Origin of the sequence: Dehalobacterium formicoaceticum (genome assembly GCF_002224645.1) — a bacterium.
GTDB lineage: Bacteria > Bacillota > Dehalobacteriia > Dehalobacteriales > Dehalobacteriaceae > Dehalobacterium > Dehalobacterium formicoaceticum.
Genome location: NZ_CP022121.1, coordinates 3,113,186 through 3,170,856, shown reverse-complemented (window position 1 = coordinate 3,170,856; position 57,671 = coordinate 3,113,186). Strand labels below are relative to the sequence as shown.

Sequence of the window (57,671 nt, the reverse complement as noted above, 5' to 3'; positions counted from 1 at the left end):
TCATGCCGCGGCTCACAAGCATGTGCCCATGATGGAGTACAATCCGGAAGACGCCATCAAAAATAATGTTCTGGGTACCTACAATGTGGCCCAGGCCGCCGATATGTTCCATGCCAAAAAATTTGTCTTTATTTCTACCGATAAGGCGGTAAATCCCACCAGTATCATGGGCGCCACCAAGCGGCTGGGGGAAATGGTGATCCAATATCTGGACACCATCAGCGAAACCAGTTATGTTGCGGTGCGCTTTGGCAATGTATTAGGCAGCAAGGGTAGTGTGATTCCTCTGTTCAAGAAACAGATTGCCAACGGCGGTCCGGTGACGGTGACCCATCAAGAGATGGTGAGATATTTTATGACCATTCCCGAAGCGGTACAATTGGTGATCCAAGCGGGATCGATGGCAAAAGGCGGGGAAATTTTTATCCTGGATATGGGCGAGCCGGTCCGGATCATGGATCTGGCCTATAGCCTGATTGAACTGTCCGGGTTTAGACCGGGCAAAGATATTGAAATAAAAGTGACGGGGACTCGTCCCGGGGAAAAACTATACGAAGAGCTCCTGACAGCTGAAGAAGGCGTCACCGCCACGACCCATAAAAGAATCTTTGTGGCCAAAAGAGGCGAAATCATGTCTGAACTGATTGAGGAGAAGATCATCGGCCGCATTATGCGGGGCAATTTGCCGGAGAATGAAAATGAAACACAGCACATGATTCAGGAATTTCTGCCATCATTCAGAAGCCACACAATAGAGGCACCGATTACAGCCAATGAGGTAAGTTAGAGGTAAGTTAGAGGTAAGTTAATAGAAGAGGTTTTCAGAGAAGTTTTCAGAGAAGTCTTAAGGAAGTTTTCAGGGACGGGGTTGGCACCAGCCTCGTCTTTTTTATTCCCAGAATTCTGCCCAACCGACCGACCAACTGACCAACTAACCAACCGTTTTTAGAGGAAATTCCGATTCTGCGTTGAATATATTAAATTGTTTATAAATTGTTTATATTTTCAGTTGTTTAACTTTTAACGTTTGACTTTTGACTTTCAATATCTTGCTATATTATTAAATTGTTATCCGGCTTATTTTTCAATATGGTATTATGTTATCATGTTATCATGTTACTATGTTATTATGTTGCCATATTGTGTGTTATTATCTTATGATGATACTTGTGCAGTTGGATTTCCAACCGTAAGGAGGAGCAAAGGTGAGAATATTGGTAACCGGGGGGGCTGGGTTTATTGGCTCTAATTTTTTAAACCTGTTTGTGGCACGGTATCCGGAGCATCATTTTATCAATCTGGATAAACTGACTTATGCGGCCAACCTTCTTAACTTGACCGAAATCGAGAATCTGCCCAATTATACTTTTGTCCAGGGCGATCTCACGGATCGACCTCTTTTAGATCAAGTTTTTGACCGCTTTCAACCGGACCGGATGGTTCATTTTGCCGCGGAGAGTCATGTCGACCGCAGCATCTCCGAGCCTGGGGCCTTTATTTATACCAATATTCTGGGCACCTTTCATTTGCTGGAGATCTGCAAAAAAAACTGGCAGGAGAGTAACGGAAAATTCCGGGAGGGCACCTTGCTGCACCATGTCAGCACCGATGAGGTTTACGGTTCTTTGGGTGCAGAGGGTTTGTTCACGGAAGATTCCCGTTATGATCCCAGCAGCCCTTATTCTGCCTCCAAGGCCTCCGGTGATCATCTGGTGCGTTCCTACTTCCGGACTTATGGTCTCCCGGTGCTGATCACCAATTGTTCCAATAACTACGGGCCTTATCAGTTTCCGGAAAAGCTGATCCCTTTAATGATTTTACATGCCCTCGAAGGAAAACCGTTGCCTGTTTATGGCAAAGGAGAAAATGTCCGGGACTGGCTTTATGTGGAAGATCATTGTGAAGCCATTTGGACGGTTATGGAAAAAGGCATTTTGGGGGAGACTTATAATATCGGCGGTAATTATGAGCGTAAAAATATTGAACTTGTCCATACTATTTGTGACCTGTTAGGTGCAGAATTAAACCGGGATCCCCAGGAATTCAAGGATTTAATCGTCTTTACCAGGGACAGGCCCGGGCATGATCTGCGCTATGCCATTGATTCTTCCAAGATGATGAAGTTAGGCTGGCAGCCTAGGGAAACCTTTACCACCGGCCTGCAAAAGACGGTGCAGTGGTACCTCAATCATCGGCCCTGGGTGGAAAGTGTCCAGTCCGGTGCTTATCAAAATTGGATGAAGCAGCAGTATGATGAAAAGATCATCAAATAAGTGAACTCGTTCAGTTAAAGCTGAACATCCGGGCTTCTGATGGGGAATCTACCCCACCTGAAGTGAAAATAGGAGCTCCCACTTATAGAAATGGGAGTCTTGGAATTTGATAAATAAATTGGCAAATAAGCAAATAAGCTAATAGGCAAATAGGCAAATAGACTAATAGAATAATAGACAAGAATTTTTTAAGTGAAGGAGCATGTTGCAATGGAATGGATCAAAGATGCCATTAACGGCGTGATCATCAAAAAATTGACCAGGCATGTGGATGACAGAGGTTTTTTTATGGAGACTTTTCGTCTGGATGAATTGGCGGAGGGGCTGAATCCTGTGATGAGTTATATCGCTTATCTGGAGCCCGGCGCCATGCGCACCCCTCATGAGCATGAGGAAAAGACCGACGTGCTGGCCTTTCCCGGCCCGGGTAATTTCTTAATCAGAATCTGGGATCAGCGCAAAGGAAGCAGCACCCTTGGGCACTTGATGGAATTCTATGCCGGACAGGACAGTCCCATGAGCATTGTGATCCCCCCGGGGTTGATTCATGGCTATAAGAATGTGTCCCGGCTGGAAAGAGGCATGATCATGAATTTTCCGGATCGGCTGTATAAGGGTTGGGGCAAAAAAAATGAAGTGGATGAGATTCAGTATGAGGGTGCAGAGGAACTGGGCTGTACCATGGACTAATATTTCTTAACTGACTATCTGACTAATTGATTGCTGATTAACTAACTAACTAACTAACTAACTGACCAACTGACCAACTGACCAACTGACCAACTGAGAGATAAGGTGATCATATTTGCAGTTTTTATCGATTTTTCATGAAATAAATGGTGACCTCAAGGTAGTAGAAAAGGAACTAGAAAAATATGTGCTGACCCAGGAGCCTGAGCTGACCCTGGCCGCCGGTCATTTATTAAAGGCAGGGGGAAAAAGGATCAGGCCGGCCTTTGCTCTTTTGGCGGGTAAGTTTTATCGCTATGATTTTGAGAAAATTCTTCCTTTGGCCGTCGCCCTGGAAATCATCCATATGGCCAGTTTGGTGCACGATGATGTGGTGGATGCCTCTATGACCCGGCGGGGCCATCCCACGGTGAAGGCGAAATGGGGCAATCGGGTGTCCCTTCATGCCGGGGACTATCTTTCCGCCGTCGCCCTCAAGCTGATTTCCCAGTATCAGGACAAAAGGGTATTAAAGGTCTTATCCCGGGTCACCGTGGAGATGTGCCGGGGGGAAATCCAGCAGATCTCCGCTTCATTTGATGCGGAACAAAATTTGCGGGATTATTTATACCGTATCAAGCGGAAAACCGCCCTGCTGATCTCCGCCAGCTGCGAGCTGGGGGCGGTGGTGACGGAGGCCCCGGAAAAAATCGTACGCGCTCTCACCAGGTATGGCTATCATGTGGGCATGGCTTTTCAGATTACCGATGATATTTTGGATATGATCTCAGACGAAAAAGTACTGGGCAAACCCATCGGAGGAGATCTGAGACAGGGTATTATTACCCTGCCGGTGATCTATGCTTTGAAACACAGCCAGGAAAAAGAACACCTCCGGGAGCTGGTCACCAAACAGGTCAAATCCGAGGAGGAAGTGCAGGAAATTATACGTCTGATCAAGGATTCCGGTGCTATTAAATATTCCTTTGATATGGCCAATATTTATCTGAACAAAGCAAAAAAAGAATTAAACCGTTTACCGGATGTAAAGACTAAGAAGACCTTTAAAAAGCTGACAAGTTTTATTGGGGAGAGATCATTCTGACTTTCCTTTAAATCTTTATTTAAATTTTTAAATCTTTAGATATTTAGATCTTAAATCTTAAATCTTAAATCTTAAATCTTAAATCTTAGATCTTAGATCTTAGATATTTAATATATTTTGATATATTTAGATATATGTTGGAGGTAACTGTAACTATGAGAGAGATCGTAATCGGCACCAGGGACAGCGCTTTGGCCCTCTGGCAAGCCCGGTGGGTGGAACAGGAACTAAAGAAGCATTGGCCGGAATATTCCTTCCGGGTGGTGGATATCAAGACCAAGGGAGACAAGATCCTGGATGTGGCCCTGGCCAAAATCGGCGACAAAGGGTTGTTTACCAAAGAACTGGAAGTAAAGATACTAGATAGAGAAATTGATTTGGCCGTGCACAGCATGAAGGATGTGCCCACCATGCTGCCGGAAGGCCTGATTATTGGGGCCATGTGCAGGCGGGAAGATCCGGGGGATGTGCTGGTTTCCCACAAAGGATACCGGCTGGCTGATTTGCCACCGGGAGCCAAGGTAGGCACCAGCAGTCTCAGAAGACGGGCCCAGCTCCTCCGCTATCGGCCTGATTTTCAGCTTTATGATATCAGGGGCAATCTCAATACCCGTCTCGCCAAAATGGAGAAGGAAGATTTTGACGGCATTATCCTGGCAGCAGCCGGGGTGAAACGCCTGGGCTGGACGGAAAAGATCACGGATTATCTATCTTATGATGTTTGCCTGCCCGCCGTGGGACAAGGTTCCATTGGCATTGAATGCCGGGGGGATGATCTGGAAGTATTGAAAATTATCCGGGTGATCAATGATCAGGATGCTTTTGACGGGATCACGGCAGAACGGGCCTTTTTACGAAAACTGGAAGGGGGCTGTCAAATTCCCATTGGGGCATTAGGGGAAATGGAACAGGAGAGCATGACCTTGCATGGTCTGGTGGCCAGCCTGGATGGCAGCACCATTCTCCGGGATAAGATTACCGGTCTCCGGAGTGAAGCCGATCAACTGGGGCGCACTTTGGCCGACCGCTTGATTGATGCCGGAGCAGAAAAAATTCTCGCCGACGTACGAGAAGCGTTAGAATAGGGAGCAAGAGGCAAGAGGCAAGAGGCAAGAGGATAGAAGCAAGAAGTTAGAATCAAGAGATACGAGACAAAGGGCAAGAAACAAGAAATAAAAAGTATGAAGTAAGTATGAAATAAGTATGAAGTAAGAAAGAGAGGTTTCAGCAACAATGGCATACCCAATCGTGAGAATGAGAAGATTGCGAGGTTCGGAAACCCTGCGCAGCATGGTGCGGGAAAACCGTGTATCTTTAGATGATTTGATTTATCCTTTGTTTGCCATCTACGGGGAAAATGTAAAAAACCCGGTGCCCTCCATGCCCGGGGTTTATCAAATGTCCGTGGACAATCTGGTCAGGGAATGTGGGGAAATTGTCCAATTAGGCATCAAGGCCGTGCTCCTCTTCGGCATTCCGGAGCAAAAGGACGAAATCGCATCCGGAGCCTATGATGCCGACGGTATTGTCCAGCAAGCTATTATGGCCATCAAAAAAGCTTACCCCGAGCTTTATATCATTACCGATGTCTGCCTTTGTGAATACACCAGCCATGGCCATTGCGGCATGATTCAGGGAGATCGGGTGCTGAATGACCCCACCCTGCATTATCTGGCGGAAACCGCCTTATCCCATGCCGCCGCCGGGGCGGATATGGTGGCTCCTTCCGATATGATGGACGGCCGGGTGGGAGCCATCCGCAAGAAGCTGGATAGCCACGGCTTTGGCCATATTCCCATAATGGCTTATTCCGCCAAGTATGCTTCCGCTTTTTACGGACCTTTCCGGGATGTGGCGGATTCTGCCCCGCAGTTCGGCGACCGGAAAACCTATCAGATGGATCCGGCAAACGGCAATGAAGCGATCAGAGAAACCGCCCTGGATATTGAAGAGGGCGCCGATATGGTGATGGTAAAGCCGGGCCTAGCCTATTTGGATTTGGTGCGCCGGGTAAAAGATGAATTTCATTATCCCACGGCGGTCTATAATGTGAGCGGCGAATATTCCATGGTCAAGGCTGCGGCCGAAAAGGGCTGGATTGACGAAAAAGCGGTGGTCATGGAGCTGCTCCTCAGCATGAAACGGGCCGGAGGGGATCTGATTATTACTTACCATGCCAAGGATGCGGCCCGCTGGATGGGGGAAAAATAAATTGATCGTTTCATGGAATACCACTAATCAATGTAATATGTACTGCGGTCATTGCTACCGGAATGCCGGGGTCAAGATAGAGGAAGAGTTATCGACGGCAGAAGGCAAAGCCCTGCTGGATGAGATCAAAAAAGCCGGCTTTAAGATTATGATTTTCTCCGGGGGAGAGCCTCTCCTGCGGCCGGACATTTTTGAACTGGTGCAGCATGCGGTGGGCTTGGGGCTCAGAACGGTCTTCGGCACCAATGGAACCCTGATTACCCCGGAAACCGCTAAGCGGTTAAAAGAACTGGGCGTTATGGGCATGGGTATTTCCCTGGATAGTCTGGATCCCGCCAAGCATGATGAGCTGCGCCAGATGAAAGGCGCCTGGGCGGGGGCAGTGCAAGGGATGAAAAACTGTAAGGAAGCGGGGCTTCCCTTTCAGATTCATACCACGGTCATGGACTGGAATCAGGATGAAGTCCTGGCGATCACGGATTTTGCCGTGCAAATGGGGGCTGTGGCCCATCATCAATTCTTTTTGGTGCCCACAGGCCGGGGCAAAGAAATTGAAGATGAAGCCTTAAAGGTAGAGCAGTATGAGTCTTTGCTTTCACAAATCATGAAAAAACAAAAGGAGGTTGATATCGAATTAAAACCCACCTGCGCTCCTCAATTTATGCGCATCGCCAAGCTGGAGGGCATGGATCTGCGCTTCAGCCGGGGCTGTCTGGCCGGAACCCATTATTGCATTATCAGCCCCACAGGATTGGTGCAGCCCTGCGCTTATATGGATCAATATATCGGCAATGTGCGGGAGGTGCCCTTCAGTAAGATCTGGGCGGAAAACCAAGTCTTTCAAAACCTGCGTACCATGGAATACAAGGAGGGCTGCGGCACCTGCGCTTTTAAAGTCAAGTGCGGAGGCTGCCGGGCCCGGGCGGCTATCTATCATGAAGGGGATTATATGGCGGAGGATCCCTGGTGTCTTTATCGGGGGTAGGAGCCCAGAATGAAACAAAGAACCGTCCCCTGTTTGACCAGAAAGGAGAAGTGATGTTAGATGCATAAAGGATATGAAAAATCGAAGAAGCTTTTTGCAGAGGCCAAGGAGTATATTCCCGGCGGTGTCAACAGTCCCGTGCGGGCCTTTAAGTCCGTGGGCGGTGATCCGGTCTTTATCACCCGGGGTGAAGGATCAAAAATCTACGATGTGGACGGCAACGAATATATCGATTACGTCCAGTCCTGGGGACCGCTGATTTTAGGTCACCGTCACCCCAAGGTGATGGCAGCCCTCGCCGACTGTTTAGAGATCGGCACAAGTTTTGGTGCCCCCACCGAGCTGGAGATCAAAATGGCCCAAATGGTCACCAAGGCCGTGCCCTCCATGGAATTGGTGCGCATGGTTAATTCCGGCACCGAGGCCACCATGAGTGCCCTGCGCTTGGCCCGGGGTTTTACCAAGCGGGACAAGATTGTCAAATTTGAAGGCTGTTATCATGGCCATGCGGATTTTCTCCTGATCAAGGCCGGTTCCGGTGCTTTGACCATGGGTGTGCCGGACAGCCTGGGCGTACCCCAGAGTGTGGCAGGGAATACCATTGTCGCCCCCTATAACAACATCGATGCCCTTCGCAAGATCTTCCAAGAGCAAGGGGAAAATATTGCCGCCGTGATCATCGAGCCGGTGGTAGGGAATATGGGCTGCGTACCCCCCAAAGAAGGTTTTCTCCAGGATTTGCGCAGCTTAACCGCAGAATACGGCACGCTTTTAATCTTTGATGAAGTAATGACCGGTTTCCGGGTTGGTTACGGCGGAGCCCAGGGACGTTACGACATTACCCCGGATCTCACGACCTTGGGCAAGGTCATCGGGGGCGGACTACCCGTAGGGGCCTTTGGCGGCAGAAGAGATATCATGGAATGTGTGGCCCCCCTGGGCCCGGTCTATCAGGCAGGCACCTTGTCCGGCAATCCTTTGGCCATGACGGCAGGGATGACGAACCTGGAAATCCTAAGTGCACCCGGGGTCTATGAGGAACTGGAAAGTAAATCCGCCATGCTTGCGGAGGGTCTGGCCCAAGCGGCGGAAGAAGCGGGCGTATCCTGCTGGTTTAACCGGGTGGGAGCCATGTTCTCCTGCTTCTTTACATCGGTGCCGGTGGTTGATTATGCCTCAGCCACCACCTCTGATACGAAAAAATTCACCGCCTGGTTTTGGAAGATGCTGGAGCAGGGTAGTTATTTTGCCCCTTCCCAGTATGAAGCCGGGTTTATGTCCCTGGCCCACTCCGAGGAGGATATTAACCGTACCATCGAGGCAGCCCGCATTGCTTATCAAACGGCGGCCCAGGTGTAAAAACAAAAACAAATTAAAATTATTCAAGAATATTTTTGAAGATGGGAGGGATAATAGAAGTACACACTCACTTCTCCATTAAACCTCCTTGAACCAACAAACCCGACAGGTTGTTCTGCCGGGTTTGTTATTTTCCATACTATTTCACATTCCCCATATTAATCCATTAAAAAACACCTCGTGTTTTAAACACGGGGTGTTTCGTCTTCCTGATCCTGAAGCAGATATATTTTCAGCTCTTGTTTGCCGAAATGGATCGCTTCTTGATGGGTATTCATAAAGATATCAATACGCCTTCCTTTGATAGCTCCGCCGATATCGTCAGCGGTGAAAATACCCAGTCCTTCTACAAAAACCTTGCTGCCTAAGGGGATCACCTTTGGGTCCACGGCGATGGTATGCCCGGGCAAAGCCTTGGCGCCGGTCTTGGTAATACCATCAATTTTGTTGCAGCACTCCAAACAGGCATCGTATGCCGTGGCTGTGACCGTTAGGGATTCTCCAATGCTAAACCCGGCTAATGAAAAGTAAGTCATGACAGTTTGTTCATCATGCAGATCCTGGTGATTATCTGCGGCGTAAGCGGGCAGTCAATAGCCGAAGCTGAGTGCAATACTCATGAGCAAAGTCAAGATGAACTTTTGCACAATTATTGAACCCTCCTTTACGCCCATATCATGTGTAATTTTTATTTTTTTACGCTAGCAAAATCAGGAAGCTGAAAAAGGTTCTCCTTAGCTTTGGCGATGTGCTTGACCGTTAATTCTTCGGCCAGAACCGGATCATGTTTTGCTATTGCCTCCAAGATTTCCCGGTGTTCCCGGATTGCCAACTTCGCCCGGCCGCTGGTATGAAAAGAAATATTTCGGTAGCGCTGGATCATATGATGCAGATCCGTCAGGGTATGCTGCAGGGTGCGGCTCTTGCTGTACTCAAAAATTTTTGCATGAAACTGAGAATCCAGTTCGTTAATGGGCTCAATGGAATTTTTCATATGATAAAATTCCTGCAAGTCCAAAATATCCGTAAGTTCTTTGACTTGTTCTTCTGTGATATGGAGGGCGGCACGGTTGGAGGCCAAACCCTCCAGGCGCATGCGCATGTCATAAATATCATCCAAATCCTGCATACTGATTCCGACCACCTGAGCGGTGCGATTGGGTGTGATTTGCACGAAGCCTTTTTGTTCCAGCATGCGAATCGCTTCCCGCACCGGAGTACGGCTCACGCCCATTTCGGCAGCCAGCTTTAATTCGATCAGATGCTCGCCGGATTTGATGGTTCCGTTCAGGATTTTTTCTTCCAGCTCTTCAAAAACGCGGTCGCTTAAGGAAAGAGGCTGGTCCGGGTGATGATGTTTTTGATTCATTATCATTATCAGTCTCCTAATTCAATCTCCTGATTTGTTCTTGCTCCCGCTCTTCCGCTCTACTTGGTTTTGCCGAATTGAGGATCATAGTCCTGGATAACCGCGATCAGCTCCTCATCAGAGATGCTGGTGGTGCGTCCCGTTTCATAAGCTTGATCCACCCAATTTTTTATGTGTTGTACCATGGGATCGTTTTTGCTCAAAGCCAATTCATCTTGCAAATGATAATAGTCGTTGATCCAAAAGGCAATCCCGGCCAGACCGGAAGTGTTGCTCACCGCTACAGCAGCGGTTTTGTTCAATAATAATTTGGTGTCAAAGATGTTATAGATTTCTTCGTCTTTTAATAGTCCGTCGGCATGAATGCCCGCCCGGGTGATATTAAAATTCTTCCCGACAAAAGGCGTCATGGGGGGAATGTGATAACCGATTTCCTTTTCGAAGTATTCCGCGATTTCCGTAATCACGGTGGGATCCATGCCATCGAAAGATCCCCTGAGGGAGGCGTATTCAAAGACCATGGCCTCCAAGGGCACATTGCCGGTCCGTTCGCCGATGCCCAATAAGGAACAATTGGCGGCACAGCAGCCGTACAGCCAAGCCATGGTAGCGTTGGTCACCGCCTTGTAGAAGTCGTTATGACCATGCCATTCTAGCAACTCCGAAGGAACGTCGGAATAATGCTGCAAGCCGTAAATCAAACCGGAAACGCTGCGGGGCATGGCGACACCGGGTAAAGGAATGCCGTAACCCATGGTATCACAAACCCGAATCTTGATGGGAATCCCGGATTCTTTGGACAAGGCCATCAATTCGTTGACAAAAGGCACGACAAAACCATAATAGTCGGCCCGGGTGATATCTTCCAGATGACAGCGGGGACGAATGCCCACATCCAAAGCCTGCTTGACCACAGATAAATAACCATCCATCGCTTGTTTGCGGGTTTTGCCCAGTTTATTAAAAATGTGATAATCAGAGCAGCTGACCAGAATACCGGTTTCCTTGATGCCCATCTCTTTCACCAGCTGAAAATCACCTTTGGTCGCTCTGATCCAGGAAGTGATTTCCGGGAACTCATAGCCCAGTTCCATGCATTGGTGCACCGCCTCCCGGTCTTTTTCGCTGTAAATAAAGAACTCTGTCGAGCGGACGATGCCTTTGGGACCGCTTAAGCGATGCAGCATTTTATATAAATCGACAATTTGTTCTACGGTATAAGGAGCACGAGATTGCTGCCCGTCCCGAAAGGTGGTATCCGTGATCCAGATTTCTTTGGGCATGCCGATGGGTACCGCCCGGAAGTTAAAGGGAATCTTGGGTACCTCGGTATAAGGATAAATTTCACGGTATAGATTGGGTTCACTAACGTCCTGTAATTTATATTTGTATGGGTCCTGTTCCAGCAGATTGCTGTGGTTGTTTGGTTCGATCAATGTGCTCCCTCCTCACGATTAGCTTATTACTTCGATATTTTAGGATTATTGGATTAATATAGATGATAGTTGATAGATGATTAATAGAGATGATAATCCGATAATCTTGTATGAAGTATAGAATGATCATATGATATCATTGTATACAATGATACAAGTATATAATATCAGGTGGCAAATCGTCAAGATGGAAAAGTCGAAAGCAGAAAGCAACGAGCGAAACATAAAAATAATGTAGAAATTACACTTTATTTACATCTTATTCCTTGATTTATTTGTCAAATTGTAGTAGAGTTTGTATGTTGGTTTTTTTGGATGTATTTTGTATTTGTTGAACTATTTTGCTTATAAAGATTTTTTATGTGGAAAGGGGAAAGGGAAGGTTGAAAGGGTTTGATTTTACTTTCCCTTTGGCTTTTCCCTTTTTGTTTGAGATAAATAAATTATGTTAATCATTTAATTTTTCTACCAACAATCTAAATACTAAACAATTTGGCTAATTGGTCTAATGTCTTGGTTTTACTAACCAACTGACTGCTAACCAACTAACCAACTACCCGAAGGGAGAAACCATGCCCCACAACAAAAACATCCGTACATACCTCTCATCCCCCCACATGAGCGCCGAAGGTTACGAAATGCAATACATACAAGAGGCCTTCGATACCAATTGGATTGCTCCCCTGGGAAAGAACGTCAATGAATTTGAGAATGAATTAGCTGCTAAGGTTGGTGCAAAGCATGCAGCGGCTTTAGTATCCGGCACTGCTGCCATTCACCTGGCTCTGAAAGCTGCCGGAATTAAAGAAGGGGATATAGTGTTCTGCCCAACCCTTACTTTTTCTGCCACAGCTAACCCAATAATTTATCAAAATGCTACTCCTGTCTTTATTGACAGTGATTATGAAACTTGGAATATGGATCCCAAAGCATTGGAAGCAGCCTTTGAAAAGTATGGTGACCGGGTAAAGGCTGTTTTAGTTGTGCATTTATATGGTTTGTCGGCTGATATGGATCCCATTGTTGAATTATGCAGGAAGCATAATGTAACGTTAATCGAAGATGCGGCGGAATCATTGGGAACTACTTATAAAGGTAAACATACAGGAATCATTGGTGATTATGGCATCTTTTCTTTTAATGGAAACAAGATCATTACTACCTCCGGTGGAGGCATGCTCATTTCTGATATTGAAGAAAGAATTGCCAAAGTTCGTTTTTGGGCAACTCAATCCAGGGATAAGGCAATACATTATCAACATAGTGAGTTAGGTTACAACTACAGAATGAGCAATGTTCTTGCCGGGATTGGGAGAGGTCAGTTAAGAGTATTAGATCAAAGAATAGCTAAGAAAAAATACATATTTGAGTTTTATAAAAGTGAGTTGGGAGGGCTTGAAGGAGTTCGGTTCATGCCCATTAATGATTGGAATCAGCCAAATTATTGGTTATCTTGTATCACTTTACATGGAAAAGTTAGGCCCTTAGATATTATAGAGGCACTCGAGAAAGAAAATATTGAATCAAGGCCGATTTGGAAGCCTATGCACATGCAACCTTTCTTTGAAAAGTATGATTACATTGGTGGAGATATTAGTGAGAAGCTCTTTGAGAACGGTGTGTGTTTGACAAGTGATACCAAGATGACGGATGGGGATCTGGAAAGAGTTTGTGGGATTATTAAGGGACTGTGGTGATATATATGCAGTCTGAAGTTAAAGAAGGTGTTACCCCTTCCAACTGTCCAACTGACCAACAGGCCAACCAAAAAGGCATCTATCGAAGATTTCTTAAGAGGCCGATGGACTTTATTTTGTCGTTAATGGCAATTATTGCTTTAAGCCCGGTACTTTTCATTGTGGCGATACTTGTTAGAGTGAAGCTGGGCAGTCCGGTGCTGTTTAAACAGAAAAGACCTGGACTTAATGAGAAGATCTTCAATATGTATAAATTTAGGACAATGACTGATGAGAAATCCGCGAATGGTGAGTTGCTGCCAGATTCAGTTAGACTGACTAAGTTTGGTAGAATGCTGAGATCAACCTCATTAGATGAACTTCCGGAGCTGTTCAATATATTGAAGGGCGATATGAGTGTTGTGGGACCGAGGCCTTTATTAATTCAGTATTTGCCACTTTATAATAATCATCAAAAACGTAGACATGAGGTAAGGCCTGGTCTATCTGGTCATGCGCAAGTGAATGGCCGGAATGCTATTAGCTGGGAAGACAAGTTTGATCTTGATGTAGTGTATGTAGATAATGTGAGTTTCTTCGGAGACTGGAAGATTATTTTTCTTACGATAAAAAAGGCATTTGTAAGAGAAGGGATTAGTTCAGATACAACGGCAACAATGGAGGTATTTAAGGGTAATAAAGAAGTGTATAGCGGAAAGGGATAAACATGAAAGATTTAATTATTGTTGGAGCTGGTGGATTTGGACGGGAATTGCTCCAGTGGGTTAATGACATTAATATGATTCAAACAAAATGGGAGATTAAAGGCTTTATAGATGATAATTTAAATGCCTTAGATGGCAAGAAGTGTGATTATGCTGTTATAGGAAGAATACAAGATTGGGAACCGAAAGAAACTGAAGTATTTGCATGTGCAATTGCAAACCCAAGAACAAAGGAAAAAATAGTAACTTTACTTAAATCAAAAGGGGCTTCGTTTGAGACAATAATTCATCCATCAGCTGTAATAGGAGAGTTTAATAAAATTGGAGAAGGCTTAATCGCTTATCCAAACTCTGTTATAACGACAAATACAGAAGTCGGTGATTATGTAACATTATTATCGTCTGGAATTGGACATGATGCAATAGTGGGCGATTTTTCTACAATATCTTCCTATTGCGATATTACGGGAGGGGTTCAGCTAGGGAAGAGAGTTTTTTTGGGAAGCCATGTCACAATAGTACCAGGTAGAAAAATTGGTGATGATGCTTATGTTGGGGCAGGAAGTGTAGTAATAAAGAGTGTAAAACCAAATACCAAAGTTATTGGAAATCCGGCTAAGAAAATATTAATTTGATATAGAAAAACTGTGAATAAGTAAATAAAAGATAATTTAGTGGATTAATTTCAGAAACAAAGGACGTGAATTAATGGCTATCGGGATTAAAGCAATCGAATATGTGTTGCCTGAGAAAGTATTGACAAATAAGGAATTAGAGCAAATATATGGCGATTGGACAGCCGAAAAAATATTAACTAAAACAGGGATAGCATCACGGCATGTTGTATCTGAAGGAGAGTGTGCATCTGATTTAGCCGAACAAGCAGCGCAGAAGTTATTCAATTCTGGCGTTATATCACCGGAGGAGATTGATTTTATCTTGCTAGCAACACAAAGTCCTGACTATCAATTACCCACAACAGCTTGTATACTACAAGATCGGTTAGGAATACCTCAATCAGCAGGAGCATTAGATTTTAATTTGGGTTGTTCTGCTTACATATATGGACTAGCTATGGCAAAGAGCTTTATTAATACGGGGATAGCAAAGAATGTTTTATTATTAACGTCAGAAACCTATACAAAACATATACACCCATTAGATAAAAGTACCCGCACAATTTTTGGCGATGCAGCGGCAGCTACATTAGTTAGCGAAGATGGTCATGAAATTGGCAACTTTGATTTAGGCACTGATGGCAGTGGTAAAGACGCATTAATTATTCCATCCGGCGGATCTAGAATACCCCGATCTAAAGCTACTGCTGTAGAGATAGAAGATAATGGTTCAATTCGTTCACAGGATAATCTTTTTATGGATGGAACAGAGGTGTTTAGCTTTACCATACGGGTAGTACCTGAAAGTGTTAATAATATATTAAGAAAACATAATCTGAGTATGGAAGACATAAATCTGTTTGTTTTTCACCAAGCAAACGAATTTATGTTGGACTTTTTGAGGAAGAAGTTAAGAATACCAAAGGAGAAGTTTTACATAAACATGCAGGATACGGGAAATACGGTATCATCTACAATACCTATTGCATTTAAACGGGCCCAAATAGAAGGACGTATACAAAAAGGTGATAGAGTTTTACTCTGCGGTTTCGGTGTTGGACTGTCATGGGGCAGTACCATAATTACATACTAGGGAAAGGGGATTAACACTTGATTCTATCTACCTTTGAAAATTTAAAAATAAGCGGAATTGCTTGTGCTGTTCCAAAAAAGAAAGATATATTGCTTGATAAATATGGATCTGTTTTTGGCGAAGAAGATGTTCTAAAATTCAGTAAAATGACGGGAGTTGTATCGCGCAATATATCCGCCAAAGAACAAACTGCGTCTGATCTAGCATTTGTTGCAGCAAAAAACCTAATGAAACACAAGCAAATTGAAGCATCTTCAATTGAGGTACTGATTTTCGTAACGCAAACACCGGATTATATAATGCCATCCACAGCTTGTATACTGCATCACAGATTAGGACTTAGTAAAGATTGTTTAGCCTTTGATATTAACCTGGGATGCTCCGGTTATATATATGGATTGCAAACAATTTCCTCACTTATGCATAGCAGTAATATAAAAAGAGGTTTATTGCTAGTTGGTGACACATTAAATAAAGTTATTGCTCCGGAGGATAAATCCTCTTGTATGTTGTTTGGAGATGCAGGGTCGGCAACTTTATTGGAGAAAAGGCAAGATGCCCCAATCATACAAACTGCTTTGAGGATGGATGGTGATGGATTTAAAGCAATTATTGTACCAGCAGGTGCCTATAGAAATATGGATGCACCAAAAGAGCGGACACTATGGGGCGATGGAAATATTCGTTCAGATTTTGACTTATATATGAATGGTACAGATGTGTTTAATTTCACGATATCAGAGGTTCCTATGTTAATTAAGGAATTTATGGCGGAAATTAATACAAATGTAGATGATTATGACGGCTTAATACTACACCAAGCAAATGAATATATACTTAAGCAAATTATGAAACGGACTAAGTTTCCAAAAGAAAAAACACCAATATCTATGGATCGGTACGGGAACACAAGTGTAACATCTATTCCTTTGACAATAACTGATGCATATGGAAGCATAAACAATGGAGCATTAAAATTATTAATGTGCGGATTTGGTATAGGATTATCATGGGGAGTAGTGTCTTGTGTACTGGAAACAGATGATGTTTTACCGATTATTGAAACTGAAGAAATATATATGGATGGAGGGGTAAGCCATGATTAATCCGATGGACTTATCCGAAAAACTTATTCTTGTAACAGGGGCATCGTCTGGAATCGGCAGGGCAACTGCTATTCAGTTAAGTAAACTAGGTGGAAAGATTGTGCTTGTGGCAAGGAGTGAAGATAAACTAAATGAAACCCTCAAGATGATGGAAGGAGAGGGACATGCAGTCTATCCTTTTGACTTAAAAGGAATTGATAAAATAGAAGGTCTAATTAATCAAATTGTGCAAGAGAATGGAGCCTTAAATGGTTTAGTTCATTGTGCGGGGATAGCGCCAATGCGACCATTAGGATCAACTAAATATGACTTCCTACATGATGTTATGGTGATAAATTTTTACTCCTTTGTTGAGGTGGTACGATGTGCATCAAAAAAGAAAAAATTTGTAGAAGGTGCAAGCTTTATTGGAATGTCATCAGTAGGAAGTCAATCTGGCGATAAATCCAAAATAGCTTATTGTGCTTCAAAGGCAGCAATGGATGCAGCAATAAAATGTATGGCAAAGGAACTTGAATCTAAGAAAATACGAGTGAATACTGTGGTAGGTGGATTTGTAAAAACTGATATGTATAGTGCGTATGTTGATAATGCTGGAGAAGAAACATTTGATATGCTCGTTCTAGGAAGACAATATCAAGGAATGGGTGAGCCGCTTGATATAGCGAATGCTATGGCTTATTTGCTCAGTGATGCTTCTAAATTCATTACCGGTACGGGATTTGTAGTAGATGGTGGTTATTTATCATAGCAAACATAAAAAGCAAAAAATGGAGGTAATAAAAATGACAAATAAAGAAAAAATTGCATTATTAGAAGATATGTTTGAAATGGAAGAAGGAACCCTAACAGAAAAGACTATGTTAAATGACATAGAGGAGTGGGATTCTATGGCTAAATTATCACTTATTGTATTAATGGATGAAGAATTTAATAAGAAGTTAACTGGTAATCAAATTAAAGAATTTAAAACCATACAAGACATTCTGGATTATATGGAATGATGAAAAAGATTGATAAAGTTTTATTATTAATATAGCAGGATTTAAAGGCATTATTGATATAGATGTCTTTAAGGTGAATGGAAAATATTATGTTTCTGAAGTAAATCCGCGTTTTTGGGGGGCTAGCTGCACGCTTTGAGTGTGGGGTTAATGTACCGATGATGATTATTAATAATCTTTATGGAAAAGTGAATCAAGATGTAATTGGTGAGTATGAAGAAGCTGTTTATATGATGAAATTTAATGAGGTAAAAATAGTTATTAATAGGTGATTGTATGAAAATTTTATATGTTACTACAATATCGAATACTGTAAATGCATTTTTGATTCCACATATTAGGATGCTAATAGAACAAGGTCATAGGGTAGATGTAGCATTTAAAATTGAAAGAGAAGTAAGACCAGAAATATATGAAATGGGATGCAAGGTTTATGATTTAGCTTTTCAACGTTCACCATTTAATAAGGATAATTATCGTGCATATAAGAAATTGAAACAGATTATTTCAAATGAAAAATATGATTTGGTTCATACACATACACCAGTGGCCTCAGCATGCGTAAGGTATGCTTGTAGAAAGATTAAGAGTACTAAGGTTTTTTATACAGCACATGGGTTTCATTTTTATAAAGGAGCCCCTCTAAAAAATTGGTTGATATATTATCCAATAGAAAAGTGGCTTGCTAGATATACAGAAGTACTTCTTTTAATAAATAATGAAGACTATTTAAGAGCTAAAAAATCATTTAAATCTTTAAAAACAGATAAAATAGTATATATTCCCGGAGTTGGCTTGGATACTAGGAAATTTAGTGATGTAATTGTTGATAAAGAAGAAAAACGGAAAGAATTAGATATTCCTGATAAATCCTTCGTTCTGCTTTCTGTTGGTGAACTAAACAAAAATAAAAATCATGAAACGGTTTTAAGGGCTATAACGAAGTTGGATAATCCAAATCTATACTATGTAATATGTGGACAAGGTATACTGGAAGAATATTTGAGAAATTTATCAACGAAATTGGGGATAGAAAATAAAGTTAAATTATTAGGTACGCGTAATGATATCGTAGAGATTTGTAAAGCATCAGATATTTTTGTTTTCCCTTCATTCAGAGAAGGACTATCTGTGGCATTAATGGAAGCAATGGCAAGTGGATTGCCGGTAATTTGCTCAGATATAAGAGGAAATAGCGATTTGATAGAAAGTGATAAGGGTGGTTATCTGGTAAAACCAGATGATGTTTATGGCTTTTCAAAATATATATCAGTTCTGTATTCTAATTATATTAATAACATAAATAATAGCTTTGGTGAGTTCAATAAAAAGCGAGTAATGGAATATGATATTGTTAATGTAAAATCAAGGTTAATTAAAATATATAAATGATTCTACTGCAGAAACTCCTAATTTGCCTCATTCAGTCCAAATATAGTATTGTGCTGTTGTTGGGTAGGAAATCGCTAAATTGTACTTTTTACAGTTGAATCATAAATAGATTGACTTTTAAATTAAAATGATATTTATGAACGCGCAAATCAAGGTTTGGTAGTTCTTGCCAGCAAAAGTCCAAATTTCTCAAAGACTATCAATATATCACCTATATCATAAGCAATTAGGTGAAACACTCCCAATTTGGATTTTATTTAAATTCATATACCGCTAGCAAAAGCCAGTGATATAAACTGGGCATTTTTATTTTTCCCTAGACTGATTGCCTATAATTTAACTGTTATAAAGGTCAATAAGTACCAAATATAGTTCTATCTCGTACTAACTCTAAAATATGTCAGATCACTGACCAAAACGTTCAGCGGTGGTTGTTCCACCAAATTTTCGGTTTACTAAATTAGATACTTTAGATTCATTACAGGTATCAACGTGTGGTTAAACTTAGATGTTGTGCAATTAGAAACCAAACCTTTCCCTTATTTTCTTTGCTTAATAATATATGCACTTAAAAAATCTGTCCGGTTAATTGTATCCAATCCATTCCCATTGATTTGTATTTTGGGGCACTACACAGGCCTATTAGCATTGTATTAAGATGACAGATAGGTAAATTAATTTATAATAGCAATATTTAATATTTCAGGAGGATCAATATGTCGAATAAGACGTTTAGTATAATAGTACCAATATATAAAGTTGAATCTTATATTAGACAATGTATTGAAAGTTTGATTAATCAATCTTATGCAGATATCGAAATAGTATTAGTAGATGATGGCTCACCGGATAACTGTCCTAGCATCTGCGATAAATATGCTAGTATAGATGAACGAGTCAAGGTTGTGCATAAGAGAAATGGTGGTATTGTTAGTGCTAGACAAGCTGGTGTAGCTATCGCCACAGGTGAATATTTAATATGTGTAGACGGTGACGATTGGGTTGATATTGACTATTGTAAAAGAATGGTTGATGTCATAGAAATGTATAATCCGGATATCGTTTGTTGTGGTTATTATTTGGCAACAGAAGAGTCTAATGAGGAAAAACATACAAGGCACCGTATTGGATACTATACTTTAGAAAATCTAAAAAATGAAATTTATCCCAAACTAATTCAAGCACCGAATGCTACATATTTTTCACCAAGTTTGTGGGCAAAGGCATTCAGAATAAATATATATAAACAACAACAACTAGTAGATGTTAATGTCACAGTAGGCGAAGATGGTGCATGCACAATTCCGTCTATTTATCATGCAAGATCAATGTATATTATGCCAGATTGTATGTATTATTATCGTTATAATATATCCTCTATTACAAAGGGACACAATGTCTTCAAGTGGGACGGTCCAGAGATTATTGCAAATCATCTTGCCAAGCAAATTGATGTGCATAAGTTCGATTTTCAGGAACAGCTATATCGTAAGATTACACATGAAGTGTTTTCAGTGGTTGTATCGCAGTTCTATAAAAAAGAACCATACTCTGTAATAAAAAAGGATATTTTATATCATCTTGACTTGCCACTATACAGTGAAGCTGTGAAGAAATGCCATTTCAAGCACTCCTTCAAGGCTCAAATAATGAAAGTTGCACTAAAATACAGATTGATTTTATTAATTCAAATATATGCAAAATATAAGTAAAATAACTTGGCTGGAGGGACTGACTATATATGGCATTAATTTCAATAATTATGAGCGTCCATAATGGGGCTAAGTTTCTTGATAGATCAGTAGAAAGTATATTGAGACAATCAATTCAAGATTATGAGTTTATTATATGTGATGATGCATCAACTGATAAAACATATGAAAAACTAGTTAGATACAAAAAAGAGGACTCCAGATTTATCATTATACAAAACCAGACGAATTTGGGATTAGCTGCATCGTTAAATCGCTGTCTGGAGGAGGCTACAGGTGAATATATTGCCAGAATGGATGATGACGACATATCTCTACCAACTCGTTTCGAAGAGGAAATTGATTTTTTGAGGAAGAACCTGGAATACGCTTTCGTGTCATGCAATGCAATTACGTTTACTGATGGGAATGACAATGTCGGAATAAATAAGAAGCCGGAAATACCGACAAAGAATCAAATTATACATGGCTCACCGTATCTTCACCCGGCTACTATGTTCAGAAGAGAAACCATATTAGGTGTAGGTGGGTATAGTGAAGAGTATTATGCCCAAAAAAGGGCACAGGATTACGAGCTTTTTATGAGAATGTCAGCACAAGGGTTAAATGGATATAATATTCAGAAGCCCCTATATAAATATTATTTTTCGCCAAAGGCGGCATTAAAAAAGCACTCATTTAAGAGTACTTTTTATGAGGTTGTGCTTCGTTACAAAGGCTACCGAATGCTCAAGGTGAAGCCGTGGCAATACATAAAAATTTTTATTCCCGTTTATGTAAATGTTAAGAGGGTACTAAAAAATTCGTTTAGTGCGAAAGAAAGTACATATGAAAATAGTTAACCTGTTTTCTAAGATACTAGGTAGAAAGGGGTAACACAAATATATGAAAAGTCTTGTTTTTGTTATAGGGACTATGGGAAATGGTGGGGCAGAACGAGTTATTGCTAATTTGTCGAACCAATTTGTACACGATGATATAAAGGTGTCAATAATTACTATTTATGGCACATTACAATCTTATCCGCTAAATGACAAGGTTTCCCTATACCATATATTGTGCAACTCAAAAATTAAAGTTCTCCGTCCACTGGAGAGAATGATGAAAATGAGGCGAATTATCGGCCAGATATCACCAGACATTGTGGTCTCCTTTTTAACTGATGTGAACATTCATGCACTGATAACTTTGATTGGTAAAGAAGTGCCGATTATCGTGTCAGAGAGGAATGACCCGACGAAGTCACCAAATGCAAAATGGATGAGGATGTTGAGGGATGCGTTGTATAAAGAAGCCTCTGGAGTGGTGTATCAGACGCAGGATGCCTCAAATTATTTTGAAAAATATGTACCGGATAAAATCAAACAGACCATCATAGCGAACCCAATAAAAGACGATTTGCCTTTCTATGTGTCAAGGCCTGCGAAAGTAGAATTTATCACTGCGTGCAGATTGAACAAACAGAAGAATCTCCATCTTATGATTAATTCTGTAAAACGGGTTATTGATAGTGGATATGAATGCTTCCTTAATATTTACGGCGAGGGACCAATGAGGCAAGAGCTTGAAGCCTATATTGCTAGTGTTGGACTAGATGAGCGAGTTAGCCTCTGTGGTTTTTCAGATAGCATACATGAAAAGATGGCGAAAGCAACAGCGTTTATAATATCTTCCGATTTTGAAGGTATCTCCAATTCCATGTTGGAAGCATTGGGAATAGGAATACCCGTAATTGCGACAGACTGTCCCATTGGCGGAGCAAGGCAATATATAATAAATGAAGTTAATGGTTATTTGATTCCATGCAGGGATGTCGATAGTATGAGCAAGGCAATGATTGATGTAATTAAAAACCCAGCCAAAGCAATCGAGATGGGAAAAGAAGCTACAAAGATTAGAGAAATGATTTCGACCAAGAAGATTGTTTCACAATGGACGGATTTTATAAACAAGGTAATAGTAAAGTAAGGAGCTGCACTCATGATATGGTAAAAAGAGGGGTAACTATAAAAACAGTTTTTGCAACAATGGGCGTTGTTGCTTTGATGATTACTTGTATTATCCTTGGCGATAAATCTAACTATATGCTGAATTGGTTGGGTATTATAGTTTATTTATACGCAATATTTACGTGGAAATGGGAAAGGAAAGAAAGTTTCTTTTCAATGTATACAATCTTTTTCACCTTTTTCCTATTATTCAGTTATGGCCAATGTGTAATGTGGGCACTCGGTATTGGCTTAGATCGTGGCATAGGAACAGGTATTTTATATTATGGTTCATCGATTATTCCAAATGAATCGCAAATGATTACAGCAAAATGGTATACTTGTATTTGTATGTTGCTTTTCCATTATGGAGCTATTCTGTTTGCAGGTAAAAGTTCCGTTAAAACTAAAACTATAGTCAGTACCGAGAAAGCTTATAAAGACAGAGAATTACTATATAAATGCGGTTGCATAGTAACTACCATAGTGGCACCTATAGCCATATATCAGCGAGTTAAAGAATTATTGATTGCTCAAACATTCGGTTATAAAGCTCTGTATTATGGTGATTTGGCAACCCAGTCTGGATACATACAAATATTGTTGTATCTCTTTTTCCCAGCACTTCTTTGCCTGCTCATAGGAAGCAATTTCAAAAAAACAGTAACGAGAACGGTGATTATAATTTTCTTGATTTATGCCGCTCTTGGGGCTATGTCTGGTGATAGAGGGTCGTGGATTTATAGTTTAGTGATTCTGATTTGGGTATTTGCACAAAGAAAGAAGATAAGGCTAAAAGATATAGTGTTTTGGGGAATTCTAGGTGTATTTGGGCTCTACATGTTGAATGTTATTACAGATGTGCGTAATACCGGGTTAGATTTGCTTTCCATTGAGACTTTTATTAACGGATTGAGCGTTGAGGAATCACCTATTGTTGATACATTCTTTGAAATGGGCGGATCGATGGGAATTATAACGTTCTTTCTGATAGTAGGAAATGGAATCTATCCCTATGGAAATACATATGTAACTGCAATCTTGGGTGCTATCTCATCAAGATTTTTATCTTTACTGGGCATCAAACAAGTTCTTATAGGCAGTTGGTTTTCTCAAGAATATCTCGGTATATCTTGGGGAACGGGATTCTCAATGATCGGGGAAGCTTTTGTGAATGGTGGCTATTATGGTGGTTTCATCTATGTGTTCATCATTGGAATTATAATAGGGAGGATACTATCAAAATGTCGAGATAGGAGTGATATGGAGCAAAACCCGATAGGAGCATTTGTGTCAATAGCAGTATTGAATATTGTATCCGGGCTTCCACGTTCTGCAGTATACCTTGTTATTAAAGAGTTCGTGTATGGAGTGCTGATAATTCTCCTGATGGTGTGGCTATTGCAACAGGTTCGACTTGTAAGATCGACGTCAATGACGTCAATACAGAACATTGACTAAGGTAGGTAGGTTTTTCGATGATATATAGAGCCATCTATTTTGCAATATATTTATCAATAACATATTTAATCGGACTAAAAAATCTCTTATCTTACATGGTTAAAGATGGCTTATTGATCGCAACTATAATTATAGTAGTTGAAATAGTGATAATCATGCTTTTCTACCAAGAAAAAGTTCGTTGTGCCTTTTTTTATAAAAACAGGTTGCTAAGGAAGGGAATATCTAATGAGTATAAGAAAATATTTGTTTCAACCCAAGGAAGCCTTGAAAGCTACTTGTGCGAAAGGGTATTTTGATTTCCTAAGTGACAGGACATATCTTAAGCTTATTTATTGGCTTCGTATGGGTAAGGTGCTGAACCTAAATAATCCACAGACATTCAACGAAAAATTACAATGGCTTAAGCTTTATGATCGTTGTCCAGAGTATACAATGATGGTTGATAAATACGAAGCGAAAAAGTATGTTGCTGAGCGTATAGGCGGGGAATATATAATTCCTACTCTTGGCGTGTGGGATAAGTTTGAAGACATAGATTTTGGTTTGCTGCCAAATCAGTTTGTCATGAAATGTACACATGATAGTGGCGGATTAGTAATTGTCAGAGAAAAAGGAAAAATGGATATAGAGGTGGCAAGGAAAAAGATCAATGCTTCCCTAAATAAAAATTATTTCTGGGGAGGTAGAGAATGGCCGTATAAAAATGTAAAGCCAAGAATTATAGCGGAGCAGTACCTAGAAAACTCGAGTAAAGGTTTGCGCGACTATAAGTTCTTCAATTTCAATGGGGTGCCTCAGTTTACTTATGTTAGTGAGGGAATGGAAGATCACTCCACGGCTAAAATCTCATTCTATGATTTTGATAGGAAGAAAATGGAATTCCACAGAACTGATTATGCTCAATTTTGCTCACAGCCTGAGTTTCCATCAAATATGGATGAAATGAAAAGACTTAGTGCAGAGTTGGCACAAATCATTAATTGTCCTTTTGTTCGTACTGATTTTTACTCAGTAGATAATAAGGTATTCTTTTCCGAAATAACTTTTTCTCCCTGTAGCGGGATGATTCCATTTGAACCTGCAGAGTGGGATAAAAAATTGGGCGAGTGGATAAAACTACCGAAATAAGACAAGGAACTTTCTAAACTATAATGGAAAGCAGGGATCCTAATAGATTATCATTTATATTGCTTCGGGGGTGAACAATATTGTGTATACATGTAACAAAAATATAGTAAAAAGTGCTGATTACAGACAGTCTATAGTAATGGCTAGAACAGCCATCAGGGCAGAAATCTAATGAAGCAAAAGTTTCCTACCATCAATTTATCGTTTCGGATGGCAGAATATCTGGGAATGGGTTCATATGTAAAAGTCACCACAGCTCATAGTTGCGTAAAGAATATGAAGCCAGGACAGCTGAGGTGGCAAGTGTACTAGGGAATTAGGATTGATGGATTAAAAGGAGAAATCATAAGTGAAAGAAAGTAATCTTCAAAATAAAATTTTGCATGCAACAAAATGGTCAACTATCACAGAAGTAGCTGCAAAATTAGTCAGTCCAATTACAAACATGATTTTAGCCAGGATACTTGTGCCTGAAGCATTTGGTGTAGTTGCTACTGTTACTATGATTATTAGTTTTGCAGATATGTTTACCGATTCAGGATTTCAAAAGTATTTGGTGCAGCATGAGTTTAAGGATAAAGATGAAAAATATAAAAATGCTAATGTAGCATTTTGGACGAACTTTGGTATATCTGTTTTATTGTGGATTATTGTAACCATATTCCGTGAACAGCTGGCAGCATTTGTAGGGAATCCAGGATTAGGTAACGTAATAGCCATATCTTGTATGCAGTTGCCTCTAACATCTTTTTCAAGCATACAAATGGCTTTATATAGGAGAGATTTTAACTATAAAACACTATTTGTAGTTCGCATAATAGCTGTTTTCATCCCATTTGCAATTACAATACCCCTTGCACTTTTTGGCTTAGGATATTGGGCTTTAATTATCGGTTCTATTGCTATTCAGTTTTCTAATGCTATAATCTTAACTGCAAAGTCTGAATGGAAGCCAAAGCTATATTATAATGTAAAGATATTGAAAGAGATGTTTTCATTTAGTATATGGTCCCTAATCGAAGCGATATCGATTTGGCTGACTTCATGGGTAGATGCATTTATTATTGGAAATGTATTAAATCGGTATTACTTAGGACTATATAAAACGTCTACTACAATGGTTAATGCACTGATGGCTCTAATAACCGGATCAACAACTTCTGTATTGTTTTCAACCTTATCGCGCTTACAGCATGATGAGGACAATTTTTATTATATGTATCTTAAATTTCAGAGACTGGTCTCTGTTTTAGTCTTTCCTTTGGGTATCGGGGTGTATCTTTATAGCGATTTAGCAACGCAAATATTATTGGGTAGTCAATGGAGTGAAGCAAGTGGTGTAATTGGAATATGGGCTCTTACAAGCTCTATCATGATCATATTTGGTCATTATTGCAGCGAAATATATAGGGCTAAAGGAATGCCAAAACTATCTTTTCTTGCACAAATACTGCATTTAATTGTTTTAGTTCCGGCATGTGTCATAAGCGCTAAATACGGATTTTGGGCTTTAGTATATACTAGATCATGGATAAGGTTGCAGTTCGTTCTAGTACATTTAATAATCATGAAGTTTGCAATAGGTTTTCCGGTATTGAAAATATTCAAAAATGTGTTTCCAACAGCATTTGGAGCAACATGCATGGGTCTATTCGGCTTTTTGTTACGGCGGCTTAATGAAGGATTATTATGGAGTATTGTTTCAATTGTTTTATGTGCACTATTTTATTTTGGAATTTTATTTTTGTTCCCTTCAATGCGAAAAGAGATTTTTGGTTTAATGCGAAGGTTATTTCCAAAAAATAAGATCTCTAAAGGCTTATTAGGTTAAGAAGTCATAGGTTACCAAGATAAGGGATACTGGATCGTGATCCCAAAAACGGAATTGCGATAATATGTTCTTGAAAGGGTAAACAATATGGTAGAGATATTTATAAAAGAGCCTTATTGGGATTGTCCAAAATGTAAAGCAAAATCCAGTTATGGTGTGCTATTTATAAGCGGGAATTGTTATTCGCGTAGTTGTAAGGAATGTTGCTATACTAAAGAATATGAACTACCTAAGATACATAAGAAAATAATTTATTTGGACCAATTTGTTATAAGCAACATGGAAAAAATACTTAACCCAAGAGTTACCGAACAGCAAAAGAAAAAAATTGATAATTTCTGGTTTCAACTGTTCGAAAAGCTGGATAAATTAAGCAAGTTACAATTAATTGTTTGTCCAGATTCAATAACACATCAGAATGAATCCATAGTGACAGAACACTATGAAACCTTAAAAAGAATGTATGAATTACTATCTTATGGTACAAGCTTTTATCATTTTGATACTATTGAATTGTTTCAGTTATGCGAATATGCCGAAAACTGGGTTAGAGGCTATAAAGATAAAGATGTTGAAATAGACATTCAATCCGTGATATATGGTAATGTTCATTGCTGGCATGATAGATTCATAATAACTGTAGACACATTAAACATAGAAGAAGATACAAAGTTATTGAAAACCAACAAGCAAACCAGTCAGAGCAAGATGGATCAATTATTTAGCTACTGGCAACAAACAAAGAATTTTGATTTTAAAAAACACTGGGATTTCGAATTATTGTCATATGGTAAAGAAATAAAAAAGCAATATTTTGAGTATATAAAATCTTTCGATAAAGTTCGGTTTGGATCATCAACTGATATTGACAAGTTAATGAATACAAGAATTATTGATATAATGCACTCTCTAGAAGAAATTACCAGAAAAAATGGGTTAAATGAAATGGAAGCACATATAAAAGTTGACGAATTTTTTACTTCTCCCTCATTAAGCAAGATTCCATTTTTAAAGATTAGTTCACTTCTTTATACAGCTCTAGCACGGAAAGCAGCAGCAGGTCAAAAACGTATCCCAAAAGCTAGTTTCATTAATGATGTTAAAACTATATCTATGTTATTGCCGTATTGCGATGCAATATTCATAGATAATGAGTGTGCGTCACTATTGAGAGAAGAAGATTTAAAAACTAGAATATCATCCTATAAAACTAAGGTCTTTTCTTTAAATACAAAGGAAGAATTCTTAAAATATCTCGATGAAATTGAAAAAGGCACACCAAACAGTCATTTTGATAAAGTAAAGGAAGTATACGGGGAAACTTGGCCTAAGCCTTACAATACACTGTATATTAACAATTAAGAATAGGTTTAAGTTGGAATGATACGAAAGTACAATCTATAAAATAACATACTGAAAGTGACGGTGGTAACGTGTCTGATATCAACTGATCTGGGTTTTATTTATTTGACTAAAATGTTTAAATGTTAAAAAGAGGAATACATCAACGAGGAAGGTGTTTTATGTACAAAATAGCGACAGCAGGGACAGGCTAAGTCAGCCTAGTAGCAGGGGTGTGCTTTGCCAAAGTCGGTCATCAAATAACCTGTGTTAATATTGATGAAAACAAAGTGGAGATAATGAAAAAGGGCATCCCCCCAATTTATGAAGCAGGATTGGAAGAATTAATGCACAAGAATTATGTTGCATGAAGACTTGATTATACTACAGATTATAAATTTGCATATAAAGATGCAGATACTATTTTTATGGGAGTAGGTACACCGTAAAACGGGACGGTGCCTGACATCAACTTTAGGCATTGATAACGAGGGTGAATGACATCCTAAATTGATCGAGAATACGAGAGATAATCAAAGATAATAGAGGGAGGATAAAATGGATTTTGATTATGCTAAAGTTTCTATTAAAAACTGCAGAAATATAAAAAAAGGGGAAGTAATAATAAGAAAAAATAAATTGAATGTTAAGTATGGTCTTAATGGTACAGGAAAGTCAACAATAGCTAATGCACTGGAATATTATTTTAATGGTGATTCGACCGGACTCAAAGAAATGAAATCTTTTGGAGAAGAATCTAATCCTGAAGTAATAATCAAAGTTCCAGAAGAAGGAGCAGAAGAGATTTTTAACAAACCCTTTTTTAAGAAAGCTATATCGTTTAATGATGATTTTGTAAGTGATACAATTTTTAATAAAAACGAGGCAATAGACAACTCATTTGATGTTTTTATTAGTAATCCTGTATTTGAAGAAAATAGAAAAAAACTTGATATACGTTTAAAAGGTTTAAAAGTTGACATTGCATCAAATTTGGAATTTCAAGATATGAAAACATCGTTTTTTGAGATAGCAGAAAAGTTAAAGTTTAATAAGGATGGGAAACTTAGTAAAACTGGATTTGGAAAAGGTTTAGCAAGTAAAAATACAACTTATAATGTGCCAGAAATACTAAAAGAGTTTAATGATTTCTTTAGTGGTGACAAGGTAGTTGCTTGGGTTGATTGGAAATCTAAAGGAAAAGATTTTGATGATAAAGATAATTGTCCTTTCTGTGCAAGTCGATGGAATAAAGAAGATTATAATAAGACCAAAACAGTTTTTGAGACAACCTATGATAAAACTATGATACAGAACAAGAAACAACTAGAAGATGCTATATTAAAATTGAAAAAGTTTATGTCAGAATCAGAATATGAACTTTTTGAAGGATTTACAAAGAAAATTGATGATGAAGATAGTTTTTCATATAATATTAGTAGATTACAAGTTCAATACAATGAGATAATAAGAAAGATTACTGAAATAATTGAATTTGATGCAATTGAATTTAAAACAGTAGATGGAAATATAATAGAAGAAAAATTAAATAAGTTAAAAATTAAAGATAATTTTGATATCTTTTCCGGGGAAGCGACTGATAAGGTATTTAACATTGTTAATGAAAAAATAGAAGTTTTATTAAATAGCATAAAAAGCTTAAATAATGAAATTAATGAACTTAACAATACAATAGCTGAGTCAATAACATTGGCAAAAGAAGATATTAATGATTTCCTTAAATCGGCAGGAGTTAATTATTACTTTGAAATCGAGCAAATCACAGAAAAATCATCTATAAGTAGATTGAAGTATATTAAGTCAGAAGAGGAATTATATGAATCAAACGATATAAGAAAAAGTTTGAGTTGGGGAGAAAAGAATGTTGTGGCTTTAATTTTATTCTTATATTATTCCAAGCAACAAGGAGCAGATTTGATTATTTTAGATGATCCTATTTCTTCTTTTGATAAAAATAAAAAGTTTGCTATAATGAGTAGATTGTTTTCACCAATTACAAGTAATAGTTTTAAGGATAATACCGTTTTATTGTTAACACATGATCTTGAACCAATTATTGATTTAAAAACAAAACATTATTTTGAAAATAGTTGGGCATTTGGTTCTTATCTTACAAATAATGATGAGGAATTACTGGAGAAAGAGATAGATGTTGAAAAGCATATTATTTCAACAATAGCATTGTATCATTCAGAAGCAACAGATAACCTAAAAGGAATTAATACTATCGTTAGAATGGTTGCATTAAGAAAATACCTTGAATACAATGATGCTGATTTTGAGAATAATTTATCATACGATATGATCTCTTCATTGATGAAGGGAAGAGATAAGCCAACAAAAAGTGATGGACAAACTAAATTGATATATGATGAAGTAAATGATGCTAATACTTTTATTAGGAAATACTTTTTAGACTTTAATTATGAAACATATTTAAATAATTACTTTAATAAAGCTTACATTAAGGAATTATATAAGAATGAAGAAAATACATATAATAAAGTTCAATTATTTAGGCAATATTTGTTACTTTGTGGAAAGAAAACTAAGAAACAGATTAACCCAGTTTTACAAAAGTATGCTAATGAAAGTTTCCATATTGAAAATGATTACACACATTGTTTAAATTATTATGAATTTGATATTGTACCCAATTATGTTATTAAGAGAATCGATGATTTTATGCTTAAACAGTAGATATAAGGTGGCAGGGGGAGTGCGCCGTGAGGCGTATTTGATACAGCTGGTGTGAATCCCGTTCGGTAAGGTCTAACCAACCGCCTTTACTTAGCCTAGGGTGGTGACGTGCCGGTGCTTGAAACCAACTTATCAACCTTCATGACTTGCGGCACAAAAGTAGAATGAAAATAGAATATATATTTTCTACTTTCGTGTGAACTTAGTTAGCTTTTTTAGAATTTATATTTAGATAGGATTGATGATTACATGTACAAAATAGCAGTAGCAGGAACCGGCTATGTCGGCTTAGTGGCAGGGGTTTGCTTTGCCGATGTAGGTCATCGAGTAACCTGTGTTGATATTGATGAGAATAAAGTAAATCTTATAAAAAAAGGTATCTCACCAATATACGAAACAGATTTGGAAGATTTAATGCAGAAGAATTACGCTGCAGGCAGGGTTGATTACACTACTGATTTTAAATCTGCCTATAAGGATGCAGATGCAATTTTTATAGGGGTAGGAACACCGGAACAACCGGACGGTTCTGCGGATCTCTCATACATAGCTACAGTGGCAAGACAGATAGCTGAATCCATAAAAAACGATTGCCTTGTGGTGGTAAAATCAACTGTCCCGGTAGGAACAAATGATAAGGTGGAGCAGTTTATTAAAGACTTTTTAGTTAATGATGTTAAGGTAGAGGTAGCATCAAATCCTGAATTTTTAGCCCAAGGCTCTGCAGTTCATGATACATTACATGCTGCCAGAATTATTATTGGTACAGAAAGTAAATGGGCCGAAGATATGCTTATGAAAATTTATCAACCTTTTAATTTGCCTATTGTATCAGTAAATAGAAGATCAGCTGAAATGATTAAATATGCGGCTAATGATTTTCTTGCTCTTAAAATATCCTATATGAACGATATTGCTAACCTTTGTGAATCCGTTGGAGCAGATATTCAAGATGTTGCCAGAGGAATGAGTTTTGATGAGCGTATTGGCAGTAAGTTCTTAAATGCCGGTATCGGCTATGGCGGATCTTGTTTTCCCAAGGATACCAAGGCTCTTGAATATCTTGCCAGACAGAATGGTTATGAACTGAGAACCATTAAAGCTGCCATTGATGTTAACAAAGATCAAAAAACTATGTTATATAAGAAGGCTTGCAGGCGACTTATTACTTTCAACGGCTTAAAGGTGGCCGTTCTCGGACTTACTTTTAAACCGGGCACAGATGACCTGAGAGAAGCTCCATCCTTGGAAAATGTACCTTTGTTATTAGAGCAAGGTGCCGATATTTATGCCTATGATCCTGTAGGGGCAGACAACTTCAAGAAAAAATATCCTGCAGGGAAAAACAGCAAGGGAAGTATAACTTATGTGGAAAAGCCGGAACAAGCTTTAGATGGTGCTAATGTCTGTTTTATCTTTACCGAATGGGGTGAAATAAAGGCAGTAGAACCGGGAACATACAAAGAACAGATGAGAACACCTCTTGTTTATGACGGAAGAAATATCTATGAGTTGGACGATATGAATGAAGCAGGGGTGGAGTATTATTCGATCGGAAGGCCGTTTATCAAAACGTCCAAGGACTTTTCCATAGCTATTTCTGAGGTTGCAGCAACTAAATGTGGAATTGTCAATGTTAATGGGAGGCCTAAATGAGTTACAAATCACTGGATATAAGTAAGACATATTTTATCACCGGAGCAGCCGGGTTTATTGGGTACTTTTTATCAAAGAGACTCTTGGAGCAAGGGTGCCGGGTGATTGGTATAGATAACATAAATAATTATTATGATGTGAATCTAAAACATGCCCGATTGGAAAAGCTGGAGCCTTTTGAGAAGTTTACCTTTATCAAAGGGGACATATCTTACAAGGAAATGGTACTAAAGACCTTTGCAGAGTACAAGCCTCATGTGGTTGTTAATTTGGCTGCCCAAGCAGGGGTCAGGTATTCGATAGAAAACCCTGATGCTTATATCGAAAGCAATATTATCGGGTTTTATCATATCCTTGAGGCCTGCAGACATAATCCGGTTGATCATTTAATTTACGCTTCTTCAAGTTCTGTTTATGGGACGAATCGGAAAGTGCCTTTTGAGGAGTCTGATTTCGTGGACAACCCGGTATCTCTCTATGCAGCTACCAAAAAATCAAATGAATTGATGGCCCATACCTATAGTCATTTATATAAAATACCGGCTACCGGTTTAAGATTCTTTACAGTTTATGGTCCAATGGGCAGACCGGATATGGCTTACTTTGGATTTACCGATAAATATTTTAAAGGTGAGCCAATAAGGATCTTTAATAATGGAGACTTTGAGCATGACCTATATAGAGACTTTACATATATCGATGATATTATAGAGGGTGTCGTAAGATTATTGAATAGCCCGCCGGAAGCGAGAGAAGGAATTGAAGGTTCTGCCGCCCATAGAGTTTTTAATATCGGAAACAATGCCCCGGAGAAGCTGATGACATTTATCGGAGCTTTGGAGAAAGCTTTAAGTAAGACTTTGGGGAGAGAAGTGGTGTTTAAGAAAATCTATGAACCGATTAAACTAGGGGATGTACCGGCTACCTATGCATCTACTGATTTATTGCAGGATGCAGTGGGATTTAAGCCGGAGACGATGATAGAGGATGGGCTGCAGAGGTTTACGGATTGGTATGTAGATTATTATGGGGTGAGATAAAGGAGGGTAATCGCTATGAATATTAATTTTGAAGATGTTAAGGCGAAGTTTGGAGACAAAGCCAAAGAATATGCAAATGATAAAAATAAAGCTAAGAAATTAGTTTATGAAGCTATGAAAAAGGCCAATCAAGAAAAGGGCAAGAAAGGTCCCATTGATGATGTTTGGGAAAAAATTCAACTCTTATTTGGCCTGGTTAAAGATTGGGCTACAGGCGAATATAAGGACGTACCAATTAAATCGATTGTAATAATTATAGTAGCAATTTTATACTTCCTTAATCCGATTGACTTAATTCCGGATGCTATTTTAGGTATCGGGTTGGCTGATGATGCTTTTGTATTGGGGCTGGTCTTTAAACAGGTAAGTTGTGATTTGGAAACATATGAGGCGTGGCTAAAGTGCCGGGGGGACGCTTTGATTGCCACATCTGCGGACTAGAATAAATGGGGATTCGGAGTGGGTGCCTGACAGTGCGGCCGAGCAAGGTCGTATCATATAGTGGGTGGGAATCCCGCCGGATAAGGTTGACCAACCATCCGTAGTTAGCCTTGGAGCTTATCAGGTAACTGTTAAGTTTAAGCGTAGGCAAACAAGGTAGCAGGCTGAAAGCTGAAAAGCTGAAGTGATTGAGCCACGTAATACTAAATAGGAAGTCAGATACTGTTGTCAGAAGCAGAATGCAATACTATGGTCGACGTTAAGGTAAGAAGACCATAGCTTCCTCGGGGTCGGAGAACTCGGCATGCTACACATTGTTATGAAACGGTAACTCGGGAGGCCCTAACAGCTCTTCAGGTAAAACCTGGAGTACGCATAACAAGCGATAATAAAGCAAGGAAGCGGAAGGCGTTAGGGAGTCGGATTGTGGCGTACTACCTATGAATCAGGGTAATGCCTGAGGAGGGAAGGCCACAACATACTATAGCCCTTGAAAAGGAAACATTTCCTACACAAAGAGGTAGAAAGCAAATGGAAACGAAACTGACAAGGATAGCACGAATAGCTAAGGAAAAACCAAAGGCTAGAATTACATCTCTCCCCGGAGTAATAAACAAGGAAACCCTTATATTGTGGATGCGGATATCAAAGGTTTCTTCAATAACATGGACCATACGAAACCCCTCTCGGCGCCCCGCAGAGAGGTCTGATTTCTCCAATTTTAGGGGATATCTATTTGCAATACGTATTGGATCGGTGGTTTGAAAAAGTAGTTAAGAAGCACTGTAAAGGCGATGCCTATATGGTAAGATATGCCGACGACAGTGCGTTCTGCTTCCAATATGAGCATGAGGTAAAGGCCTTTTACGAACAGCTCAAGATTAGACTTGCGAACTTCAATCTAGAAATGGCAGAAGATAAACAAAATTATTAAATTTGGCAGGTTCGCAGCGTCTGATAGGAAGAAAACTGGCGAAGGAAAACCCGAGACATTCGATTTTCTTGGATTTACCCATTATTGCAGCAAGAGCAGAAGTGGAAAATTTGTGGTCAAAAGAAAAACTAGCAGGAAGAAATTTAATGCTAGTCTGAAGAGAGTCAAGGAATGCTTAAGGAAGAACTTGTTGACCCCGGCGCCTGATGTAATGAAGGAGCTTACAGTTAAGCTAAATGGTTATCTCCGCCTTAACTTCTTTGGCAATAATGGAATTTAAATCATCCAGAAACCCCGTTGGCTTCAAATAGGCTTTTTCACCGTTTATTTCCAGATAGACATAATCAGAAATTCTGAGATCTTGCCTTATCTTTTTAGGCAGTGTTATCTGCCCCTTGGGACTTACTTTTAGTTTTAAGCGTGATGGTATTGACAAAATAATCACCTCTGGAATTTATTATAACATTAAAAGTAAAAAGTAAAATAAAGCTTCGGTGCCAGGCAGTGCGGCCGAGAAGAGTCACATCATATGAAACATGTACGTTATAAAATATTTCTGGTAAGGAAACTTATCCTTAAAATATGCGGAATAAATTATTGGAGTTATGAGAAAATTGGAGGGGTACTTTTGGATAAAAATCAAAAAGGCGAAATTCTTATCTATCAAACTGAAAAAGGTGAAACAAAAATTGATGTATCTATGGAAGATGGTACTATGTGGCTGAGTCGTGTTAATATTGCACAACTTTATGGAACATCGCCGCAAAATATAACAATGCATATAAAAAATATTTATGAAGAAGGAGAACTTGAGGAAAGTTCAACAAGTAAGAATTACTTACTAGTTCAAAATGAAGGTGGGCGCGAGGTTGCAAGAGATACAAAATTCTACAACCTTGATATGATCCTTGCCATTGGCTATCATGTTCGTTCTAATATCGGGGTACAGTTTCGTACTTGGACAAGCAAAATCCTTAAAGAATATATGTAAAAAGGATTTGTAATGAATGATGAGAGATTAAAGAATCCTAAAAAGTTTGGTGAAGATTATTTTGATGAACTGTTAGAACGTATTCGTGATATCAGGGTGTTGACTCCAATCTAAAATGGCGGACAATTCCATGATAAGTGACGGATATATAGTTTTTGACGTATAAATACGGAAAAAGATGGGGGGAATTAACGCTTTAAAGGCCCAGAGTAATATAAAAAGGCAGATGGGCTTTCCCCACCCGGTAAGGGTGGGAGGAATTACTCCAGGCCTCCCACAGAGCGCTCAGGTTGTCATCCCCAAGACATTGCCCTACCCTCTCCGTGAGAGGAAAACCCATCTGCTTTAAAAATATAGAAAGAAATTAAAATGATAAAATATCGGATAAATACCTAAGGGCCGAGGCTACGGTAGCAGCATCAATAACATTTTCCATAGCGAACGTTAACTTTTCTTGATTGTAAAAGATGTCCTCTAAGGAACCTAAGTGGCATCCGGCCTGAAAATCAGGGATGCAGGCAAAAAATCCGGAACACGTTTGGCCAATAAGGATACGAATGCTGGAACGACTTTGGATGGAAATTTCATAATGGCTGCCATAAGAGTAGATGTCAGCAATACGTCCCGTCCAATTTTCTTTTTTACCATTTTCCCAACAACAGGAACATGAAAAATTCATTAAAATCCACTCCCTCCATTAATACTGGAACTCAGAAAGAACCCGTTCTAATACTTGGTGATCTGCCAATTCCAGTTGATTGGATTCCATATCAATGAGACAGTGTCGGCAAATCTGATTAATGACCCTGGGAATCCCGGAAGTAAACTGATGGATACGGTTAACAACATCCTCAGGAAATAGCATCTTAAGTTGAGAAAGATTGAGATGATGCGAAATATATTCGTATGTTTGTTTCTCATCCAGAGGTGAGAGACGGTAGTGAGCGGTAATACACTGGGAAACTGCTTCAAAAGAACGAAGTTTTAAAGTATCCCTTAATTCAGGATGGCCCACGAGGATAAGGGACAGTAGACTTTTGGCATCAATTTCAAAGTTTAGTAGGTAACGTATCTCCTTAATAGTCTGGATAGGTAAATCTTGAGCGTTATCAATAACGATGATGGGTAGGCGGTCATGAGTATCATATAAATTGACTACGGCATCACGAAACTGTTTTTTCATCCGATCCAGATAGGTTGATGGCTGTACAGATAAATAATAAAGAATTTTGCTATACAGATTTTTTGGTTTTAAATCTGCATCATTGATATAGCAAAAAAGAAACCGTGATTTATCCAGGGAAGCATCAAGAGTGCGTAAAATTGAGGATTTACCTGTTTTATGTGAAGCTTCACATAAAACAGGTAAAACCTTTGCTTTGCGTTGTTTTGCTAAAAAGAGGCTGAATATTAATCCGTGTAAATGGTAATAATCTCCACATAAAACAAATGGAGGTTATCATATGAAAACATCTAAGAACAAACTCACGGACAAAGAAATGGAATTGGTAAGTCTGCTGATGCAAGATTGCCAAAGCACGGGTGATATACAGTCAAAGCTAAAACGACTATTTGCTGGTTCTATTGAGCAGATGCTAGAAGCCGAGATGGATGAACATTTGGGCTATGAAAAACATTGTGTAGAGGGTAATAACAGTGGTAATTCGCGCAATGGTTACAATCGCAAGACTATTATAAGCGATTACGGGGAAAGCGAAATAGCCATACCCCGTGACCGTAATGGTGAATTTGAACCAAGAATCCTTGGAAAGCGGCAAACTCGAACTGATGAGATTGAGCAAAAGATAATGGCTATGTACTCTAAAGGAATGTCGCAGCGAGACATTGAGGATAATCTGCGCGAGATATACGGGGCGGAAATCCCTCAAACCTTGATTTCTAAGATTACAGATAAAATTCTGCCGGAAGTGAATGAGTGGCAAAACCGCCCGTTGGAAGCGATTTATCCGATAATATATTTTGATGGCATTGTGTTCAAAAGCCGTAAAGATAGCCAAATTATCAACAAGTGCGTCTATTCAGTTTTGGGAATTGATATGAACGGCCAGAAGGATATTTTAGGGATTTGGATAAGCGAAAACGAAGGAGCTTCATTTTACGCAAGCATTTGCTCCGACCTTAAAAACCGCGGTGTTACGGACATTTTTATTGCTTGCCACGATAACCTAAAAGGGCTTGGAGAAGCCATAAACGCGGTATTCCCAGAGACCAAGCAGCAGTTATGCATAGTGCACCAAGTACGCAATTCTACTAAGTTTGTGCAATACAAGGATAGAAAGCAAGTCTGTGCCGATCTAAAGAAAATTTACGGCGCGGTAAATCTTGACGATGCGGAGTATGCAAAAGAGGAATTTCGGGAAAAATGGGATAAGAAGTATCCATCTATTATGCGTTCCTGGGACGCAAATTGGGCTGAACTTACAACGTTTTTCAACTATCCTGAGCAAATCCGGCATTTGGTTTATACAACGAATGCGGTGGAAGCATACCACAGAATGGTGCGAAAATTCACGAAAGCAAAGGCGATTTTCCCCACTGACGACTCGATAAGAAAGGTTGTTTTCCTATCGGTCAAAGAAATCGCTAAAAAATGGACGCTGCCAGCTCGTAATTGGGCGATGGCATACAGCCAGATTATGATTTACTTCGCAGATAGATTTACGGCTTAAAAGCTGCATGGGGGCTCTGCCCCCAAACCCCCGAGGTTTATACGCATTGGACTTACCGGTAAAATGTAAAACAGCGAACATAAGCCCGCCGTTTTACCGTATAAGTCCGTAGCAAGCGTGGGGTCGCTCCTCAGCGTTGCCCTGATTATGCTACAATAAAAGTATTAACAAATTTTTGGATGATTATTCCGTTTACACTAAAGGATGTTCAGAACCGCTAAAAACCTAAATCCTAATCTCTTTCAACTTTCTTACATCTGTCTCTCCACTGTCAGTGTTTCTGAATTCTATCATCAGTTTTCCTTCGCTCTTGGCTTGGACTACAGTACCAAGAAAACCCTGATGTTTAGAAACATCCAAGAACGACTCGTGCATCTCTTTAAGGAGAAACGCAAGACCTTTATTCTTGCTATTGATGAAAGTCAATATTTAAACACCGGAATTTTTCGGGATATTAAAATGCTCATGAATGTTCATTTCGACAGCTTTGACTGCTTTGCTCTTATCTTTATCGGACAACCCTATCTTGCTTCTATCCTCGAAAAGCCGGTTCATGAATCCCTCAAACAGCGCATCGTCGTTCACTACAATTATGAAGGCCTTTCCCCCGACGAGGCTAAAGATTACATTTATTCAAGGATCGAAGCTGCCGGTGGGGCTCATTCATTTATTGATGAAGCTGCTGTTCATGCCGTTGCTAACTTCTGTCAAGGCACTCCGCGTCTTATCAACACCTCTCATGACCGATGCTTTGATTCTTGGTACACAACTAAAGAAAAATACCATTGATACTGAAATTATTCTCGCGGCCAGTAACAACCTGGCCCTGCATTAAGGAGGTTTCCCCATGTCTAAACAACCTTTTTCGCCTGTTCGATTTGAATGTCATCAAAAGATTGGCAAACACTTTGAACATTGGTCCGGCGCGATTACCCGCTTTATTAATCACGGCAGCCATTATGAAATCTATATCAGCAGCCGCAGTGGTTTTGTCTTTATTGTTGGCGAATATTTAAACGGTGCTTTCATCAGCATTCCTGCCTTTAATGTAGGATCTGATCTCGCCGATTATGGTGATTATTTCTGGAATAATGAGCGTCTTGCTTCAATCATGAACCCGGTTGATGCTGCAACTATCGCCGAAGCTCTGCGCACACTCAATTCTAACAAATTTATATAACTTTTCTTCTGACCATGGTGCTTCATCATGGTCATTCTTTTTTCTGCGAGATAGTGCAGTTTTTACGGTAATATTGTGCTGCATAGAATATTTATGTGCCGTTTTTGCACATTTCATAGGAATTTTAATCTGCTGTTTGACCCGAAATCAAAATGCCGTTCTTCAAAGAGATACCGATAGCCTGAGTAAATCGTAATTTCACACACATGCTATCTTCTATTTCAAGAAGATGCAACACTCCTTTGTGCTCTTGGCTATCAAGATAGGTTGATAATCGGGGTTTTAATACCACCAATCTTAATTACATCCTTTACTCTTGTCCTAATTCTTAGGGTATCCATTAAAAGGAATTTAAAAACCAGGATCGCTTGCTATTTCTACGGGAGCATGTATTTATGTAGTATCACACTTAATTTTCATTCCCTTTTGTGACGTAAAGTCATGATGGTTGATAAGTTGGTGTCAGGCACCGGCCCGCAATATCAACCTTTCGGCTTTCAGCCTACTACCTAGCCTGCCTACGCTTAAACAAATGAGTTACCCCATTTCCTCCAAGGCTAACTACGGGCGGTTGGTCTACCTTGCCCGGTGGGATTCCCACCCACTATATTTCACAACCTTGCACATCCGCACTGTCAGGCACCGATACGCATTGGTGTCTAGCACCCACCCGTTCTTGCCAGGGAAGGTCAACTTTTATGTTATCAAGGTGGTCAACTTTTAGGTTGACAAAATACAAATAGTAACGAAACATTTTAAATTTATGTTTATTGACAACCATTATTGCATATAATATAATGATCTTAGTGATCAGGCCCATGTTCCTTCCGAGGACTGGGCTATTTTTATGGAGTGAAAAGTAATGAAGCCGTTTCAAACTCATCGTCAACAAATATCAATATTACGTGGAAGAGGTTTAACCATCAATAACGGTTCCGCTGCTATGCGTATTTTTGAAAGAGAAAACTATTACAATGTCATCAATGGCTATAAAGATTTGTTTTTAGTGAAAAATCAAAATGGACAATCGGTTTCACCAGAAACATATATACAAAATACCACAATAGAAGAAATTTATAGTCTTTTCACATTTGACCGGGAATTAAGAAATATAATCTTAAAATATCTACTAATATTTGAAAACAGTATTAAATCTAAACTTTCCTATAGGTTTAGTGAAAAGTTTAAGGAACCCCATGCTTATCTGCTATGGAAAAACTATTTAAGTGCAAACTTAACACAGGTATTAAACCTTATTGCTATTATATCAAATAAAATTAAACAAAAATCATCGGACAAAAGTAATAATTCAATCAAACATTATTTAACCGTTCATAGCAATGTTCCTTTGTGGGTATTAGTAAACGATTTAACACTTGGTAATATTTCTAATTTCTACCAGGTTATTGACGATTCATTAAAGGATAAAATTGCAAAGGATTTTTCTTTACAATTTAAAAGGGATTATTGTGCAACATTTCAGATTCCTAAAGAATCTATCATCGACGTCTTAAAAATTGCTAATCTAATTAGAAATTTGTGTGCGCATGAAGAAAGGTTATATAACTTTAAGCTTCACCACCAGACAAGAACAAGGCATAATTCACAATTATTAACTATTCCAGGAAATTTATTAGATGGAAGGTTATTTACGATGTTCGCTTTGTTAAAGTTAGTACTGCCAAAAAAAGAGCATCAAGAATTAAAACGCAATATAGACAAACTTTTCAATATTTATAAAAATAAATTTTCATCAGTTCCATTTGTAGATATTTTAGCTATTATGGGGTTTAATTCTAATTGGAAATCATATTTCTAATTAATAACTGATTAGATTCCAGGGTGGCAGAGCCACCTGTTCCGTTATGTAGAGCCAATAAGTTGATAAGTTGGTATCAGGTGTTTCCGCTAATCTAACTTGGCGGAGAATTTTCTTTTATTAGGCGGATATTCCATGTAAAATGGGTAAAAAAGGGGAAGCTGAATAAATATATAGATCAGCTTCCAAATAACACTACGCATGACAATTTTAACACTGATCAAGCCCTTATTCAAGAAACAAACTAAAAGGATCTATGGGCCGCAGGAAATCCCCCCATGGCATTTTTTATACGGCAAGAAGTGCTGGCGTTGTGGCCACTATGAGCGCAAACTGCGCCTTTACGATAAATCCGTTATTATTGTTGTGGTCTATCGGTTTTATTGCCCCGAGACCAGAAAGACATATTCCTTATTGCCTTTTTTCATTTCCCGTTATGAACGGCATATTAATACCGTGTTGGAGGATGTTCTTTATGGTCGCCTGGTAGACGGCCTACCTATAGAAAATTTATCCGAAGAACCAGCCCCTTCCCCTTGGACTGTCCGTAGGTGGATTCATAAATTCGGTGCTATTTTAGAGAATTCCAAACAATCAGTAGAGATTTTTCTGATCCGCAATATTCCTGATTACCACCCGGCAACTGTTTCGATGAGTTCACATCCTTTTAAAACGTTATTGGAAAAAGCCTCTCATTTGGAGGCTAACCAAAGCCACTTATCCTTTTTTAGTCCTTTAAGCTATATTTTTTATGTCAATGCTATGTAAGCCATTCTTTTTTAAGCTTGGTCTTCTTTTTTCCGCCTTCATTTTTCTTATTTCCGTCAATCAACCGTAGTTATCCGAATGTTGCACTCTTACTGATAGATTTCCGCCTTTGGGGCGGATCTCCGAAGATTAGTTTTGTTGATTTTATAGATTTTTTCCCCAGATATTTCCGGTACTTTATGATTAATAACAGAATTCTATCTTTTTCTTTATCATCCTTTCGAATATTATTCATTCTAATACCAGGAAAGGATGTGTTTTTTTTGAAAGAGATTGAACGAGAAAAAATCGCCCAGCAAAGATATGATCTCATTGCGCCTATTGTCAAACACCCTGCTGAAAATATGGGTCGGGGAGAACGATATGCCATCCTTCGGTCTATTGCGGAAGGTAGATATCCTAACCTTTTGCCCGAGGGAAAAAAGGTTGGTCTTCGTACCTTGGAACGTTATCTCCAACTCTATGAACAAGGGGGCTTCGAAGCACTAAAGCCTAATATGCGCGGCCGTTCCCGTAAAATCCCCTCCGAATATCTAGAAGCTGCAGCTGAATTAAAACGGGAGAATATGCAGCGCAGTATTAATACGATTATTACTCTCCTGGAACAGGCCGGGAAAGTTCCTAATGGTGTTTTAAAACCTAGTACGGTTTATGATTTTTTAGTCAGGAACGGCTTACCCGTCCCTTTCTTTTACCTACTAAAAATGGCCAATACACTAAATTTGGTGCCCAGTTCCGGGGAGAAATCCTTCAGGGAGATGTTCATCATACCATGAAACTTCCTGATCCCTCCCGCCCAGGACAGGAACGTCAGGTCTATCTTTTGCCTGGCTGGATGATTACTCCCGCCTGGTGTTTGGCCAATTTTATATTCATATTTATCTCGGAAAATCGACCATACAGACGTTTGTTAAGCGGAAGTATCGGCAACATTTCCAACAAGATAATGAAAGCCGCAAACATCAGACAAAGCGCTGGTGACCGTAGAGGATTTCATATCTTTCGCCATCGGGTGGCAACTGAACTTCTAGGCAGTGGTGTTCCGCAACCGGTTATCAGCAGAGCACTTGGCCATACATCACCCAATTCCCTGGAAACATATTTAAGTGCTGACTTTAAGCATCTCAAAGAGTGCGCACTCAGTATAGAACGGTTCCCGATGCCGAAGGGGGTGTTTGTGCATGAGTGAATTTATATCCTCCCTTGCACCGCTCATATGGGCGTTTGTTTCATATCGGAAGGCTTCTGGACGCTGGAATGAAGCCTCCTACGAAGTTAATCTGAGTCTGTTCGACAAGTATTGTGATAAGCATTTCACTAATTCTTCCGAATTGTCACAGGATATGACGGATTCATGGTGCGCCCAGCGCGAAACGGAAACAAACAATTCATGCCGATCTAGAATATATCCTGTGGTCAGCTTCATACGTTATCTGCGCAAACGCGGAATGACAACCGTTATGGATCCCGATATCCCTCGAAAAGAGCCGAGAGCCTATATCCCTCATGCGTTTACTAAAGAGGAACTTCAGAACTTCTTTACGGCTTGTGATTCAATATCCGCCGCTCCGCCCACAGAAGAACAGTTGTCGCGGCGGATAACCGTCCCTGTATTCTTCCGGCTGCTGTACTCAAGTGGAATCAGAACAAATGAGGCACGGGCGCTGATGCGTGAGGACGTTGACCTTGACAGCGGTGTTGTGAACATCCGCTACTCCAAAGGTCATGTGCAGCATTATGTTGTGCTGCATCATTCCATGCTTTTGCTGATGCGCCAGTACGACGGCGCAATTGATAAGATGTACCCTGATCGGGTCTACTTCTTTCCTGCCAGAAAAAGAAACGGCGGTTTCCATAGAGCATCCTGGGTACAGCGGAATTTTAAGAAAATGTGGCGTCAGCATAACTGCGGAAACGTCGTCCCATACGCCCTGCGGCCATATTTAATGAGACATATGGGGCATAAGTTGCCGGAGAGTTTCCAATATTACTTCCATCTATCACCACCGATTCGAAAAGAGGTATCCCAGATCAAAAAGAGCTTGGACTGGATGATACCTGACGTTCCGGAGGTTCCATATGAGTAAAAGAAAACAAGACGCTGACGTAAATGAGTTCTGGTCATTAGCCCGATCATTTCTTAAAGTGTATTTACCAAATGCGCGAGAAGTCTCCCAGAATACTGTAAAAGCCTACAAACAGGCATTGGAGACTTTAATCAAATATCTTGAGGATTCTGGATTTACCAGAGACACTATCACGATTGGAACGTTTACACCCGCGTGTATTGAAGGTTTTATGGTTTGGATGTCTAAAGAACAAAATTGCAAACCGCGAACCTGTAACTTAAGGCTTTCCGCGATTAAGACATTTCTTCGTTATTGCGGTCATCATGTAATCACCAATGAATCGATCAGCCGTGAAGTACTTGAGCTTCCGATGAAAAAGGTTCGAAAAGAAAAGATCGAATACATGTCCAATCAAGCTGCGGCTGCTATTATGAATGCTCCAGACAACAGGAGAGTTATGGGCAGACGAAACAAAGCTATGCTATCGCTGCTCTATGATAGCGCCGCCAGAGTTCAGGAACTTGTAGATATCAAGGTGGACGATCTGTATTTAAATGAGAAAGCCAGCGCGAACGGTGAGTCATTTGTTACTCTGCGTGGAAAAGGCGATAAGTTGCGGAACGTCAATTTGTCGCCCAAGATTGCTAAACTCATTCAATCATACTTGAATGAGTTTCACCCCAGGGAGAATCGGGGCGCGCCGTTGTTTTATACAAAGAGGGCCGGTTCGTTGTGGCCACTGTCTGTAGACTCTGTTAGCAGAATTTTAAAAGAAAACGCGGATAAAGCTCGTTTGCGCGTTCCAGACATTCCGGAAAGAATTCATTGTCACTTGTTAAGGAAGAGCCGGGCTATGCACTTGTATATAGCAGGTGTACCTTTGCCTGCGATCATGGAATTGCTGGGACACGCAAGCATGAATACCACATCCGGCTTCTATGCTTTTGTCACATGGGAAATGGTGAGCGAAGCGATGAAGAAGGCGAATGAAGACCACTTGGAAGGTGAAATGTTGTGGAAGGAACCTAATGTCCGAAAACAATTGTATACTTTGGATTAAAAATTATTCCGCGCTTTAAAATATGAGGCTCGTTATCATGCGGCTTTTCTGTAACGTCGCCAATAATCATTTCCGCGGCATAATCGTACACCATGGTACGATACACTTGACCGATATGCTGGAAAAACAGGGCGTGTGCTTCCTGAAAACATTCTGTTGTTTGTTTGGTGAATAGATAAGCAAAGCGGTAATTCCCGTAAGCCATTGTGAATACGGCCATCTGAAAAATTTGCAATCTTCCATTAATTTTTAGTTTAACCTCACCCCAATCAAATTCACAAATATCTCCGGGCTCATACAAAGCCTTAATAAACGCTTCCTTTGGTTTCCGTTCTAAACTGTGAATGGTTCGAAGAACGGTACTGTAACTTAGTTGGACACCCTCGGCCTCCAGCGCCCCAAAGATATCAATGGCTTTTTTTTGCTGTTTGCGCTGCCCCTGATTTCGCTTAGTTTCATTCTCGTCAAGGTATAACTGGATCCTTTTTACAACCTCGTCAGTCAATTTTCGTTTGGGTCGAATGCCCACGGTATATTTGGGGGCAGAAGTGAGAGAATCGACTAGTGCCTGGATATCCGCCGACTCCCCCGTCAATAATTGCTGTCTCCCTTCCTCATATTGCCCAATATACTTTCCGACGGTATCTCGATTAATCCCTGTTATTTTCGCAATTTCTCGGCGCGATTTCCCTTCATGAATATGCATCATTAAAATTTGTTGTTTGATGTTCATTGTGATCATTTCTCCCAGCCCCTACCTGTTGAATTTCTCTCAAGTAGGTTAATCTATTGTGGCCGGTTTTTCAATGACTACGGTGGCCTACTATTAGATTACCATAGACAAAAGGGCTTGCTTGAAGACTTAATCCGTAGGGGACTGGATCCCGCTCGCCCAAGGCTTTATGTACTAGACGGTGGAAAAGCCATCCACAAAGCCGTTAGGGACATATTCGGCAAAGAGGCTCTTATTCAACGCTGTCAAGTGCACAAGAAACGCAACGTACTGTCATACCTGCCAGAATCGGAACAGGCGAATGTATCTGTCGCCATGACCATGGCCTACAGGGAGTTCGAGTACGAGGCTGCAAAAGGCAAGCTTATGGGCATTGCCAATAACCTTGAATATCGATATCCGAAAGCAGCGGCAAGCCTTCTGGAAGGGCTTGAGGAGACGTTGGCTGTCCATAGGCTCAAAATCCCTGGTATGCTTCGTGAAACATTGTGCAGCACGAACCCCATGGAATCAGCCAACTCCGCCTGCCGTGGTATTATCCGTAGGGTATCCAATTTCAGGGACGGTGAAATGGCACTTCGGCACGCAGCAGCAGGCTTCATCGAAGCGGAACGTGGGTTCCGAAGAATCAAAGGGTATCGGCAATTGACAGTACTTATGGCAATGCTTGAGAACCAAACAACCGGCACTATAGAAATCGAAACCGCGTAAGTTGCATCTTTCAGAAGATATTTGGAGCAATCCTATGAAATCGTAAATTCCACGGAGCTAGGGACACGTTCTGCAGAAGCATCTAACATCCAAAATATCATGCTCTTAAGATGGTCCTGTAATGAAATAAGATTATGAAACCCTTCTGGTGGAAGTTTAACATAGATTGGATCATCGTCTTCATCTGGTTTTACAATTGAAAGATACTTGTTATAAAGGGCCGGTGCCTGACACCAACTTATCAACTTATTGACATTTAAGACTATCAACATAAGATATGTTATCGGAATAAATGCAGATTGCATTGAGTTAATTTGCTTCGTTAATTATCTAATTTTGTGATTTAATCATTATTTTAGGGATAAAGGTAGTATTTTTACGATAAAGATAGTAAAATATTAACATAATTGTTATTGGTAGTTTAATTATTAGCATTTTAGCATCGTTAACTTAATTGCTTACTTAATGTTAATGTTTATTTTGTGATGGCGGGGGTTGCGATGGGAAGAAGGCTAAGATTGGAATTCAAAGGAGCCATCCATATACCATGTCATCAAGCGAGGTAATAATCGGGAATACATTTTTCAGGGAAGAGATGATCCTTGGATCAAGCCAGGACAATATTGGAAGAAGCCATAAAGCACGAAATAAAATTATTAACCTATCATGACCTCTTATATCCTGTCGTAGCGAAAGAATATTCTGCAGCTCCGACACTTTTACATTATAGGGGGAAACTGGAAAAATTTAGCATCGGCGTAGCCATCTTTGGTTCCCGGAGGTGCATAGTTTATGGCAAAGGAGTGGCAGTAGAGGCTGCCAAGTTCTTGGTCCAACATCATATTCCGGTGATTAGCGGCATAGCGAAAGGGGTTGATGGTTATGCCCATACCGGATGTTTTCTTTTATGATATCACGTCCCGCTATTTCAAAGGTAGTCGTTGTGTTTAATTATACCGAAGGGGGAAATAAAAATGGAAGTTTTAGAATGTATTAATACTAAAAGAAGTGGTCGAGCATATACAGATGAATTAATATCTCAAGAAACGTTACATAATCTTATAGAGCTGGGGACAAAAGCATCAAATGGTTCAGGACTTGAATCTTGGGGTTTTGTAATTATGCAGGATAAAGCAGAAATAGACTCCTTATCTGAAAGAACAAAACAATATTTAGCGGATAATCTTGAGAAATATCCATATTTCCATCAATACGAAAGCTGGTTAACGAACCCTAAGTTTCATGTTTTTAATCATGCAAATACTGTTTTAGTTATTTATGGTAATACAGAATCACATTGGCATGTTTATGACTGTAGCCTTGCAGCAGGCAATATCATGTTAGCTGCTCATAGCATGGGAATAGGAACTTGTTGGATCGGCTTTGCAGAACCAATTTTAAATACTAAGGAATTCAAGAAAAAACATGGCGTTCCTGAAGAATATGAGCTTGTTAGTACCTTGAGCATGGGATATATGAAAGTCGCTTTGCCTTCACCTAAAAGAAAAAAACCTATAATATTTAACAAATAAAAGGTGGCATGGGGACGCTTTGTTTGCCACATTTGGAGAAATGAGAAATGAGTAAATAGTCTTAATATATTGTATATTGTAGAAAATTATGAGAGGGTGAAGGGAATGTACTTATTAGAAGAAGATAAGAAGGAACGAGTGGGTGCCTGACACAAACTTATCAACATATTGCAGCCATTCACCCCTGCAGTTCTGGTTATGGTTGGAGTACTATGGAGTGCTATAATTAAAGTGCAGTCCAAAATCGCAAGGAAATGATATACTAAAAATACAAAGGAGCGATTTTGGATGGCAAAAAGTTACACAAAAGAGGAACGCATTGAAGCTCTAAAACTAGCTAATGAAATAGGGGCAGCGGCAGCAGCCCAACGATTGGGAATTAAAGAAGGTACAATTTACGGTTGGAAAGCCCGAGCCAAGAAACAAAAAATGGTATTTGATAGTAACGGCCGGCAAATGAGCGAAGAAGAAATCAAAGCAGAAAATGACAGACTTCGCAAGGAATTAAAACAAGCCCGGGAAGACATAGAAATACTTCAGGATGCTTTAGGTTTTTTCGCAAAAAGCCGGAGGAAGTAAAAAAGGATCAGCGGATGAAGTACATTGAATTACGCAGCCAGGAAAGAAAATGGAGCGTAGCGGCATTATGTCGGGTACTTCAGGTAAGCGAATCCGGCTATTATAAATACCTTAGAAAAAAAGTAAACCCTACAAATATGCTGATCTATTAAAACAGATTTATGATCTCTTGAAAGAAGATCCGGAAAACGCAAATTATGGAGTTAAAAGAATATATCAATACCTAATGAATAATAAAAATTATGAAGGTAGCTATAGCACTATATACAGAATATGTAAAGAAAACAATCTAATGATCCATTGTAAAAGAAGGCCAAAAGGAATAACGAAAGCCGATTCTGAGGCACAAAAAGCAGAGAACCTCATAAACCAGGATTTTACAGCACAAAATCCCAATGAAAAATGGTTAATGGATATTACCGAAATACCTTGTAAAAAACGGGAAGCTCTATCTTGCGCCAGTACTTGACTGCTACGACGGCAGCATACGTGGTTTTAAAATGGATACTAATATGAAAGCCGAACTTTGCGTAGAGGCTTTTAAACATGCCTGTCGCAATGATGGGGCCAGGGGAATGATCCTGCATTCAGACAGGGGAAGCCAATTTACCAGCGGTATCTTCAGAAACACCTTAACTCAATATGGGGCAATACAAAGCATGAGCAGTGTCGGCCGTTGTTATGACAATGCTAGAATGGAGAGCTTTTTTGCCACCCTAAAAAAAGAAAAACTATATCAGATGGATACTACAAAAATGACTACAGCAGAGGTTAAAACAGTAATATACAGGTATATTTGTTACTATAATTTAAGGCGTATTTATAGTACGAACAATGGATGGCCCCCAATGATATTTAGGGGAATGTATTACCAAAATCAAATAGCAGCCTAAATTGACTTTTTAAAATATAGTCCGATTATTTTATGAAACCCCGGTGGCCTTGACATCCACCCCACGCGTGTCGTTATTAAATTACCGACGGGCGGCTCCGAGAAACATAATGTTTCATATAAGCCCGTCTAAAAACTATTTTAACACGCTTGGGGACCCCGTCTGTAAAGGCTCCCCTTCGGCACCTAAGTAGCCCAAGTGGTAATTATCTCTGGGCTCACCAAAAAACATTAATAGTTTTCATTAATTCTTAAACATGTTTTCAATGGTGGTGCTATTTTAGGAAGAGTAAATTTCCATTTTCAATTAAACTAATATTTTATCCTTGCGCTTTTTTACTGAACCAATATTGACAAATCCAATCTGGAGCAGCAGAAGAACCTGAGCAGAAAGGTCATTTCCTTTTCGGACTGCAGCCGTGAAAACATAAATGATTATCTTGACTGGATGATGAACGCGTGTAAGCTGGCTGAAAAAACGTGCAATCTTCGGCTTACTGCGATACATTCAATGCTGGAATACGCATCCAATGAGCATGGTGAGCTGATGGCACTTTATCTTAATTCATGCAGTGTAAAGGGAGTAAAAGTTCCCTCTAGACCAATCAAATTCTTTGAGAGAAAACAGATGAAGATGCTTTTGTCAGCACCTGATATAGATAGGAAGACGGAACGGAGGAACCAGATGATGCTCATCCTCCTGTATGATACCGCAGCAAGGGTAACTGAATTACTGGAATTGACAGTAGGAAGTCTGCACATGAACTCGGAGATTCCGTATGTCACAATATATGGAAAAGGGCGCAAATACCGAAATATTCCCCTGATGGATAAAACACAGCAACACTTGAAGCGATATCTCAACGAGTTCCATCCGGCAATGAGAAAAGATGAGCCGCTGTTTTATGCCACCACATATAGCAAAAGACATCGCCTTTCCGCCGATACTATGGAGACCATGCTTAAAAAGTATGTGAGGAAATGCACCGGATCAGGCCTTGAAATGCCTGACATCCCTCATTGTCATATGATCCGGAAGACAAGGGCAATGGATCTGTATCAAAGCGGTGTTCCCCTTACACATATCCAGCAATTGCTTGGTCATGAAGATTTAGCAACTACTTCGGGCTTTTATGCTTTTGCAACTCTGGATACTTTGGCAAAAGCAATGAAAAAATTAAATGAGGAAGCCTCGCCTGATAAGAAATGGAATAACAAGACAGTTATGGAGAAGCTTTTAAGACTATAGATTAGGAAGAAAAACTATGCCGAAGTTTCTTTGGCTTAAGCAAGCATTCATATGAGTTTGGAAAATCTTTCGGCATAGTCAAATCTTCGGCATAGTCGCAATAAATACTAAGGGGAACACCATAAAGGGAAACCCATTTCATTAGGGAATCTTCCAACGCAGGGAGTTTTTCTTTCCAATAAAATTGGCCAAACACCAGGCGGGAGTAATCATCCAGCCAAGCAAAAAGATAGACCTGACGTTCCTGTCCTGGGCGGGAGGGATCAGGAAGTTTCATGGTATGATGAACATCTCCCTGAAGGATTTCTCCCCGGAACTGTGCACCAAATTTAGTGTATTGGCCATTTTTAGTGGGTAAAAGAAAGGGACGGGTAAGCCGTTCCTGACTAAAAAAATCATAAACCGTACTAGGTTTTAAAACACCCTTAGGAACTTTCCCGGCCTGTTCCAGGAGAGTAATAATCGTATTAATACTACGCTGCATATTTTCCCGTTTTAATTCAGCTGCCGCTTCTAGATATTCGGAGGGGATTTTACGGGAACGGCCGCGCATATTAGGCTTTAGTGCTTCGAAGCCCCCTTGTTCGTAGAGTTGGAGATAACGTTCCAAGGTACGAAGACCAACCTTTTTTCCCTCGGGCAAAAGGTTAGGATATCTACCTTCCGCAATAGACCGAAGGATGGCATATCGTTCTCCACGACCCATATTTTCAGCAGGGTGTTTGACAATAGGGGCAATGAGATCATATCTTTGCTGGGCGATTTTTTCACGTTCAATCTCTATCAAAAAAACACATCCTTTTCTGGTATTAGAATGAATAATATTCGAAAGGATGATAAAGGAAAAGATAGAATTCTGTTATTAATCATAAAGTACCGGAAATATCTGGGGAAAAAATCCATAAAATCAACAAAACTAATCTTCGGAGATCCGCCCCAAAGGCGGAAATCTATCAGTGAGAGGGCAACATGCGGATAACTACGGTTGATTGACGGAAATAAGAAAAATGAAGGCGGAAAAAAGAAGACCAAGCTTAAAAAGAATGGCTTACATAGCATTGACATAAAAAATATAGCTTAAAGGACTAAAAAAGGATAAGTGGCTTTGGTTAGCCTCCAAATGAGAGGCTTTTTCCAATAACGTTTTAAAAGGATGTGAACTCATCGAAACAGTTGCCGGGTGGTAATCAGGAATATTGCGGATCAGAAAAATCTCTACTGATTGTTTGGAATTCTCTAAAATAGCACCGAATTTATGAATCCACCTACGGACAGTCCAAGGGGAAGGGGCTGGTTCTTCAGATAATTTTTCTATAGGTAGGCCGTCTACCAGGCGACCATAAAGAACATCCTCCAACACGGTATTAATATGCCGTTCATAACGGGAAATGAAAAAAGGCAATAAGGAATATGTCCTTCTGGTCTCGGGGCAATAAAACCGATAGACCACAACAATAATAACGGATTTATCGTAAAGGCGCAGTTTGCGCTCATAGTGGCCACAACGCCAGCACTTCTTGCCGTACAAAAAATGCCATGGGGGGATTTCCTGCGGCCCATAGATTCTTTTAGTTTGTTTCTTGAATAAGGGCTTGATCAGTGTTAAAATTGTCATGCGAAGTGTAATTTGGAAGCTGATCTATATATTTATTCAGCTTCCCCTTTTTTACCCATTTCACATGGAATATCTGCCTAATAAAAGAAAAATTTTCCGCCAAGTTAGATTAGCGGAAACAACTGGCAGTTTAGGTATGGTTCTAAAGGGGATTCTATCGAGAACTATACAAGTCAGAAGATAATGGCTAGCATTATACACATAAATCATACAGATGGTCAATGATTTTTTTTACAAAATGATAATATGATCTTAATAGCTTAATAGCTGGTTCTTTTGAAAAAAATCTTTGTTAGAAATGAATCGTATATCTACAAAATCCTTTAATTCTTCGATAGTTGTTACTATATTATTAAAGACAAATAGAGTAACAACAAAGTCATGTATTACTGGGTTTTTTGCCGGCGTGAAGCAGCAGGAAAATCATCTGACTGAATCATTTCGTGGAGTTGATCTTCCAAGCCGGTAAGGCTCTTTTGTAAGTTTTCGATACCGTCAAGATGAATATTGATTTTAGCGGTAATTAATGAAAACTCAGAAGACATGGACGAAGCCAAGCAAGAAATTTCCTGGAGCTTTTTCACCTTCTTGGCTACCCATTCAGGACTTTTCCGGCTGCTTTTAGAAATGAGATCAGCCAGTGCCTGTACATTTGACGCTCACTTTCTCAAAGTGGTTATTCTGATTTCTAAAGCATCATGATGAAGTGTGCCTGGATTATTATTTCCTCAGGATACTTAAAATACAGTTTGATTTATCCTAAAAGGCGCATATAATATCAATATAAGGTAGAAGGTGCTTCTGTGCGGATAACTACAAAAAGCGTGGTTTCTATCAAAGCATACTAAAGATCTTGAAATCATTTAATCAAATGTTGAATAATAGAGGAGGAGGGGGTTATATGGCTGAATTAACCAGGGTTCAAGTGAAGAAACAGATATATGAATGGGCAATAAGTGAATCTCAGATTGATTTCAAAGAGATCTATTTAAGATTCAAAAATATTGAAGAATGGATAAATCAGACATCGATGCCAACTTATAGACAATTGGAAGAACTAGCTAAATTTTTAAGAATACCATTTGGCTATATGTTTTTGGACGAACCTCCTAAAACGAATATAATCGAAGGAGATTATAGAACTATTGGCAATATGTTGCCGAATATGAGTAAAAACCTCAAAGATGTTATATTCGAAATGAGCAGAAAACAAGATTGGATTAGTGACTACAGAAAAGATAACGGTTGGGATAAAATTCTTGATCATGATGCATCCATATTAAAAAATAACAACAGAAAAGAGTCTGCAGAGACAGCTAAGAGGTTATTGGAGCTTGATGATTATTGGTATAAAAAGGTTCATGATTATCGAATAGCCTTTAATTTATTAAAAGAAAAAGTTGAGTCCTTGGGGATAATTGTCATGCAAAGTGGTATAGTTGGCTCCAATACTCATAGAAGTCTTGAAATTAGTGAATTTAGAGGATTTATGCTTTATGACGAGTATGCTCCTTTGATATTTGTTAATTCCAATGATAGTCATGCTGGCAGGATTTTTACCTTGATTCATGAATATATTCATATTTTATATGGCGAAAGCGATATTTTCATAGAAACAGATCTCAGCAATAGTAGCAAAGTTGAAAAATATATAAATAAGGTAACAGCTGAATTCTTAATGCCTGAATCGCACATAATAGAGCACTGGGATAAAGAATATCCTGGACTGGATCAAATTGATAATCTTAGCAAACTGTTTAAGGTTAGCAGGATAGCCTTGTCTATTAGACTAAAGGATCTTGGCTTTATTAATCAATCTTTAGTAAAAGACGTAAATGATTTAACTGAGATGGATCTAGTGGATAAAAGCAAGACCTCAAATGGTGGAAACTACTGGAATACCTATAAATCGCGGTTTAGTAATAGCTTTATAGATACAGTAATCGAAGGTGCAGAAACTGGTAAAATAAGTTATAATTATGCATTCAGTTTACTGAATGTTAAGGCAAAATCGTACGATGTTCTGAAAGAGAGCATGGTCAGATATGAATAGAAAATATTTTATTGATGCAAATATATTAATTACTGCTCATCGTTCATATTATCCATTTGACATTGCACCGGGGTTTTGGGATCAATTTATTGAAAAAGCTTCTAGTAAGGTTATCTTTATTGAAAAAGTCAGCGATGAGATTTTGAGAGGTGAGGATCAGTTATCAGACTGGTATCAGGAAAACAGTGCTAATTTCATTTTAATGAAAATTCCTGATACTAATGTAATTAATTCTTATAGCAGAATAATTAATAGCATAAATAGCAACATTCAATATAAGCAATCCGCAAAAGATGAATTTGCCACACTAGCTGATTCTTGGTTATGCGCATATGGACTAGCTTACAAACACCCGGTGTTAACATTAGAAAAATATCAGGCTAATTCAAAGAAAAGAATTTTAATACCAAATATTTGTAGAGAATTCAAAATAGAATGTATCGACTTATTCCAGTTTATGAGAGAGACGAAATTTAAATTATAGTACATGACTATCCAACTAGATCAGGATAGGTAATCTTCTCATTAAGAAATGCAAGACGGGTGTTCTCTTTCCTTTTTGTGAAGGAAATTCTAAACTTCTTTACGATAAAATTCATTCGCTTAATAACAAGGTTTATATCGCGGCAATGCACAAAAATATTAGTAGTATTGAAGCTACGATTTCTAAAGCTAGCTATAAGTGGCATGGGAAGTGGCATGGGGACGTGGCATGGGGACGTTTCGTTTGCCACATTTGGGAAAGAGTAAATAGTCTAAGAAATCATAATTGCAGATTTTTGGAGAACAGAAAAAATTATGTCGGAATTTGGTGACAATAAAGGTGAATCGGACGACTCAAAGAAGAATTGGTAAGGCTTAGGAACCTGACGGCACATCCCATACCAAAATAAAACTCATCGACGCCTTAACTATTCAAACAAATCTAAATTAAAAAGATTTTGCTTAAGAACTTCTCTTACTGGAGAAAATATTCACTTCAAAACAAAGGATATTTTCCTAATTTTTAGCGAATTTAAAGAAACTTATCTTTTTATTTTGGATTCACTAACAGAATTATGATTCTGCTGCAGAAACCACTATTTTTGTCTGATTCAGGCCATATATAGCATAATGAGTTATTGTTGGATACCACATATAGGGTAGAAAATCGCTAAATTGTACTTTTTGCAGTGGAATCAACAGTTAAGACAGTCAACATTTGATGTATTATCGGAATAATTTTTATGTAATAGCCGGGCGATAGCCGGGCGTTGACTCCAATCTAAAAGGTGATGCTTCAAATTGCAAGGGGTTACAGGGGTTGGGGCGTGTACCGAGGGACAAAATAATAAGACAAGTGGAACTGGGTTCAGCTTATTACTTTATTTAATCAATTCTCTTTTTCAGAGCCTCATATAAGTTTTCACGGGTCCCAACCATTAAAATATTTATCATGATAGTTTCTTCAAAAATTTCATAAATAATGCGGTATTGTGTACGCTGAATAGTACAATGTGCACTATAATAGCTGCGCAGGTCACCGGTCAGACGTTTAAATAAAAAGGGGTTCTCTGCACATTCTTCAATTTTAGCTAAATCTTTTTGTCGGATAGGCTTATCTAATTTTTTAATTTCTTTTAATGCGGAACGGCGAAAACTTATTTCATACATTTCAGTCTAGCTCCAATTCCGTAATGGCATCATCAAAAGATATAACCTCTTCGCTTTTTCGCTCATCCAACTCTTGCTTTAAGTTTTTTACGAGAAGTTTCTTTTTTTCAAGGATTTTAGCTTCTGCTTCCTTGCCTTCAAAGCCTTCCGCCTTAACTTCTTTGGCAATAATGGAATTTAAATCATCCAGAAACCCCGTTGGCTTCAAATAGGCTTTTTCACCGTTTATTTCCAGATAGACATAATCAGAAATTCTGAGATCTTGCCTTATCTTTTTAGGCAGTGTTATCTGCCCCTTGGGACTTACTTTTAGTTTTAAGCGTGATGGTATTGACAAAATAATCACCTCTGGAATTTATTATAACATTAAAAGTAAAAAGTAAAATAAAGCTTCGGTGCCAGGCAGTGCGGCCGAGAAGAGTCGCATCATATGAAACATGTACGTTTATAAAATATTTCTGGTAAGGAAACTTATCCTTAAAATATGCGGAATAAATTATTGGAGTTATGAGAAAATTGGAGGGGTACTTTTGGATAAAAATCAAAAAGGCGAAATTCTTATCTATCAAACTGAAAAAGGTGAAACAAAAATTGATGTATATATGGAAGATGGTACTATGTGGCTGAGTCGTGTTAATATTGCACAACTTTATGGAACATCGCCGCAAAATATAACAATGCATATAAAAAATATTTATGAAGAAGGAGAACTTGAGGAAAGTTCAACAAGTAAGAATTACTTACTAGTTCAAAATGAAGGTGGGCGCGAGGTTGCAAGAGATACAAAATTCTACAACCTTG

60 protein-coding genes and 3 pseudogenes (2 of these 63 running past the window's edge) are annotated in these 57,671 nt (G+C 39.3%); 50 read left to right on the top strand and 13 right to left on the bottom strand.

Annotated elements, in window-relative coordinates:
- From CEQ75_RS15400 to hemL, 8 genes are all read left to right on the top strand, one after another.
- Positions 1 to 787, top strand: partial view of a nucleoside-diphosphate sugar epimerase/dehydratase gene (locus tag CEQ75_RS15400; protein WP_089611980.1) — the 3' portion only. It extends 1,085 nt beyond the left edge of the window; the window shows 787 of its 1,872 coding nt (coding positions 1,086-1,872); its start codon lies beyond the left edge, outside the window; its stop codon occupies positions 785 to 787.
- Positions 788 to 1,205: 418 nt separating this feature from the next.
- Positions 1,206 to 2,273, top strand: coding sequence for a dTDP-glucose 4,6-dehydratase (gene rfbB / locus CEQ75_RS15395; RefSeq protein WP_089611979.1), 1,068 nt, complete (start codon positions 1,206 to 1,208; stop codon positions 2,271 to 2,273).
- A gap of 210 nt (positions 2,274 to 2,483) precedes the next feature.
- Complete coding sequence (locus tag CEQ75_RS15390; protein WP_089611978.1) at positions 2,484 to 2,963, top strand: dTDP-4-dehydrorhamnose 3,5-epimerase family protein; 480 nt, start codon at positions 2,484 to 2,486, stop codon at positions 2,961 to 2,963.
- A 115-nt stretch (positions 2,964 to 3,078) separates the two neighbouring features.
- Entirely contained in the window at positions 3,079 to 4,047 is a 969-nt protein-coding gene (locus tag CEQ75_RS15385) for a polyprenyl synthetase family protein (RefSeq protein ID WP_089611977.1), read from the top strand.
- A gap of 155 nt (positions 4,048 to 4,202) precedes the next feature.
- On the top strand, positions 4,203 to 5,132 hold the full coding sequence (gene hemC / locus CEQ75_RS15380) for a hydroxymethylbilane synthase (RefSeq protein ID WP_089611976.1): 930 nt from the start codon (positions 4,203 to 4,205) through the stop codon (positions 5,130 to 5,132).
- A gap of 148 nt (positions 5,133 to 5,280) precedes the next feature.
- Positions 5,281 to 6,258 (top strand): porphobilinogen synthase, encoded by a 978-nt coding sequence (gene hemB / locus CEQ75_RS15375; protein WP_089611975.1) that lies wholly within the window; start codon positions 5,281 to 5,283, stop codon positions 6,256 to 6,258.
- Position 6,259: 1 nt separating this feature from the next.
- Positions 6,260 to 7,243 (top strand): putative heme d1 biosynthesis radical SAM protein NirJ2, encoded by a 984-nt coding sequence (nirJ2, locus tag CEQ75_RS15370; protein ID WP_089611974.1) that lies wholly within the window; start codon positions 6,260 to 6,262, stop codon positions 7,241 to 7,243.
- Between the two features lie 60 nt (positions 7,244 to 7,303).
- On the top strand, positions 7,304 to 8,602 hold the full coding sequence (hemL, locus tag CEQ75_RS15365) for a glutamate-1-semialdehyde 2,1-aminomutase (RefSeq protein ID WP_089611973.1): 1,299 nt from the start codon (positions 7,304 to 7,306) through the stop codon (positions 8,600 to 8,602).
- Positions 8,603 to 8,787: 185 nt separating this feature from the next.
- On the opposite strand, the gene CEQ75_RS19260 is transcribed toward hemL, so the two are convergent.
- The 3 genes from CEQ75_RS19260 to CEQ75_RS15350 form a co-directional block, all read right to left on the bottom strand.
- Positions 8,788 to 9,138, bottom strand: a complete 351-nt coding sequence (locus tag CEQ75_RS19260) for a 3D domain-containing protein (RefSeq protein ID WP_089611972.1) — start codon at positions 9,136 to 9,138, stop codon at positions 8,788 to 8,790.
- 152 nt (positions 9,139 to 9,290) lie between these two features.
- The gene (locus CEQ75_RS15355; protein ID WP_089611971.1) at positions 9,291 to 9,977 is read right to left on the bottom strand and encodes a GntR family transcriptional regulator; all 687 of its coding nucleotides are present in this window, start codon (positions 9,975 to 9,977) and stop codon (positions 9,291 to 9,293) included.
- A gap of 53 nt (positions 9,978 to 10,030) precedes the next feature.
- Positions 10,031 to 11,407, bottom strand: a complete 1,377-nt coding sequence (locus tag CEQ75_RS15350; RefSeq protein ID WP_089611970.1) for a beta/alpha barrel domain-containing protein — start codon at positions 11,405 to 11,407, stop codon at positions 10,031 to 10,033.
- Between the two features lie 572 nt (positions 11,408 to 11,979).
- Here CEQ75_RS15350 and CEQ75_RS15345 point away from each other — a divergent pair.
- From CEQ75_RS15345 to CEQ75_RS18730, 21 genes and pseudogenes are all read left to right on the top strand, one after another.
- Positions 11,980 to 13,104, top strand: a complete 1,125-nt coding sequence (locus CEQ75_RS15345) for a DegT/DnrJ/EryC1/StrS family aminotransferase (protein ID WP_089611969.1) — start codon at positions 11,980 to 11,982, stop codon at positions 13,102 to 13,104.
- 77 nt (positions 13,105 to 13,181) lie between these two features.
- On the top strand, positions 13,182 to 13,808 hold the full coding sequence (locus tag CEQ75_RS15340) for a sugar transferase (protein ID WP_198306737.1): 627 nt from the start codon (positions 13,182 to 13,184) through the stop codon (positions 13,806 to 13,808).
- A 2-nt stretch (positions 13,809 to 13,810) separates the two neighbouring features.
- Positions 13,811 to 14,443, top strand: coding sequence for an acetyltransferase (locus CEQ75_RS15335; protein ID WP_089611967.1), 633 nt, complete (start codon positions 13,811 to 13,813; stop codon positions 14,441 to 14,443).
- Positions 14,444 to 14,516: 73 nt separating this feature from the next.
- On the top strand, positions 14,517 to 15,518 hold the full coding sequence (locus CEQ75_RS15330; RefSeq protein WP_089611966.1) for a ketoacyl-ACP synthase III: 1,002 nt from the start codon (positions 14,517 to 14,519) through the stop codon (positions 15,516 to 15,518).
- Positions 15,519 to 15,535: 17 nt separating this feature from the next.
- The gene (locus tag CEQ75_RS15325; RefSeq protein WP_089611965.1) at positions 15,536 to 16,624 is read left to right on the top strand and encodes a 3-oxoacyl-ACP synthase III family protein; all 1,089 of its coding nucleotides are present in this window, start codon (positions 15,536 to 15,538) and stop codon (positions 16,622 to 16,624) included.
- Complete coding sequence (locus tag CEQ75_RS15320) at positions 16,617 to 17,375, top strand: SDR family NAD(P)-dependent oxidoreductase (protein WP_089611964.1); 759 nt, start codon at positions 16,617 to 16,619, stop codon at positions 17,373 to 17,375. The genes CEQ75_RS15325 and CEQ75_RS15320 overlap by 8 nt, the downstream gene beginning before the upstream one ends.
- 34 nt (positions 17,376 to 17,409) lie before the next feature.
- Positions 17,410 to 17,628: an acyl carrier protein gene (locus CEQ75_RS15315; RefSeq protein ID WP_089612669.1), complete on the top strand. Its 219-nt coding sequence runs from the start codon at positions 17,410 to 17,412 to the stop codon at positions 17,626 to 17,628.
- A gap of 276 nt (positions 17,629 to 17,904) precedes the next feature.
- Complete coding sequence (locus tag CEQ75_RS15310; RefSeq protein ID WP_089611963.1) at positions 17,905 to 19,020, top strand: glycosyltransferase family 4 protein; 1,116 nt, start codon at positions 17,905 to 17,907, stop codon at positions 19,018 to 19,020.
- A gap of 716 nt (positions 19,021 to 19,736) precedes the next feature.
- Entirely contained in the window at positions 19,737 to 20,732 is a 996-nt protein-coding gene (locus CEQ75_RS15305) for a glycosyltransferase family 2 protein (RefSeq protein WP_089611962.1), read from the top strand.
- A gap of 29 nt (positions 20,733 to 20,761) precedes the next feature.
- Entirely contained in the window at positions 20,762 to 21,574 is an 813-nt protein-coding gene (locus CEQ75_RS15300; RefSeq protein ID WP_089611961.1) for a glycosyltransferase, read from the top strand.
- A gap of 43 nt (positions 21,575 to 21,617) precedes the next feature.
- The gene (locus CEQ75_RS15295; RefSeq protein ID WP_089611960.1) at positions 21,618 to 22,700 is read left to right on the top strand and encodes a glycosyltransferase; all 1,083 of its coding nucleotides are present in this window, start codon (positions 21,618 to 21,620) and stop codon (positions 22,698 to 22,700) included.
- 17 nt (positions 22,701 to 22,717) lie between these two features.
- Entirely contained in the window at positions 22,718 to 24,181 is a 1,464-nt protein-coding gene (wzy, locus tag CEQ75_RS15290) for an O-antigen polysaccharide polymerase Wzy (protein ID WP_198306563.1), read from the top strand.
- 228 nt (positions 24,182 to 24,409) lie between these two features.
- Entirely contained in the window at positions 24,410 to 25,312 is a 903-nt protein-coding gene (locus CEQ75_RS15285) for an ATP-grasp fold amidoligase family protein (RefSeq protein ID WP_089611959.1), read from the top strand.
- A gap of 349 nt (positions 25,313 to 25,661) precedes the next feature.
- Positions 25,662 to 27,143, top strand: a complete 1,482-nt coding sequence (locus CEQ75_RS15280) for a lipopolysaccharide biosynthesis protein (RefSeq protein ID WP_089611958.1) — start codon at positions 25,662 to 25,664, stop codon at positions 27,141 to 27,143.
- 87 nt (positions 27,144 to 27,230) lie between these two features.
- Positions 27,231 to 28,505, top strand: coding sequence for a hypothetical protein (locus CEQ75_RS15275; protein ID WP_089611957.1), 1,275 nt, complete (start codon positions 27,231 to 27,233; stop codon positions 28,503 to 28,505).
- Positions 28,506 to 28,666: 161 nt separating this feature from the next.
- Positions 28,667 to 28,930: pseudogene (locus CEQ75_RS15270) on the top strand (UDP-glucose 6-dehydrogenase); the annotation flags it as partial.
- Positions 28,931 to 29,042: 112 nt separating this feature from the next.
- Entirely contained in the window at positions 29,043 to 31,205 is a 2,163-nt protein-coding gene (locus CEQ75_RS15265; RefSeq protein ID WP_089611956.1) for an AAA family ATPase, read from the top strand.
- A gap of 249 nt (positions 31,206 to 31,454) precedes the next feature.
- Positions 31,455 to 32,861 carry a UDP-glucose dehydrogenase family protein gene (locus CEQ75_RS15260; RefSeq protein ID WP_089611955.1) on the top strand — a complete coding sequence of 469 codons (1,407 nt, stop codon included), beginning with the start codon at positions 31,455 to 31,457 and terminating at the stop codon, positions 32,859 to 32,861.
- Positions 32,858 to 33,901 carry an NAD-dependent epimerase/dehydratase family protein gene (locus CEQ75_RS15255; protein ID WP_089611954.1) on the top strand — a complete coding sequence of 348 codons (1,044 nt, stop codon included), beginning with the start codon at positions 32,858 to 32,860 and terminating at the stop codon, positions 33,899 to 33,901. Before CEQ75_RS15260 ends, CEQ75_RS15255 begins: the two co-directional genes overlap by 4 nt.
- 15 nt (positions 33,902 to 33,916) lie before the next feature.
- Positions 33,917 to 34,342 (top strand): YkvA family protein, encoded by a 426-nt coding sequence (locus tag CEQ75_RS15250; protein WP_089611953.1) that lies wholly within the window; start codon positions 33,917 to 33,919, stop codon positions 34,340 to 34,342.
- 697 nt (positions 34,343 to 35,039) lie between these two features.
- Positions 35,040 to 35,276 (top strand): annotated as a pseudogene (locus tag CEQ75_RS18730) (reverse transcriptase); the annotation flags it as partial.
- A 232-nt stretch (positions 35,277 to 35,508) separates the two neighbouring features.
- On the opposite strand, the gene CEQ75_RS15240 reads toward CEQ75_RS18730, so the two are convergent.
- Entirely contained in the window at positions 35,509 to 35,712 is a 204-nt protein-coding gene (locus CEQ75_RS15240) for an AbrB/MazE/SpoVT family DNA-binding domain-containing protein (RefSeq protein WP_157677502.1), read from the bottom strand.
- 93 nt (positions 35,713 to 35,805) lie between these two features.
- On the opposite strand from CEQ75_RS15240, the pseudogene CEQ75_RS19405 reads away from it, so the two are divergent.
- A pseudogene (locus CEQ75_RS19405) lies at positions 35,806 to 36,381 on the top strand (virulence RhuM family protein).
- Positions 36,382 to 36,631: 250 nt separating this feature from the next.
- Here CEQ75_RS19405 and CEQ75_RS15230 read toward each other — a convergent pair.
- Together CEQ75_RS15230 and CEQ75_RS15225 are read right to left on the bottom strand one after the other, a co-directional pair.
- The gene (locus CEQ75_RS15230; protein ID WP_089611950.1) at positions 36,632 to 36,946 is read right to left on the bottom strand and encodes a DUF6618 family protein; all 315 of its coding nucleotides are present in this window, start codon (positions 36,944 to 36,946) and stop codon (positions 36,632 to 36,634) included.
- Between the two features lie 18 nt (positions 36,947 to 36,964).
- Positions 36,965 to 37,678 carry an ExeA family protein gene (locus CEQ75_RS15225; RefSeq protein ID WP_089611949.1) on the bottom strand — a complete coding sequence of 238 codons (714 nt, stop codon included), beginning with the start codon at positions 37,676 to 37,678 and terminating at the stop codon, positions 36,965 to 36,967.
- Positions 37,679 to 37,766: 88 nt separating this feature from the next.
- Between CEQ75_RS15225 and CEQ75_RS15220 the strand changes: the two genes are divergently transcribed.
- From CEQ75_RS15220 to CEQ75_RS15210, 3 genes are all read left to right on the top strand, one after another.
- Positions 37,767 to 38,957, top strand: coding sequence for an IS256 family transposase (locus CEQ75_RS15220; RefSeq protein ID WP_420828418.1), 1,191 nt, complete (start codon positions 37,767 to 37,769; stop codon positions 38,955 to 38,957).
- 204 nt (positions 38,958 to 39,161) lie between these two features.
- On the top strand, positions 39,162 to 39,746 hold the full coding sequence (locus CEQ75_RS15215; RefSeq protein ID WP_089611948.1) for an ExeA family protein: 585 nt from the start codon (positions 39,162 to 39,164) through the stop codon (positions 39,744 to 39,746).
- Positions 39,747 to 39,804: 58 nt separating this feature from the next.
- Entirely contained in the window at positions 39,805 to 40,137 is a 333-nt protein-coding gene (locus CEQ75_RS15210) for a DUF6618 family protein (protein WP_089611947.1), read from the top strand.
- Between the two features lie 124 nt (positions 40,138 to 40,261).
- Here the strand turns inward: CEQ75_RS15210 and CEQ75_RS18470 are convergent, their stop codons facing one another.
- Positions 40,262 to 40,432, bottom strand: coding sequence for a hypothetical protein (locus CEQ75_RS18470; RefSeq protein WP_157677501.1), 171 nt, complete (start codon positions 40,430 to 40,432; stop codon positions 40,262 to 40,264).
- A 567-nt stretch (positions 40,433 to 40,999) separates the two neighbouring features.
- On the opposite strand from CEQ75_RS18470, the gene CEQ75_RS15200 reads away from it, so the two are divergent.
- From CEQ75_RS15200 to CEQ75_RS15175, 6 genes are all read left to right on the top strand, one after another.
- Positions 41,000 to 41,956 carry an Abi family protein gene (locus CEQ75_RS15200; RefSeq protein WP_089611945.1) on the top strand — a complete coding sequence of 319 codons (957 nt, stop codon included), beginning with the start codon at positions 41,000 to 41,002 and terminating at the stop codon, positions 41,954 to 41,956.
- 201 nt (positions 41,957 to 42,157) lie between these two features.
- Positions 42,158 to 42,724, top strand: a complete 567-nt coding sequence (locus CEQ75_RS15195; RefSeq protein ID WP_089611944.1) for a hypothetical protein — start codon at positions 42,158 to 42,160, stop codon at positions 42,722 to 42,724.
- Positions 42,725 to 42,987: 263 nt separating this feature from the next.
- Positions 42,988 to 43,500: a helix-turn-helix domain containing protein gene (locus CEQ75_RS15190; protein WP_089611943.1), complete on the top strand. Its 513-nt coding sequence runs from the start codon at positions 42,988 to 42,990 to the stop codon at positions 43,498 to 43,500.
- On the top strand, positions 43,497 to 43,913 hold the full coding sequence (locus CEQ75_RS15185) for a tyrosine-type recombinase/integrase (protein ID WP_089611942.1): 417 nt from the start codon (positions 43,497 to 43,499) through the stop codon (positions 43,911 to 43,913). Before CEQ75_RS15190 ends, CEQ75_RS15185 begins: the two co-directional genes overlap by 4 nt.
- Entirely contained in the window at positions 43,906 to 44,811 is a 906-nt protein-coding gene (locus CEQ75_RS15180; protein WP_089611941.1) for a tyrosine-type recombinase/integrase, read from the top strand. Before CEQ75_RS15185 ends, CEQ75_RS15180 begins: the two co-directional genes overlap by 8 nt.
- Positions 44,804 to 45,853, top strand: coding sequence for a tyrosine-type recombinase/integrase (locus CEQ75_RS15175; protein ID WP_089611940.1), 1,050 nt, complete (start codon positions 44,804 to 44,806; stop codon positions 45,851 to 45,853). The genes CEQ75_RS15180 and CEQ75_RS15175 overlap by 8 nt, the downstream gene beginning before the upstream one ends.
- On the opposite strand, the gene CEQ75_RS15170 is transcribed toward CEQ75_RS15175, so the two are convergent.
- A complete protein-coding gene (locus CEQ75_RS15170; RefSeq protein ID WP_157677500.1) occupies positions 45,819 to 46,595 on the bottom strand; it encodes a helix-turn-helix domain-containing protein in 777 nt (258 codons plus the stop codon). The genes CEQ75_RS15175 and CEQ75_RS15170 overlap by 35 nt on opposite strands.
- A gap of 108 nt (positions 46,596 to 46,703) precedes the next feature.
- On the opposite strand from CEQ75_RS15170, the gene CEQ75_RS15165 reads away from it, so the two are divergent.
- The 8 genes from CEQ75_RS15165 to CEQ75_RS15135 all read left to right on the top strand — a co-directional run bounded on the left by CEQ75_RS15165 (position 46,704) and on the right by CEQ75_RS15135 (position 51,549).
- Entirely contained in the window at positions 46,704 to 47,297 is a 594-nt protein-coding gene (locus CEQ75_RS15165) for a transposase (RefSeq protein ID WP_157677499.1), read from the top strand.
- A 602-nt stretch (positions 47,298 to 47,899) separates the two neighbouring features.
- Positions 47,900 to 48,208, top strand: coding sequence for a DNA-processing protein DprA (locus CEQ75_RS15155; protein ID WP_089611936.1), 309 nt, complete (start codon positions 47,900 to 47,902; stop codon positions 48,206 to 48,208).
- Between the two features lie 63 nt (positions 48,209 to 48,271).
- Positions 48,272 to 48,829, top strand: a complete 558-nt coding sequence (locus CEQ75_RS15150) for a nitroreductase family protein (RefSeq protein WP_089611935.1) — start codon at positions 48,272 to 48,274, stop codon at positions 48,827 to 48,829.
- A 288-nt stretch (positions 48,830 to 49,117) separates the two neighbouring features.
- Positions 49,118 to 49,408, top strand: a complete 291-nt coding sequence (locus CEQ75_RS15145) for a transposase (RefSeq protein ID WP_089610851.1) — start codon at positions 49,118 to 49,120, stop codon at positions 49,406 to 49,408.
- A gap of 14 nt (positions 49,409 to 49,422) precedes the next feature.
- Positions 49,423 to 49,560: a hypothetical protein gene (locus CEQ75_RS18465; protein ID WP_157677498.1), complete on the top strand. Its 138-nt coding sequence runs from the start codon at positions 49,423 to 49,425 to the stop codon at positions 49,558 to 49,560.
- 17 nt (positions 49,561 to 49,577) lie between these two features.
- Positions 49,578 to 49,877 carry a hypothetical protein gene (locus CEQ75_RS18460; RefSeq protein ID WP_157677497.1) on the top strand — a complete coding sequence of 100 codons (300 nt, stop codon included), beginning with the start codon at positions 49,578 to 49,580 and terminating at the stop codon, positions 49,875 to 49,877.
- The gene (locus CEQ75_RS15140; RefSeq protein WP_157677540.1) at positions 49,822 to 50,301 is read left to right on the top strand and encodes a DDE-type integrase/transposase/recombinase; all 480 of its coding nucleotides are present in this window, start codon (positions 49,822 to 49,824) and stop codon (positions 50,299 to 50,301) included. Before CEQ75_RS18460 ends, CEQ75_RS15140 begins: the two co-directional genes overlap by 56 nt.
- Positions 50,302 to 50,748: 447 nt before the next feature.
- On the top strand, positions 50,749 to 51,549 hold the full coding sequence (locus CEQ75_RS15135) for a tyrosine-type recombinase/integrase (RefSeq protein ID WP_089611934.1): 801 nt from the start codon (positions 50,749 to 50,751) through the stop codon (positions 51,547 to 51,549).
- A gap of 1 nt (position 51,550) precedes the next feature.
- On the opposite strand, the gene CEQ75_RS15130 is transcribed toward CEQ75_RS15135, so the two are convergent.
- The 3 genes from CEQ75_RS15130 to CEQ75_RS15120 all read right to left on the bottom strand — a co-directional run bounded on the left by CEQ75_RS15130 (position 51,551) and on the right by CEQ75_RS15120 (position 53,748).
- On the bottom strand, positions 51,551 to 52,336 hold the full coding sequence (locus CEQ75_RS15130) for a hypothetical protein (protein WP_089611933.1): 786 nt from the start codon (positions 52,334 to 52,336) through the stop codon (positions 51,551 to 51,553).
- 261 nt (positions 52,337 to 52,597) lie between these two features.
- Positions 52,598 to 53,164: a hypothetical protein gene (locus tag CEQ75_RS18455; protein ID WP_157677496.1), complete on the bottom strand. Its 567-nt coding sequence runs from the start codon at positions 53,162 to 53,164 to the stop codon at positions 52,598 to 52,600.
- Between the two features lie 386 nt (positions 53,165 to 53,550).
- Positions 53,551 to 53,748 (bottom strand): hypothetical protein, encoded by a 198-nt coding sequence (locus CEQ75_RS15120; protein WP_089611931.1) that lies wholly within the window; start codon positions 53,746 to 53,748, stop codon positions 53,551 to 53,553.
- A 317-nt stretch (positions 53,749 to 54,065) separates the two neighbouring features.
- On the opposite strand from CEQ75_RS15120, the gene CEQ75_RS15115 reads away from it, so the two are divergent.
- Both CEQ75_RS15115 and CEQ75_RS15110 read left to right on the top strand, forming a co-directional pair.
- Positions 54,066 to 55,217 carry an ImmA/IrrE family metallo-endopeptidase gene (locus tag CEQ75_RS15115; protein WP_157677495.1) on the top strand — a complete coding sequence of 384 codons (1,152 nt, stop codon included), beginning with the start codon at positions 54,066 to 54,068 and terminating at the stop codon, positions 55,215 to 55,217.
- Positions 55,210 to 55,701, top strand: a complete 492-nt coding sequence (locus CEQ75_RS15110) for a DUF4411 family protein (protein WP_089611929.1) — start codon at positions 55,210 to 55,212, stop codon at positions 55,699 to 55,701. The genes CEQ75_RS15115 and CEQ75_RS15110 overlap by 8 nt, the downstream gene beginning before the upstream one ends.
- 884 nt (positions 55,702 to 56,585) lie before the next feature.
- Here the strand turns inward: CEQ75_RS15110 and CEQ75_RS15105 are convergent.
- Positions 56,586 to 56,870 (bottom strand): type II toxin-antitoxin system RelE family toxin, encoded by a 285-nt coding sequence (locus CEQ75_RS15105; protein WP_089611928.1) that lies wholly within the window; start codon positions 56,868 to 56,870, stop codon positions 56,586 to 56,588.
- Position 56,871: 1 nt separating this feature from the next.
- The gene (locus CEQ75_RS15100; protein WP_157677494.1) at positions 56,872 to 57,207 is read right to left on the bottom strand and encodes an AbrB/MazE/SpoVT family DNA-binding domain-containing protein; all 336 of its coding nucleotides are present in this window, start codon (positions 57,205 to 57,207) and stop codon (positions 56,872 to 56,874) included.
- A gap of 193 nt (positions 57,208 to 57,400) precedes the next feature.
- On the opposite strand from CEQ75_RS15100, the gene CEQ75_RS15095 reads away from it, so the two are divergent.
- Positions 57,401 to 57,671, top strand: the start of a protein-coding gene (locus CEQ75_RS15095) for a virulence RhuM family protein (protein ID WP_242965256.1). Its footprint extends 725 nt past the window's final position; the window shows 271 of its 996 coding nt (coding positions 1-271); its start codon is at positions 57,401 to 57,403; its stop codon lies beyond the right edge, outside the window.

Bases quoted from the DNA above. Each gene is read 5' to 3' on its own strand.
- CEQ75_RS15390 (WP_089611978.1), top strand. From the start codon at position 2,484: ATGGAATGGATCAAAGATGCCATTAACGGCGTGATCATCAAAAAATTG.
- hemC (WP_089611976.1), top strand. From the start codon at position 4,203: ATGAGAGAGATCGTAATCGGCACCAGGGACAGCGCTTTGGCCCTCTGG.
- hemB (WP_089611975.1), top strand. From the start codon at position 5,281: ATGGCATACCCAATCGTGAGAATGAGAAGATTGCGAGGTTCGGAAACC.
- hemL (WP_089611973.1), top strand. From the start codon at position 7,304: ATGCATAAAGGATATGAAAAATCGAAGAAGCTTTTTGCAGAGGCCAAG.
- CEQ75_RS19260 (WP_089611972.1), bottom strand. From the start codon at position 9,138: ATGACTTACTTTTCATTAGCCGGGTTTAGCATTGGAGAATCCCTAACG.
- CEQ75_RS15355 (WP_089611971.1), bottom strand. From the start codon at position 9,977: ATGATAATGAATCAAAAACATCATCACCCGGACCAGCCTCTTTCCTTA.
- CEQ75_RS15345 (WP_089611969.1), top strand. From the start codon at position 11,980: ATGCCCCACAACAAAAACATCCGTACATACCTCTCATCCCCCCACATG.
- CEQ75_RS15335 (WP_089611967.1), top strand. From the start codon at position 13,811: ATGAAAGATTTAATTATTGTTGGAGCTGGTGGATTTGGACGGGAATTG.
- CEQ75_RS15330 (WP_089611966.1), top strand. From the start codon at position 14,517: ATGGCTATCGGGATTAAAGCAATCGAATATGTGTTGCCTGAGAAAGTA.
- CEQ75_RS15320 (WP_089611964.1), top strand. From the start codon at position 16,617: ATGATTAATCCGATGGACTTATCCGAAAAACTTATTCTTGTAACAGGG.
- CEQ75_RS15315 (WP_089612669.1), top strand. From the start codon at position 17,410: ATGACAAATAAAGAAAAAATTGCATTATTAGAAGATATGTTTGAAATG.
- CEQ75_RS15310 (WP_089611963.1), top strand. From the start codon at position 17,905: ATGAAAATTTTATATGTTACTACAATATCGAATACTGTAAATGCATTT.
- CEQ75_RS15305 (WP_089611962.1), top strand. From the start codon at position 19,737: ATGTCGAATAAGACGTTTAGTATAATAGTACCAATATATAAAGTTGAA.
- CEQ75_RS15300 (WP_089611961.1), top strand. From the start codon at position 20,762: ATGGCATTAATTTCAATAATTATGAGCGTCCATAATGGGGCTAAGTTT.
- CEQ75_RS15295 (WP_089611960.1), top strand. From the start codon at position 21,618: ATGAAAAGTCTTGTTTTTGTTATAGGGACTATGGGAAATGGTGGGGCA.
- wzy (WP_198306563.1), top strand. From the start codon at position 22,718: ATGGTAAAAAGAGGGGTAACTATAAAAACAGTTTTTGCAACAATGGGC.
- CEQ75_RS15285 (WP_089611959.1), top strand. From the start codon at position 24,410: ATGAGTATAAGAAAATATTTGTTTCAACCCAAGGAAGCCTTGAAAGCT.
- CEQ75_RS15275 (WP_089611957.1), top strand. From the start codon at position 27,231: ATGGTAGAGATATTTATAAAAGAGCCTTATTGGGATTGTCCAAAATGT.
- CEQ75_RS15265 (WP_089611956.1), top strand. From the start codon at position 29,043: ATGGATTTTGATTATGCTAAAGTTTCTATTAAAAACTGCAGAAATATA.
- CEQ75_RS15260 (WP_089611955.1), top strand. From the start codon at position 31,455: ATGTACAAAATAGCAGTAGCAGGAACCGGCTATGTCGGCTTAGTGGCA.
- CEQ75_RS15255 (WP_089611954.1), top strand. From the start codon at position 32,858: ATGAGTTACAAATCACTGGATATAAGTAAGACATATTTTATCACCGGA.
- CEQ75_RS15250 (WP_089611953.1), top strand. From the start codon at position 33,917: ATGAATATTAATTTTGAAGATGTTAAGGCGAAGTTTGGAGACAAAGCC.
- CEQ75_RS15230 (WP_089611950.1), bottom strand. From the start codon at position 36,946: ATGAATTTTTCATGTTCCTGTTGTTGGGAAAATGGTAAAAAAGAAAAT.
- CEQ75_RS15220 (WP_420828418.1), top strand. From the start codon at position 37,767: ATGGAATTGGTAAGTCTGCTGATGCAAGATTGCCAAAGCACGGGTGAT.
- CEQ75_RS15215 (WP_089611948.1), top strand. From the start codon at position 39,162: ATGTTCAGAACCGCTAAAAACCTAAATCCTAATCTCTTTCAACTTTCT.
- CEQ75_RS15210 (WP_089611947.1), top strand. From the start codon at position 39,805: ATGTCTAAACAACCTTTTTCGCCTGTTCGATTTGAATGTCATCAAAAG.
- CEQ75_RS15200 (WP_089611945.1), top strand. From the start codon at position 41,000: ATGAAGCCGTTTCAAACTCATCGTCAACAAATATCAATATTACGTGGA.
- CEQ75_RS15195 (WP_089611944.1), top strand. From the start codon at position 42,158: ATGACAATTTTAACACTGATCAAGCCCTTATTCAAGAAACAAACTAAA.
- CEQ75_RS15185 (WP_089611942.1), top strand. From the start codon at position 43,497: ATGAAACTTCCTGATCCCTCCCGCCCAGGACAGGAACGTCAGGTCTAT.
- CEQ75_RS15180 (WP_089611941.1), top strand. From the start codon at position 43,906: ATGAGTGAATTTATATCCTCCCTTGCACCGCTCATATGGGCGTTTGTT.
- CEQ75_RS15175 (WP_089611940.1), top strand. From the start codon at position 44,804: ATGAGTAAAAGAAAACAAGACGCTGACGTAAATGAGTTCTGGTCATTA.
- CEQ75_RS15170 (WP_157677500.1), bottom strand. From the start codon at position 46,595: ATGATCACAATGAACATCAAACAACAAATTTTAATGATGCATATTCAT.
- CEQ75_RS15150 (WP_089611935.1), top strand. From the start codon at position 48,272: ATGGAAGTTTTAGAATGTATTAATACTAAAAGAAGTGGTCGAGCATAT.
- CEQ75_RS15145 (WP_089610851.1), top strand. From the start codon at position 49,118: ATGGCAAAAAGTTACACAAAAGAGGAACGCATTGAAGCTCTAAAACTA.
- CEQ75_RS18465 (WP_157677498.1), top strand. From the start codon at position 49,423: ATGAAGTACATTGAATTACGCAGCCAGGAAAGAAAATGGAGCGTAGCG.
- CEQ75_RS15135 (WP_089611934.1), top strand. From the start codon at position 50,749: ATGATGAACGCGTGTAAGCTGGCTGAAAAAACGTGCAATCTTCGGCTT.
- CEQ75_RS18455 (WP_157677496.1), bottom strand. From the start codon at position 53,164: ATGACAATTTTAACACTGATCAAGCCCTTATTCAAGAAACAAACTAAA.
- CEQ75_RS15115 (WP_157677495.1), top strand. From the start codon at position 54,066: ATGGCTGAATTAACCAGGGTTCAAGTGAAGAAACAGATATATGAATGG.
- CEQ75_RS15110 (WP_089611929.1), top strand. From the start codon at position 55,210: ATGAATAGAAAATATTTTATTGATGCAAATATATTAATTACTGCTCAT.
- CEQ75_RS15105 (WP_089611928.1), bottom strand. From the start codon at position 56,870: ATGTATGAAATAAGTTTTCGCCGTTCCGCATTAAAAGAAATTAAAAAA.